Consider the following 57,290-nt stretch of genomic DNA (forward strand, 5'->3'; position numbering starts at 1 on the left):
ATCCGGGCTGGATTGCGCCGTAAGCCAAATACCTCGGCGTGCCGGGAAAGCATTTCTGCAATGGCTCCGCCCAGTTTTCCGCAACCGGCTACGAGTATGCGTGGCGTTTGCTTGTGTTCAGCGATTGCCATAGGCAATATCAATCCTTATGCTTTGGGTAATAAATTAAACGGGTGCCTGAGCGCGCCCTGAGCTGGACGACATCTGACCGGAGCCCGCCATGACTCTTACCGAGTTAAGATACGTTGTTACCCTCGCACGGGAAAGGCATTTTGGCCGCGCCGCTGAGCGTTGCCATGTAAGCCAGCCCACCCTCAGTGTGGCCGTCAAGAAGCTGGAAGACGAACTGGGTATTCCCCTGTTTGAGCGCAGCAAGAACAGCATCCGTGTTACCGAAACCGGCAAGCGGATTATCGAACAGGCGCAGCGGGTTCTGGACCAGGTGGGGGTCATCCGGGACATGGCCCAGGATGGCAAAAACCAGCTCAACGCGCCATTGAAAGTGGGCGCCATCTACACCATCGGGCCCTATCTGTTTCCGCATCTGCTGCCGGAATTGCGCCGTGCCGCACCGGAAATGCCTCTTTACATCGAGGAGAACTACACCGCCACCTTGCGCCAGAAACTGCGACAGTCCGAACTTGACGCCATTATCATTGCGCTGCCTTTCGAAGAGTCCGAAGTGGTGACTCTCCCACTTTATGACGAGCCCTTCGTCGTGCTTCTGCCAGGTGGCCATCCGCTGACAGAGCGGGAGAGCCTGACTGCTGAGGAGCTGGCCCGGGAGCAGTTGCTTCTGCTTGGACCGGGGCACTGTTTCCGGGATCAGGTGCTGGAGTCCTGCCCGCCACTGGTGGATGCGGTGACCCGTAACCCGAACAGTAGCACTTCTCCGGCGCTGGTCACCGAGGGCAGTTCTCTGGAAACCATTCGCCATATGGTGGCTTCCGGGCTTGGTATCACTGTGTTGCCGCTTTCTGCTGCAACCGCCATGCAATATGACGAGAGTATTCTCGCGGTCCGGCCGTTTGCGGCACCGGTTCCTTTCCGGACGGTTGCGCTGGCCTGGCGGGTGACCTTCCCTCGCCCCAAGGCGATTGACATGCTGTCGCTGGCAGCCAGCCAGTGTCGGGTGATCGAGAAGGCAAAAATTGAAACCCCGGCTGCTGCCGCAACTGCCTGAGCCAGGATATGACGTCACTGGAAGACATCCCGGTCACCACTCTGAAGGGCGTCGGCAGCGCCCTGGCGGACAAGCTCGCGAAACTGGGAATCCAGTCGCTTCAGGACCTGCTGTTCCACTTGCCACATCGGTACGAGGATCGTACCCGGATTGTTCCGATGGGGAACCTCCGCATTGGCGATGTCGGCGTTGTGGAAGGTGAGGTGATGAAGGCTGACCTGGTAATGGGGCGCCGGCGAAGCCTGCAAGTAACGCTGAAAGACAGCAGTGGTTTCCTGGTCATGCGGTTTTTCCATTTCAATGCAGCCCAGAAGAACCAGCTAACGGAGGGCGCTCGGGTTCGGTGTTTCGGGGAGGTGCGGCCTGGCCGCGCCGGTTACGAGTTCTATCATCCTGAGTACCAGGTGAATCCCCCGCCCATGCCGCCACCGGGGGAAGCAACACTGACACCCGTCTATCCGCTCACCGAAGGTATTCAGCAGCCCCGGGTACGAAGCCTGTGCCAGCAGGCGCTGGGTTACCTGAAACGTTACCCGATTCGCGAGTGGCTCCCGCCGGAGTTGCTGGCAAGCTACCAGCTGCCGGGCATTACAGAGGCAGTAGAGCTGGTGCATTCCCCTCCGGCAAGCGCTCCGGTTCATCTGTTGGTGGAGGGACGACATCCCGCCCAGCAGCGATTGGTGATGGAGGAGCTGCTGGCCCATCAGCTCAGCCTGTTGCAGGTTCGCCAGCAGGTTCAGGCGCGGGAGGCTCTGCCACTGCTTCCCAGTGGCGATCTGCCGGAGCGCTTTCTCGACCTTCTTCCATTCAGTCTCACCGGCGCCCAGCGTCATGTCATGAGCGAGATACGTCAGGATCTGAGTCAGCCGGTCCCGATGTTGCGACTGGTCCAGGGGGATGTCGGTTCCGGTAAGACGGTAGTCGCTGCCCTGGCCGCTCTTCAAACGATTGGCGCCGGTGCCCAGGTGGCTCTGATGGCGCCCACGGAAATACTGGCTGAGCAGCATTATCAGAATTTTCACGGCTGGCTGGAGCCTCTCGGTATCCGTGTGGCGTGGTTGTCTGGCAAGATCAAGGGGAAGGCACGCAGGGAAGCTCTGGAGGAAATCGGCAGCGGTGATGCTGAGGTGGTCGTTGGGACCCACGCCCTGTTTCAGGAGGATGTTGCCTTCAGCCGACTGGCCCTGGTGATTGTGGACGAGCAACACCGCTTCGGTGTGCATCAGCGCCTGGCCCTGCGGGAGAAGGGTGTTGGTGGCACCATGGCGCCACACCAGTTGATCATGACGGCGACGCCGATTCCCCGTACCCTTGCCATGAGTGCCTACGCGGATCTGGACACATCGGTGATTGATGAATTGCCTCCCGGCCGCAAACCGATTGAAACCATCGCTATTCCTGACAGCCGCCGTGATGATGTGACCGACCGGGTCCGTAAGGCCTGCAGGGAAGGCAGGCAGGCGTATTGGGTATGCACACTGATTGAAGAGTCCGAAGCGCTGCAATGTCAGGCGGCGGAAGTGACTGCCCAGGAGCTGGCGGAACGCCTGCCGGACCTGAAGCTGGGGCTCGTGCATGGCCGTCTGAAAGCCGCGGAAAAGGCCGCGGTTATGGAGCAGTTCAAGAGTGGAGAGCTGGATCTTCTGGTGGCCACCACGGTGATTGAGGTGGGGGTGGATGTGCCCAACGCCTCGCTGATTATTATCGAAAACCCGGAGCGCCTGGGCCTGGCTCAGCTACACCAGTTGCGGGGTAGGGTTGGCAGGGGCGAAGAAGCCAGTTTTTGTGTGCTGATGTACCATCCGCCGCTGTCTCTCAATGGCAAGGCGCGGCTGCAGGCACTGAGGGATAGCCAGGATGGCTTTGTGATTGCAGAAAAAGATCTGGAGATACGTGGGCCTGGCGAAGTTCTGGGTACCCGCCAGACCGGTATGATGCAGTTTCGATTGGCCGATTTCGAACGCGACAAGGGCTGGATTGAGCCAGTGCGGAAGATGGCTCCGGGCCTGATGAAGCAGCCAGCCGTGGTTAACGGTCTGATTCGGCGCTGGCTGGGTGAGCGAATTCGTTATGGTGACGTATAACAGCAGTTGCGAGGTTCGCGTCAAAAGCTGGCAGAAACTAAGCTGAAGTCAAAGTTGGGTCGCTGTTTGTACCCTATAATGAGTGATAACCAACGTGCCCGAGCTGGCACTATCCATATTTTGGGAGAAACTTATGGAGCTACCTGTTGCGGTCCGACAGGCACTGGGCGATTCGGCTGACGGCGTTTCCCTGCGTGATGTGACTCAGGCAAGGGACAATGAACTCCTGCGTATGGTGCTGCTCAGCGACGAACAGGGAAATCTCCAGGCAATCTGTCGTCAGGGGGACCTGCTCGATATCAATGCACTGAATAAAGACCTTGGCCGTGACCTGCGGGTGATGAAGCGGCGGGAACAGATCCGGGTACGGGAGCGTTCCGGCCTCACCGAGTTACCAGCGTTGCCGTCATTGACAGGGTGGTCCGCTGTCGTGGATACCACCGTTGATGAACTGGCTCAGGTGGCACTGGTTCTGGGTGAGCAGAATCTCTGCATGGTCATGCCCGGGGACGAGTTCAGGGCGATTACCGCTGCCGCCAGGAGGCTGTCTTTTTCCGTGGCGCCAGAGTCCATTGCGGTCAATCTGAACAGCCCGGAACGGGACCGGGACCAACTGCATTCCGCCATCCGTCGTTTTACCACCTTACGGATTCAACAACGCCTGGAAGACACCCTCGAGTTGCCCCCGCTACCCGAAACCGCGCAGCGGATCATCCATTTACGGGTCAACCCCAACGCCGTCATGGGTGACCTGGTGGACGTTGTGGAGAGCGATCCCAGCCTGGCAGCCCAGGTTGTCAGTTGGGCATCATCGTCTTTCTACGCTGCCGCCGGACAGGTCCGATCGGTACACGACGCGGTCTCAAGGATTCTGGGCTTTGATCTGGTGATGAACCTGGCCATGGGTCTGTCCCTGGGGCGCGCCCTGAAGCAGCCCCAGGATCATCCCGAGGGTTATGTGGATTACTGGCAGCAAGCTATATGGCAGGCCCAGTCCGCCGGTATTCTGGCCAGCATGATGCCCCGTGGTGAGCGCCCGATATTTGGCCTGGCCTATCTGTCGGGATTGCTGCATAACTTTGGTTATCTGGTGCTGGCGCAAGTGTTCCCGCCCCACTTCAAGCTGGTGTGCCGGTCCCTGGAAGCCAATCCTCATCTTGACTCGTCGCTGATCGAACACTTTCTGCTCGGGGTGACACGGGAGCAGATCGCGGCGGAGCTCATGCAGAACTGGGGCATGCCGGACGAAGTCTGCCTGGCCATTCGCAACCAGAAGAATCCGGAGTATGAAGGTCCTCACGCGGTTTACAGCAAATTGCTCTGGCTGAGCAGGCAACTGTTGACCAGGCGCGGCGTTGCACTGGGAGCCGGGGAGGAAGTGTCGGATGATTTTTATGAATCCCTCGGGCTCGACAGGGCAAAGGTGGAAGAGCAGTTTGACGAGCTTGTGGGTAACAAGGACAGCATCATGGCAATGGCGGGGATGATGAGCCAGTAATTATCCATTCCCGGTCAGTCCGACCCGCAAAAAAGCCGGCCCAAGGGCCGGCAAGCTCACCCGCTTGTTGCAGATCAAACCAAACGTGTTCAGGAGAAAACAATCAGAGCCGTTGCAGGGTCAGTAATGGCAACGGCTCTGATATAAACTTAGCCAATCTGGGCGGAAATAAAAGCGGGCGATGTCAGGATTTGGTAAATGAATGAAGCGTCACAAATCTGCGAGGCCTGAAGGGGTTGATTTGTAAAGCTAATCATATTCTAGCGGTGAAGGGGCCTTACAAAAAGTTACAAAAAGGCGCCCATAATCGCTATCACGTGTGGGGAAACGCCTTCAGGTCTGGAACTGATGGTGACGAATGGCAGTAGCTGCCCGCCTGATGGCATCGGCATGCTCTTCCTCAACGGCCAGCCTTTCCCGGTCCATCTTTTCAACAAACCGGGTTTCGGTTTCCTGGCGTGCACGATGGGTGGGCATGTGCTGGATCAGGTCATGGACTTCCTGGAAAACGCAGAATGGCTGCTGTTCCAGAAGTTCCGGGTCCACATGATCCAGCAGGCCCTTGATACGCAGGCAGGCCTCGGAGTATTCCACCTGGTCCTCTTCCACTGCCATCGCCAGGACACGAATGCTTTCCACCATACTTTCCCGCCGCTCCTTCTGGAACGCTTCGGTTTTGGCCTGCCGTTTCCTGCTTGCCTGCAGAGCACGGTACTGGCGGAGAATAAACGCCACGAGCAAGGCGATGGCCAGAAGGCCAGCAATAATAAGAGTCCATTGGAGCCATGGGGGCATATATATCTCCGTTCAGAGTTTCAGGCCAGTTTTCGGTGACGTTCGGCACGCCAGACTTTCACTTTTACTGTCTGTCCGTTAAGTACGGATGTACCAACCAGCGGATCTGTTTGCTGGTCGCTAATGACGTCATTGATGCTCGCCCCGGCATGGGCAACAGCGACAGACTGCCGAGTGCCGTCACGATGATGGCCCCAGCCGTGGGGCACTGAGACCACGCCGGGCATGATGTCGTCGGTGATTTCCACTGGCAGCACTATCTTGCCGACAGAAGAAGCAACTTCCGCGGAATCTCCCGCCTGAAGCCCGCAACGGGACGCATCCTGAGAATGAATCATCAGGGTACAGCGCTCTTTGCCTTTTACCAACCGCTGGCTGTTGTGCATCCAGGAGTTGTTGCTGCGAACGTGGCGGCGCCCGATCAGTAACAGGCCATCCGCGGGAGGCGCAGACAACATGGCATGCAGGCGATCCAGATCCCGCAGATAGCGTCGCGGGGCAAGGTTCACCTTGCCATCGCGGGTAAACAGCCGGCCAGGCATACATGGGCGTAGGGGCCCCAGATCCACCCCGTTGGGCAGCTGCTTCAGGGCACTGATCGAAAGCCCCTTGGGCAGATCCTGCCAGTGGCGGTTAAGGGGGCTGAGCTTGGCGAGGCCTCGCAGTGGGTGACGCTCGGGAAGAATGTCCATCACCAGGTCAATGGCCGGTTGAACCAACCCACGGACACGGCCAATGTCGGCGCCATAGGGCCCGGCACGTAGCATCATGTCCAGTATCGGGTCGGGCCCGATCTGTTTGAAGGCGCGCCAGCCCATTTCCGCCCGCACGGGTAGGCGTCCGCCTTTCCGCTTTTTCTCCAGACGATGGGCCAGTTCAAGCAGGATCTGCCAGTCATGGCGGGTATCCTCACCAGCATCGAACAGGGCCGGGCTGTACTTGGCGGTGTTACGAACGGCGAACATGCTGAAGATCAGGTCGTAGTGGCTACGCTCAAGGCCTGCCGTTGGAGGCAATATGACATCTGCATGGCGGGTGGTTTCATTGAGGTAGTAATCCACCGACACCATGAAATCCAGCCCGCTGAGTGCTTCGTCGAGACGGCCACCGTTGGGGCTGGACAGTACCGGGTTGCCAGCGACTGTTACAAACGCACGGATCTGACCCTCACCTGGCGTCTGTATTTCATCCGCCATGGTGCTGGCAGGGTATTCGCCGGCAAACTCTGGCAACTTCTTCACCCGGCTGAATCGCTTGGCGAAATGCCCGTTCTGCCCGGACATGGCGCCCAGCGCCACAAGATCTATTGCAGGCTGGGTGAACATCACACCACCAGTGCTGTCCAGTTTCCCGGTCAGGATGTTCAGCACATAGGCAAGCCATGTGGCGACACCCCCAAAGGCCTGGGTGCTGGTACCCATGCGGGTGTAGAGGGCTGCTCGCTGTGTAGTGGCAAGCTGGCGTGCCAGGTTGCGGATGTCCGCCGCGGGCATACCGGTCTGGTCACTCACTGCTTCCGGTGTGAACCCCAGGGAAGCCAGCCGCACCAGGTCAACATCCTTGGTCCAGGGTTCCGCATGGCCAGGATTCACCAGGTCTTCTTCAAACAGTGTGTTCACCATCGCCATCAGCAGCAGGGCGTCGGTACCCGGACGGATAAAATGAAACTCGTCGGCGAGCTTGCCGGTTTCGGTGCGGCGAGGGTCCACCACGACCATTTTGCCACCACGGCCCTTGAGAGCTTTCAGCCGGCCGCGGAAGTCCGGAACGGTCATCAGACTGCCGTTTGAGGCCATGGGGTTAGCGCCGATGCAGATGAATAGGTCGGTGCGATCAATATCCGGTATGGGAAACAGGATCTGGTGCCCGAACATTTCCAGGCTGGCCAGCATATGGGGTAACTGGTCGTTGGAGGTAGCGGAAAAGCGGTTCTGGGTACCCAGTGCTCGCAGGAACGGCATGGTGGCCACCAGCGAGCCGTGGTTGTGAACGTTGGGGTTGCCCAGGTAGGCCCCAATGCTGTTGCGGCCATGTTCTTTGCGCACGCGGTGCAGGCGGTCCGCCACCAGGTCAAAGGCCTCGTCCCACTCCATCTCCTGCCAGCCGTCAGCGGTTCGGCGAACGGGTTTGCGCAACCGTTCAGGGTCTTCATGGAGGTCCTGAAGGGCCACAGCCTTGGGGCAGATGTGGCCATGGCTTAACGGGTCGTCCTCGTCGCCCTTGATGGAGGCGATATGACCATCCTTTACCTCGATCGCAACGCCGCACATGGCTTCGCACAGGTGGCAGGTACGATAGTGGGTGCCGTTTTCCATGGGTCTCTCCGGTATTTTTATTGACTATGTGCCTTGGCAATCGGGCAGGCTATTCCGAAACACGCTGTAAATACGTCCCTGTACGCTCGGGCTCCGCCCTTTGTTGCTTACTGCTCCTGCGTCGCCCCAAAGGTCCTGGGCAAGCCATCCCTGGCTTGCCCGTGAAGCGCTTCGCGCTTCACCCATGGCTCCGCACGGTTTCGGAATACCCTGCCCGATTGCCAGTCCAACTTGGGGGTTGGTTTCAATAGAAAACCAGATTAGCAGGAAATTGATAAGAGGGGAAAAGGGGTTTTTGGCTTTACCGGCCATAAAAAAGGCCAGCCCGAAGGCTGGCCATAAGTAGCGGAGCCTGAAGTTAGTACTCTGCCGGGATTTCTTTTATCGGGTTGGAAATGAAGTTGAGGTAAACGCCCTGTTGGGGAATGAATAATGGAATTTTGACTGTGGCAATACCAAGAGCCACCGCTTCCACGTTTATTTGTGGCACGTTGAGGGTTCGCTGTTCTACCTGCATTCTCCCGTCATCAAAGAATTTGACCGGTCCCTCGAGCTTCAATGTAAACGGATAGCTGTACAGGTTGTGCGTTGCTCCCAAAGGTGCCACCAGATCTGGGGCATCAAGGAAAAGCTCCGCTTCGGTCTTGAAAACAGGACCATCAACCCCCTCGACAATGATGCCCGGAATCAGGCTGTTACGGGCGCAGTTGCTGGTGCAATCAGGATCGTCTTTAGCATACCGCATTCGAAGAATTTGCGGACCGGTCGTCGAGGTCTGTTCACCCCCGAGCAGAAAGGGAAGATCAATGTAGACATCCGTCGAGGTGGTGGCGAGCATGGTGGGGTAAAGCAGAACGCCAACGCCCTCCTGGCCCGTCTCGGGGTCTGTAGCCGGACCTGTAACTTCTGTATTGAGGGCGTAAGTCTGGTAGATAAACTTGTTATGTGGGCAATCCGGGCCATCGGAGCTGCAGCCAACGCGAGCGTTCAGGTCGCCGAGTACTCCGCCATCGGCCGTCTGTCCGTCAACCAGTAGCTTTGCCGCGTTAGCTGAAGGCAAAAAGCCCTCTGCCTCACTACCATCGTGGTTGAACGGCTCCAAGCAGTTTTTTCCACCTAATGTAGGGCAGTCGACTACGTAGTTGGAGTTCACGTCGCGAATAGGAAGATTACGTAGTGGAGTGAATACCGTCTCCTGGGCCTCTGATCCCTTGAAGTAGATGGTCATGTCGGGCCCACCAGCATCGGTAGAATTAGTCAGCATGTCTGTCTGCAGCGGGTAGTTCTGCACCGAACAAATGGCATTGCTACAGTTTCCTGCACCGCTGGCGGACCTCATGGTATAGCGATAGAAGCTACCGTCTGCCGTATCCCATGGGTTTTCTGGATAGAAGCGGATGCGCTGGTTGTTTTTCTCGATCCGGCCACTGACGATTTCCCCGGAGCCAATGGGGGTGGATGAGTCAGTAACTTTCTCGACGATAAAGGTACCGTCATTGATGGTACTCAGGTTCATGGACTGGGAGAACACCACCACAATGGGGCGATCCTCGGGTAGCTCAGTTACGGGCAGTACATCGCCGGCGGGGCCACCTTCGGCAGCATCGTTACATTGTCCGTGAGTTCCCTGGCTCAGGTTGACGCCGGTAGTGACACAGGGATAGCCGGGATAGGTAGTCAGCGCGAGCGGCGAACTCTGGGTGACCGAGTCGCCAAGATCCGGCAGCGTAAATGTCAGATCTTGCGGGGTAATGCCATTGCCCGCAAGGTCGGTCAGTGCATTGCCGATCTGTACGGTGTAATTCACACCGTGCTTAAGGCCACCTTCCGGGTTCAGTACCAGAGCTGTGCCGTCCAGTTTTGCTTTGAGCTTGCCATCGCTCGTGCGCAGGCGGGTATTACCCTCGTACAGCGCAATACCGTCGGCTATGGTTTCTGCGTCCAGGGGTTCATCAAAGTTCAGCACAACGGGGTCGCCCGGGCGCTGCATATCCTGGCGGGTGCTGGGCACGGCGTCTACCGGCCCGGGCATCCAGCTCACCAACTGCGGTCCGGTGTTATCGGCAAACTCGTTATCGCGCTGATCTGCTGCGTCAAGCGCCGACTTGGAATCCGTCGCGGCTTCGATGCGGAAGGCGATGGTGGAGTCGGTAAACTCCTGGCCCAGGAGGTTGGGTTCTACCATGCCGATGGCGTCGATGGTCAGCACGCCGTCTTCCACAATGGCGATACCGGTAAGCTCCACGCCGAGCAGGTCCTGGGACAGTGAGGCGTTAGGCTGCGCCTCTTCCGTGTTCATTGAGACGTCCATGAACAGTTTGACGTGACGGGGAGCGCTCATGTCATCGGTATAGGGGTTGGGCATCAGGTAACCCGTGGCATCCGACAGCATGGTGACCTTGATATTGCCGGTCTGCTGGATCATTCCGGTGCCCGGGTCGATAACGGGCACGGTGCCATTGATTCTGACATCCAGGCTGCTGCTGTTCAGTACGCTGCCTTTAGGGACCCGCAATGGCAGGGGCTCATCGGCCTCAAAGGCTGGAGCATAGGCCAGTTCTGCAAACAGGCCGCCGGTCTGTTGTGACGGCCCAGCTATTCCTTGCAGTACCGAGTTCAGGGTTACGCCATTAATGATCTGCCCGTTGAGTCGGGAGCGGCGGGCGCTGCTCTCGTCTTCACCGGCGTTCAGTCCGGAATCGATGACTTCCTGGAAAAGCACGACCGTTGGCCCGGTATCCCGTGGCGTGATCTCTTCACTGAACTCGGCCAGTGTGTCGCCATTGATGCCGGGCAGGTTCCGGATGGAAACGGTGTAGTTCTCACCAGAATTCAGAACGTCGCCTTCGCGGCCACATAGTTCCGGGCTGTCCGCAATGCAAGGGTCGATGGTGATATAACGGCCATTTACCAGTACGGTTGCGGGTACGGTTTCGCCATTACTGTCGGTTAGCTCAATGATGCCGCCACGCTCTTTCCACTCGGGGTGTGCCGGCTTTGTCAGGCGCAGCCGGAATGTGGAGAAGTTCATGGGCCGGAATGTATTGCTCTCAGACGGAATCATCTCCGCCACGGCAAATCCGTCGCCAAGATTGTCAAGCGCTGCAATGCCGCTGAACTCCCCTCGGGTCGTGAACTGTATACCTTCCGGCCCAATGGCATTGGGCGTTGCTATAATGCGGCCACCGTCGGCTTCAAGCTCCTCGCTGAAATCGATGGTGTACTCTGTGGCTGGGCTGAGCCTTTCATCCAGTAGGATTCTCAGGCTTCGACCCTCATCAACGGCTTCTGTCGAAAAAGCTATGTCATTTTCGCCATCGCGGATACGCACCTTGCCCTCGATGTCCTCATCGGAGAGGGCGTGCGAGAATCGCAATACCAGGTCCGCTTTCGGGCTGACCTCGCTCTGCCCATCGGCGGGATAGGAGTAAACGACGGAGCCAGGAGTTACCGGCTCGTTGATAGATTGGTCATCACCCCCGCAAGCTGCAAGCAGCATGGCGGGAATCAGTGCCAGTGTCTTGTTGTATTTCATGGCAAACCTCTCCTCAGAACTTCAGGGTGATGGAGCCGCTGATTACATGAATATCACCGTCGGCGGTTGCCTGCTGCTCGTTGCCGTCAAAGTCGACGATGGTGAAATCCCGTTCCTGCAACTGCTGGTACTGGTAACCGATATCCAGACGAACCGGGTAGGCCAGTAGACGGGTGCGATGATAAGTCGCGCTTATCCCCAGCCCGGCCACGATCTTGTCTGTATCCAGATAGTTGAGTTCCGGGTTGCGGGTGGTTTTAAGCGGGGACTCCTCGTATGCCAGGCCGCCGCGGAGAGCAAATGTGCGGCTAAGCTGGTATTCAGCACCGATGCGCGGTACCAGAATGTCGTCAAAACCGATTCGGTTGGCGGCGCTGACATCTTCCTGATCCTTGATGGTGTCGCCTGCGAACTCGTCTTCCAGTTCTGACCAGTTCTGTTGTTCGATGCTGCCCCCGACGCGCCAGCGATCACTCTTGTACTGGGTGCCGATAGCAATCGTTTCCGGCTGGAATGAATCAATGGTAGCAACCGAAAGGCTCAGGCCCGGGTCCGGGATGGTCTGGGTTACGATAATATTGGAGTCCACCGCAGTAGAAGCAGAAGACTTGGTGCGATAGGTGAAAGCTGTTTCCCAGCCGTCCAGAAAGCAGCTGCTGTCAGGGCAGATGGTATCGCCCCATTTGATGGTTGTACCGAGAATGGACTTCAGGGAAGGCTCGGCATTGACGGCAAGCCGTTCACGGCTGGTTTCACCGCCAAGGGTAGAAACGGCATCCAGCTGTGCGGCTGCTTCCAGGGTTACGCGTACTGAAAATCCGCCTGAAATGCCACGCCAGAGTGGGGTGGCACCACCAATATTCAGGAACAGGGGTTCCTTTCCGTATTGCAGGTACTGGCCGGTCTCGGAGGTCTGGGATGAGAAAGCCAGCATTTCCTTGCCGTACTTTTCAACGCCGGCAATAAAACCCAGGTAAATCGGGTGCTTGAAGCGGGTCAGGGAGGCAAGATTGGTTTTCATGCCGATCAGCACATGCTGACTCGGTGAGTCTGAGACAATATCGCCATCCGCATCAGACCGGGTGGAACGCAACTCCTGCTCGGCGTGGAGAATGCCGCCGGTGAGCTCGCCGCGCTCGTCGCTGGTCAGGTAAGACGGGTTGTAATAGGTGGCTGATACCTGCTCGTTGAACATGGACAGGGACTGGGCCGTGGCCACATCCACCGGCATAACCCCATAGGTGGTGCCAATGTTGCCCATACTGGCCGAGGCGCTGAGTGAAAGGCCGGCGGAGGCGGCTGCAACGGCGAGAGTCATTGCACGCAAAGAAAAGTGGGAGGTTGGAACCATGAAACACACTCCAGTTGTTTGTCTTGTTATTGGCCTTCGCCGTGCCCCCGGCATCGGGTGACAGGCAAAAATTATTGTTGGTACGTTTGTTCGAAAAGCAGTGTAGTGTGCTTGTCTTATCGGGACGTTGGCCTTCTTGACAGTTTTTGATGTCGAAATGACCACTCCAAAAAGGAAGATGGTTTAAAGGTGAAGGAAATACAGAGTCTTATCAGGCCGAATGCTGTGTTGTTTTGTTACCGGTTGTTGTGGCTTGTTGCTGGGGGAGGGGGTAAAAAAGGCTCCTGGTCAGGAGCCTTGAGAAAGGGACATCGGAATACCGGAGGGGTTTGTCAGTTGCTGGACAGTACCGATAATACTCTCTGAACCTGTTCTACCACCTCACTACCCAGGCTCGTCAGATAACCACCATCCTTCTGAGTAATCAGACCTTTGCGGTGGAGACGTTCAGCCGCAGCAACCATTTCCGGCGCAGCTGAATGCTGGTGAACCTTGATGCCTTCCTGGGCGGAAGACTGGTCGAACATGGCAAGCAGGTTGAGTTCATCAATGTGGTCGGACGAAAAGGGCATGGTAGCTTCCTTGTGTTATTTTAAGGGACTTACAGTAGTTGTATACGAAGCTGGAGCATTCAGCAAAGCGATTTCGGGGTGAGGCAAACAATACATGATCAGTTGGGAAGATTTTGAGAAAGTAGAACTGCGAATCGGTACCATTATCGAAGCGCATGAGTTTCCGGAAGCACGCAAACCGGCCTATAAACTGAAAGTCGATTTTGGTCCCGAGGTGGGTGTCCGCAAATCCAGTGCCCAGATCACTGACCTGTATGATCCTGAGACGCTCATAGGTAAGCAGGTGCTCGCTGTGACCAATTTCCCGCCGAAACAGATTGGTTCATTCATGTCTGAGTGTCTGGTGACGGGTATCAGGACGGAGGAAGGCTCAATAACGCTCGTTGGCACAGATCATAAAGTCAGCAATGGACAGCGCCTTATCTGAAGGCCAGTGAAGATTGGCGTAGCTATGCGTTGCTGTGTGACTGTACTTGGTGAAACTGTCAAAAAACCCGACACTGAAGAAATAAACCTGTATGCCAAGAGGTTTTGACCCGGGCTCTATTTGTTTGCACTGCGGATGCTTGTTGGGGAAATGAAAAAGGCTCCTCATGAAGGAGCCTTTAACCAGGAGCCTGAATTGCAGTCTATGCGGACTTCCTCCTGCGGAAAAGTCCAAGGCCAACTAAGCCCAAGCCAACCAGCCCAAGCGTGCCTGGTTCCGGAACCGTTACGGTGCCGCCATCAAGCTCAGTAAGGTGGCTGAGTTCCATCTCTTCGAGTTTTTTGGTTCCGAAGTAGTCTTCAAGGCTGAATACCGCCCAGTCAAGGCTGGCCACGTTTTTGAAAAGTACACTGGTTGTGGAATCCTTCACCAGGAAGTAACCCGGACTCGTCAGCAGTTCAACAGCAATGACATTGACATCCTCATCAGTCGACTTGAACGAAGCCGGATCCGACTTATAAGAATACGTTACGGTAAAACCGAGGACAGAAGACGCCCAGGTTGCCTCGTCTTCCGGGCTTCCAAGAACGCCGGTGTCATTCACGTAAGTGTCGAGATCCCCGACATTAGTGGCGCCACCATCAATATAGTAGCCGAACGCCGAGCCGCTCAGAGTCAGAGCAACGGCCGAGCCGAAACTTATCAGCAGTTTTTGAAGATTCATTTGTGAAGCTCCCTGTTCTTTCAGTGGTTCTGCCAGTGGTTCTGCGCCACTATTAACTCAAGCCTCTCGGCCCGAGAATTTCGCATGAGCAAATTGCCTTTTGCTTGATTATTAGGTAGCAAGAAGCGGGCCGAAATCGCAGTAGACTGATAAAGTTATGGTTTTTTTGGGAGGTCAGTGGTTATTGCTGTATCTCTGTAAAAATTGTCGACACGGTCACAAAAGGTTTTGCTGCACTGATCCTGATTCTCTCAGTATCACCAGGTACTTTCGCCCAGTCAGCGGGGAAGCAGCTCATTGACGGCATTGTCAACGATGTCATTAATCGAACCGCGGAAACGGCAAGAGAAGAAGTTCGCCGGAAAACGGGAATTGACCCGTTGGATCGTGGTTGCGAAGACAGGAGTGATTACCGTCCGGCCCCTTCTGATCTCCGAGAAGAGTCAATCGATGAGCTCCGCCGCCTGGATATCGAATACGATCGCAAAGTTGCAAAACTTGAATCGGAGCTTCAGCGAGAGCTCAAGAAGTCAGAGCGAGAATTCCGTCGCGAGGCTGAGAAAGAAGGCAAGCCAGAGAAGATAAGGGATAAGCGAAGGAAGCTCGAGAAGAAAGTTGATAAGGCACACGCGAAGTTTGAGGAAAAGCTGCGTAAAGAGAGTGATCGGTACGATCGAAAGCGCGAGCAGATTTTATCAAAGCATTATGAATGAGGTGATCGGTTCACTTGGATAACGGGGCGGGTACCAGCCCGGCATCCTGAATCAGTCATGCCGGGCCTCATAAGAGTGCTACTAAGCGCGGCGGCTTACACCGAAATCCCATGTTTGCGTCGTCCGGCCAGGACACCCAGAACCAGCAGTCCGAGCGATAACGTCGCCAGGCTTGACGGCTCGGGAACGGTCGCTGGATCATCTCCGGGATCGGAGGCCCCGATTTCCTCGTAGGCGACAGCTGTTCCGTTACTCGCGATTGCTACGGGTTGGCCGCCCGAAAGGGTGTTGTATTGCTTCACCCGGAATCCACCTGAGTCGCTGTCGGAAATGGGTGTATCTTCCAGCGGATCTATAAACTCCCAGTTCGGATACCGTGAGCCCGTGAACTCAATCGAACTACCGAGCGAGCTGAGGAAGGCGTTATAGTTGCCGTATACCGAGGCGCCGTCCTCGCCCTCCAGAATGGTGAGAATATTGCCGCCGTCTTCCAGGAACGATTTCGCGGCTGCAATTTCGCCGCTGGTGTAGGCGAGCGGTGCGTTGAACGTCTGCGTGACGACCAGCATATCGACACTGTCCAGCAGGCTGTTTGTCAGTTCGGCCCCGGATTCAGTCGGAGTGATCCCCGCTTCGCTGTTGAAATGGTTGAGTAGGGTTTCCTGAAAGAAGGCTTCCCTTGAGAACAGCACCTCGCTGCCGCTGCCAAGCAGGTTCTCATAGATCGGAAAATTGACCTCCTGATCGACACTGATGTCGCCCACGACCGTGATAGCGCCGGCATGCGCCTGGCCAGTCCAGAACATGGCCATTCCGGAAACCAGTAATCCTGTGAGCAGTCGTTTTAGGCTGTGTGAGCCAGTTGTCTCTTGATGTTTGGTGAGTACGTGTTCCATTTCGCCTCCCTTAGAATGCTTGCGTGTGTTTATTGCAGTGCATGCGCCAGGGTGGCTGGCTCAACCATAGATCAAGCAAACATCATGCGAACCAGGCTAGAGCCCTGATTTTTAAACCTGCGTCCTTGTCAGGCCCTCTGGAGAGTTCGTAAATCGTAAATTCAGTCGACGCTCAGAAGAACAAAACGGTGGGTGTGGGCTGAGTTTGTGAGATCAGAAGTGTTTGGGGAACCGATGAGGTGCGAGGGATTTCAGCAACTGATTGCCGATCGGTAAGAATGGTGGGCCCACCTGGACTCGAACCAGGGACCAAAGGATTATGAGTCCTCTGCTCTAACCAACTGAGCTATAGGCCCTTTTGTCAGCGGATGCTGCTTAAAGGTTTGTTTTTCGGGGTGTTACTCCCGGCGGGAGCAACAAAGCGGGCGCCATTATACCGGTGAGGGGTGGCGCCCGCTACTGTTGTGGTGTTATCCGTTACCCTGATCGTCAATGAAGCCGCGCAGGTGGTCGGAGCGGGAAGGGTGACGCAGTTTGCGCAGGGCCTTGGCTTCGATCTGGCGGATTCGCTCACGGGTTACGTCGAACTGTTTGCCCACTTCTTCCAGGGTGTGGTCGGTGTTCATTTCGATACCGAAACGCATGCGCAGCACCTTGGACTCGCGCGCGGTCAGGCCGGAGAGCACTGAGCGGGTGGCTTCGCGCAGGCCTTCGGCGGTAGCGGAGTCGACGGGCGACAGAGCCTGGATGTCTTCAATGAAGTCCCCCAGGTGGCTGTCTTCGTCATCACCGATCGGCGTTTCCATGGAGATCGGCTCCTTGGCGATCTTCAATACCTTGCGGATCTTGTCCTCGGGCATTTCCATGCGCTCGCCCAGCTCTTCCGGAGTGGGCTCGCGGCCCATTTCCTGCAGCATCTGGCGGGAGATGCGGTTGAGCTTGTTGATGGTTTCGATCATGTGCACCGGAATACGGATGGTGCGGGCCTGGTCCGCGATGGAGCGAGTGATGGCCTGACGAATCCACCAGGTGGCATAGGTGGAGAACTTGTAGCCACGGCGATACTCGAACTTGTCGACGGCCTTCATCAGGCCGATATTGCCTTCCTGGATCAGGTCCAGGAACTGCAGGCCGCGATTGGTGTACTTCTTGGCAATGGAGATAACCAGACGCAGGTTGGCTTCCACCATTTCCTTTTTGGCGCGGCGGGCCTTGGCTTCACCGATGGAAACGCGGCGGTTGATTTCCTTGATGTCGGAAACGTCCAGATCCACTTCAGTCTGGATGTTGGCAATACGCTTCTGCAGGCGGACGATTTCGTCGATGCGCTCGGCAATCAGCGGTGCGTAAGGTTTCTTGCTCTTGGAGATCTTCTCGGCCCAGTCCAGGCTGGTTTCGTTGCCCGGGAACGACTTGATGAAATCCTTGCGTGGCATCTTGCATTCGCGCACGCAGATTTTCATGATCGCGCGCTCATTTTCACGCACCAGGTCGTTGGTGGAGCGGACCACGTTCACCAGTTCATCGAATGCCTTGTTGCCCAGCTTGAACGGCGCGAACACCTGTCCCAGCTCATTCAGGGCTTCCTGGGTTTTCTTGTGGCTACGACCATATTTGGCCAGGCACGCATCGGCGGCATCGAGCTTTTCTTTCAGCAGCTCGAAGCGCAGCCGGGTTTCTTCCGGATCAGGACCGCTCTCGGTTTCTTCTTCGCTGTCGTCATCGTCATCGTCGGTGGATGAGTCGTCAGAACTGCTGGAAGTGTCCGGCGTGTTGTCCTCGTCCATGAACGGCTCGGCGCCGTCAGGGTCGAGGAAGCCGGATACGATGTCACTGAGACGGCCTTCGTTCTCGATGATCCGGTCGTAGGCCTGGATAACAGTGCCGGCGATGCCGGGGAAGTGCGCCACAGCAGCCATAACATCGCGGATACCTTCCTCGATGCGCTTGGCGATGACGATTTCGCCTTCACGGGTCAACAGCTCCACAGTGCCCATTTCCCGCATGTACATGCGGACGGGATCTGTGGTGCGGCCGGCGTCGGATTCTACGGCAGCGAGTGCGGCGGCGGCTTCGGCGGCAGCAGCTTCGTCGGCGGTGGAATCGCCGTCGGTCATCAGAAGCGTGTCAGCGTCCGGTGCAACTTCGGACACCTGAATGCCCATGTCGTTGATCATGCGAATGATGTCTTCGACCTGATCCGGGTCAGCAATGTCTTCCGGGAGGTGGTCGTTTACCTCGGCGTAAGTCAGGTAGCCTTGTTCCTTGCCTCGTGCAATGAGGTCTTTCAAACGTGATTTCTGCGAATTGCCTGACATAGACACCCTGTGAACTCGCTGGTAAAAGTAAAAAAGTTAAACAGCCATTATAGCTGTCGTGCGGTTGCTCTGCCACCGGATGGTTAGATGGTGATCAACACTGCAAGTTTCAAGTGCAGTGTCCTTTCCGGCTTCAATTATTGCGCGTTTTGGCCCGCCGGCCCTGTGCTGCTCAATTATCGTTCTGACCGGTCAGTGCCTTCAGTTCCTGCCGCTCTTCGGCAGTGAGGTCCGCGAGGCTGCGTTTTTCCGACAGCAGGGACGCCAACCGTTGCTTGCGAGCGACTTCCTGGTTCGGATTAAGCATCTCCCGGGCGCCTGCCAGGGTCTGTTCCCGTGCCGGCACGTGTTCAATGCCGTCGAACAGGCTGTAGAACTGTTCCCTGGCGCGGTTATCCGTTGCCAGTTGGCGAATCAGAGAGCGCCGGTCAGCGATGGCGTTCTCCAGAATCCAGCTTGCAAACTGGCCAGCCTGCCTGAACTGGCGGCTGCTTCTGCACAGCTCCGATATTTCGCTCGCCATGTCCGGCGCTTCCAGCAGGGCCAGGCAAAGCTGGGTATCCTTGCTGAGTTTTACGTCAATCCGTTGTTCCTGTACCCGGCGCTCACCATAGCCGCCCCTGCCGTTCTGCTGGCGGCGGCTTTGCCAGTCACCCCGGTTGGTACCACACAGCCGAAGCATTTCGTGCCACATGGCATCCCTGAGGGTGCTCCTGGGCATTTTCTTGAGCAGTGGCTCTACCCGTGCCTTCAGCTCGCCCCGGTCTTCCGGCAGCGTCAGGTCCAGCCCCTCGCTCTGCCGGTTGAACAGGTAGCGGGACAGGGGCGTGGCACCGTCGATGCGCTTCTGGAACGCGTCTGCGCCTTCCTTGCGTACCAGCGTGTCCGGGTCTTCACCGTCCGGCATCATCAGGAACTGCAGATGCAGCCCGTCAGTCAGCAACTCCAGGGCGTTTTCCATCGCCTTGTCTGCCGCGCGATATCCTGCCTGGTCGCCGTCGAAACAGAACACCAGATGCCGCACCTGTTTCAACAGGGCTGACAGGCTGTCCTGATTTGTCGCCGTACCCAGCGTCGCCACTGCGAAGTGGATGCCGTTCTGTGCCAGGGCAATGACATCCATATACCCTTCCACCACCAGCAGTCTGTCCAGCTGGCGGATCGACTGTTTGGCTTCATAAAGGCCGTAAATCTCGCGGCTTTTATGAAAGACATCAGACTCCGGAGAGTTGATGTACTTGGCCTTGTCGTCACCCAGTGTGCGCCCGCCAAAGGCAATGGTCCGGCCGCGGCTGTTGCGGATAGGGAACATCACCCGGTTGCGGAACAGGTCCCGTGGCCGCCCGTAGCGGTCAGACACGGTGCCGGTTTCGATGAGCGGCCCCTGCAGATCCTTGCTGGCGCTGTCGAACAGGGCCGTGCCAGTGCCGGGAGCATAGCCCAGCTGGTACTGTTCAATAATGCTGTCGTCCAGGCCCCGCTGTTTCAGGTAGTCCCGGGCGAATTCGCCTTGCTGGCCCCTGAGCGCGCTCTGGTAGAAGCGGCTGGCATAGTCAAGGGCGTCTGTCAGGGTTCGCGCCTGCTGCATTTCCTGGCGCGCGCTCTGGTCATAGGGCACTTCCATGCCGGCTCGGCGGGCCAGTTCTTCGACAGCGTCGGTAAACCCGAGGCCGTCAAACTCGCGAACAAAGCTGATGGCATCGCCGTGGGCGCCACAGCCAAAGCAGTGGTAAAAGCCCTTGTCTGGCCGAACGTTGAAAGACGGCGTTTTCTCATCATGGAAGGGGCAGCGGGCCTTGTAGTTGCCGCCGGCCTTTTTCAGGGTGATACGTGATCCGATCAGCTCGGCCAGGTCTATCCTGTCGAGCAGGTCTTCAACAAAACGTTGCGGGATCAGTCCACTCATGATGTCTCCGGTCGCACGGCAAATACCGGGCATGCAAGTACAGCCAAAAATGCCGCCGAAGCCAGGCCTCGGCGGCATTTTTTATCGCTCTGTGCAACCTGCGGCTATACAGGCGAATATAGGTTTGCAGTCAAGCGGCGTCCGGATAAAGCTTAGTACAGACGCTCGAACTTGCGCTGTTCCCGCTGAAGCTTCTTGAGATGACGCTTGACGGCGGCAGCTGCCTTGCGCTTGCGTACGGCTGTCGGCTTCTCGTAGTGCTCGCGGCGACGTACTTCCGACAGAACACCTGCTTTCTCGCAGGAGCGCTTGAAGCGACGAAGGGCTACGTCAAACGGTTCATTCTCTTTCACTTTAACAGCTGGCATTCGAAAATCACCTACCTGATTGATTCGGTTTCTGTTTTGTCTGATCGACCTGTCTGTCAAATCGACTCGATACCTGGTCAGATTGGCTAAAACTCGACCAGTGCTTATTTAAGGCCGGCAATGATAGCGTCTGCCCATGCCCAAGGTCAATGTTTGTTCGATGAAACTGACTGAGGGTTTCGGGTTTCTGCTAAAATGATCCGCTGACTTTAACCAGCCTGGAGTTGTGGCCCTTATTTATGCTGATTCTCGGTATTGAAACCTCCTGTGATGAAACCGGCGTTGCCCTGTATGACAGTGACCAGGGGCTGCTGGCGCACGCCCTGTTCAGCCAGATTGCCATGCATGCGGACTACGGCGGGGTGGTACCGGAGTTGGCTTCCCGCGACCATGTGCGCAAGCTGCTGCCATTGTGTGACCAGGTGTTGGCGGAGGCTGGCAAGGTCCGCGGCGATATCGGGGGAATTGCCTACACGGCGGGGCCCGGTCTGGTGGGTGCTCTGATGGTGGGTGGCTCTGTGGCCCATGCCCTGGGATTTGCCCTGGGAATACCTGTGCTGGGTGTCCACCACATGGAGGGTCATCTGCTGGCGCCCATGCTGGAGGACAATCCGCCGGCGTTTCCGTTTGTCGCTCTGCTGGTCTCCGGCGGACATACACAACTGGTGCTGGTCAACGGCATTGGCGAGTATGAAATGCTCGGCGAATCCGTGGACGACGCCGCCGGTGAGGCCTTTGACAAAACCGCCAAGATGCTTGGGCTGGATTATCCGGGCGGCCCGAGAGTGGCAGCGCTTGCGGAAAAGGGCACACCGGGGCGCTATCGGTTTCCGCGACCCATGACCGACCGGCCCGGGCTGGATTTCAGCTTCAGCGGTCTGAAGACATTCACCCTGAATACTGTCAACGCAGAGGAAAAGGCCGGTGGCCTGGATGATCAGACGCGCGCCGATATTGCCCTGGCCTTCGAGGCTGCGGTGGTGGATACCCTTACTATCAAGTGTCGCCGCGCCCTTGAGCAGACCGGTAGTAAACGCCTGGTGATTGCCGGTGGTGTGAGCGCCAACAAACGGCTGAGGGCCGGTCTGGAAAAAATGACCGAAAAGCTGCGGGCTGGCGTGTTCTATGCCCGCCCTGAATTCTGCACCGACAATGGTGCCATGATTGCCTATGCCGGTTGCCAGCGCATGAAGGCCGGGCAGCAGGATGGCGACCGGATTGTGGCGGTGCCGCGGTGGCCCATGAGCACCCTGCCGTCTGTCGGAGAGCCGCGGGCCAATGGGCTGGTGGACTAGGCGCTAGAAGCCTGGCTCCCGGCCCTGGGCCATACGGATCAGGTTGTTGCGGTGTCGTACCACAATCAGTATGGCCAGGAGGCCGAACAGGGGCATGGTGCCAGGCTCAATCAGGGCGCTGATGATCGGGCCGCTGACAATCGCGATGATCGAAGCCAGTGCGGAAATCTTCCAGCGCCACATCACCAGTGCCCAGATGGCGGCCAGCATCAGTGTGGTAACAGGCGCCAGTGCCAGCCCGGCACCCAGTGCCGTAGCCACGCCTTTGCCACCCTTGAAGCGATAGAATAGCGGAATCATGTGCCCGGTCACCGCGCACAGTGCCACCATGGCCTGGGAGAGGATCGTCAGGTCTGCCTGGTGGGCGAGCCATACCGGAAGCCATCCCTTTGCTGCATCCAGAGCCAGCGTCACTGCTGCTGGTGGCCAGCCGCCGGCGCGGTAGACATTGGTGGCGCCGGGGTTGCCGGAGCCCAGTGCTCGTGGGTCGGGAAGATGCCAGGCACGGCATACAGGAAGCGCAAACAGCACTGACCCTGCCAGGTAGGCCAGGGCGCAGAGCAGAACTGTCATTACCGGGTCGCTCAGGTAGCTCATCAGCGTTGTTCGTTCGCAAAGTGGTAAAGACGCAAAGACGCGTGCTGGTCATTTATGAGAAAATGCCGGCCCCGCGAAACGATGCAGGTCAGGCATTACACAGTATCCGCTGCCTGTACGTTATTCAATCAGCAAAGAGTGTAAGCCCGGGAGTACGATCCGTTGACAGATAGTGTACTGATCGAAGGTCTGGCCGTTGAGGCAATCATCGGCGTGTACGACTGGGAGCGGGAGGTCAGCCAGCGCCTGCTGGTGGATCTCGAGCTGGCCTGGGACAACCGGGTGCCGGCGGCTTCGGATGATGTCAGCGATGCGCTGGACTATGCTCTGGTCAGTGAACGGGTCTCGGCCTATCTGGTGCAGGCTCGCCCGCAGTTGCTGGAAACCGCCGCCGAAGGCATTGCCAGCCTGTTGCAGGAAGAGTTTGGCGTGCGCTGGTTGCGGCTGGCCCTTCGCAAACCCGGCGCGGTGCCCGCTGCGGCCGCCGTTGGTGTGAAGATTGAACGGGGGAGCCGGTGATGGCACGGGTGTATATCAGTATCGGCAGCAACATCGATCGCGAGCGCTATATCACGGCGGCCCTGGATGCCCTGGGCAACTGGTTTGATGAGCTGCTGACCTCATCGGTCTACGAAAGCGAATCCGTGGGCTTTGACGGTTCGCCCTTCTACAACCTGGTGGTGGGCGTCGACACGGGCCTGACCGTGGCAGAGCTGTCGGCCCGCTTCAAACAGCTGGAAGCGGACAACGGCCGGAGGCGGGGTATGCCCAAGTTCAGCGCCAGAACCCTCGACCTGGATATTCTCACCTACGACGACGAAGTCGGCAGGATCGATGGCGTGGAGCTACCCCGCGGTGAGATTCTGAAGAACGCGTTTGTGCTGCTGCCATTGGCGGAGATCGCGCCGGACGACGTTCATCCGGTCTGCGGCAAACGTTACGAGGCTTTGTGGCAGGCCTATGATCGGGACCAGAAACTGTGGCCGGTGGATTTTACCTGGCAGGGCCGGCTCATTTCGCAGGCCGCTACCGGGTAACCGGTTCTATTCCCCGACCAGGTGCTTTTTCTAGGAGCCGTGGTGCGAGCGGAATAGCCGGATAAGGCCGTCCGTTGAGCTGTCGCTGGGTGCGTCACTTTCCGGGGTGTCGCCGGTGAGACGGTCCAGAATACCCTTTCCCATCTGTTTGCCCAGTTCCACACCCCACTGATCGAATGAATCCACATCCCAGATAATGCCCTGCACAAAAGTGCGATGTTCATAGAGCGCTATCAGCGCACCAACGGTTTCCGGTGTCGACTTGTCCATCAGCAGGGTATTGCTGGGCTTGTTTCCGGGAATCACCTTGTGGGGTGCCAGTTTGTCGATTTCGTCAGTATTCATGCCTTCGGCTTTCAGTTCTGCTTTTGCCTCGTCCAGAGTCTTGCCGGACATAAGTGCCCGCGACTGGCTCAGGCAGTTGGCAAACAGGGTAACGTGGTGGTTGGCCACTTTGTTGTGTGTTTCCAGCGGGATAATGAAGTCGGCCGGAATCAGTCGGGTACCCTGGTGTAGCAGTTGGTGAAATGCGTGCTGGCCGTTTGCACCCACGCCGCCCCAGATCACTGGCCCGCTCTGATAGCTCAGCGGTTCACCGTTCTGGGTGACGCTCTTGCCGTTACTTTCCATGTCCAGCTGCTGAAGGTGTGCCGGCAGGCTGCGCAGGTAGTGGTCATAGGGCAGGATGGTATAGGTTTCGGCGCCCCAGAAATTGTTGTACCAGATCCCCAGCATGGCCATCACCACCGGCAGATTCTCCTCCAGGGGCGCGTCACGGAAGTGCTGGTCCATCGCGTTGGCGCCGGACAGCAGGGCGCGGAAATTGTCCATGCCGATCGTCAGGGCGACTGGTAAGCCAATGGCGGACCATAGTGAATAGCGCCCGCCAACCCAGTCCCACATCGGGAAAATATTGTTTTCGGAAATGCCGAAGTTCACCGCTTCCGGCGTGTTGGCGGTTACTGCCACAAAGTGCCGGGCGATCTCATCTTCACTGCCGCCGTTCTCGAGGAACCAGGCCCTGGCCACTTTGCTGTTCTCCAGGGTTTCCTGGGTGCGGAAGGATTTGGACTGGATCAGGAACAGGGTGGTTTCGGGATTGACCCGGCGCAGCACTTCGGCAATCTGGGTGCCGTCAATATTGGCTACGTAGTGACAGTTCAGCTGGCCATGCCAGTATGGTCGCAGGGCTTCCGATACCAGTTTGGGGCCAAGGAAAGAGCCGCCGATGCCGATGCTGACAACGTCGGTAAAGGCTTTGCCGCTGCGGCCCTGCCAACGTCTACTGAGCACGTCCTCCACAAACTGCCCCATGCGATTCAGCGTGGTTTCGACTTCTGGCGTAATGTTGGTGCCATCCACGTGAATGGGCTCGCCACTGCTGTCCCGCAGGGCCACGTGGAGCGCGGGGCGCCGTTCCGTCACATTGATGGGGTCGCCGCGAAACATGGCGTCGGTACGTTCGGGCACACCGCAGCTTCTGGCCAGTGCCATCAGCTTTGCCATGGTGTCATCGGTCATGCGATTGCGGGAGTAATCCAGGGACAGGCCGCCGCCGCGGATGAAAAAGCGGCTGGCCCGGTCCGGGTCGCTACGGAACATGTCCCGCATGTGGGTGTCAGCCAGTTCCTTCTGATGCGTTGTCAGTGCCTGCCACTCTGGCCGGCTGGTGAGTAGTGCAGAGCCCTGGGGCATAGTGGAATCCCTTCGTCAGTCTGTGTGGTTAACGGGTGATTGACAGGTTGTCGATCAGTCGCGTGGTTCCCAGAAATGCCGCCACCAGCAGCGTCAGCTCGGAGTCATCGGGGCTGGCCGGCTTCAGGGTCAGGCTGTTGGCAATGTTGAAATAATCCGGGCGCAGCCCTGCTTCGCTGAGAGCTTCATTGGCCTCCTGCTCGAGCGTTGCGAAATCGGTGCGGCCACTGCGGATCTGTTCCGCCGTATTTTTCAGGGTGCGATAGATGATCGGTGCGATGACGCGCTCATCCTCCGTCAGAAAGCCGTTGCGGGAACTCTTTGCCAGCCCGTCGCCTTCGCGCACAGTCGGGCTACCGATGACTTCTACCGGTATCATCAGGTCCCGGGTCAGTTTTCGTATGACCGCCAACTGCTGGTAATCCTTTTCGCCAAACACGGCGATGTCAGGCTGTACCATGTTAAAGAGCATGGTGACGACCGTTGCCACGCCTTCAAAGTGTCCGGGACGACTGGCGCCGCAATGGCCTTCACTGGCTTCCGGTACGATGACGCGAGTGTGCCGTGCCAGCCCCTGAGGATAGATTTCATCATTGGAAGGGGCAAACACCAGGGTGCTGCCCGCCGCTTCCAGCCGTTCCTGATCTTCTATCAGCGTGCGTGGGTAGGTGTCCAGGTCTTCTGTGGCGCCAAACTGCATGGGGTTTACAAAGATGCTGGTCACCACGATATCAGCGGCTTCCCGTGCCTTGCGGACCAGTGAGATATGGCCTTCATGCAGGTTGCCCATGGTGGGCACCAGCCCGATGCGCTTGCCCTGCTGGCGAAAGCCACGAAGCATGGCGCGCAGTTCTTTAAGTGTATGTACGGTTCTCATGCCTTGAACGTATGCTCCTCGGCGGGGAATGAACGGTCACGAACAGCGGCCACATAGGCTTCAATAGCACCTTTGACAGAACTGGCCTCAGCCAGGAAATCCTTTACAAAGCGTGGTTTGCGGCCGGTAGTCATGCCCAGCATGTCGTGAACCACCAGTACCTGACCGTCGGTCTCGGCGCCAGCGCCAATGCCGATCACCGGTGCCTGCACCGCCTGTGTGATGCGGGCTGCCAGTGGGGCGGGCACGCATTCAAGCAGGATCACGTCCGCACCGGCAGCGACCAGTTCACAGGCGTGTTCGATCATTAACTCTGCGTGTTTTTCATCCCGGCCCTGGACCTTGTAGCCGCCAAATTTGTTGACGAACTGAGGGGTAAGTCCCAGGTGAGCGCATACAGGAACGCCCCTTTCGCTGAGTGCATGGATGGTATCTTTCATCCATCCGGTGCCTTCCAGCTTCACCATATGGGCTCCGGCACGCATTAGCTCGGCGGCATTCTCCAGGGCAGCTTCGGTGGTGCCATAAGTCATGAATGGCATGTCTGCCATGATCAGTGAGCCGCGATTGCCCTTGGCCACCGACGAAATGTGATACACCATCTGGTCCATGGTGACCGGCAGCGTACTGTCGTGCCCCTGAAGCACCATGCCGAGGGAGTCGCCAATCAGGATGACGTCAACACCGGCTTCGCTGACGATCTGCGCAAAGGTGGCATCGTAGGATGTCAGGACAGAGAAGGCTTCACCCTTCTGCTTGTATTCCCTCAGGGTATTGATGGTAACAGCCATAGAATCCTTGCCTTGTGGGTGGATGGGCCAAAACCGGGCCGGGGTATGCCGGCAATCAGGTCTTAAGGGTAATCCGGGGGTGTGTCTGAGGCAATAGCCGCACACCGAACCGTTTGCATCAGCTTGATGGGAACGGGGGCCGCGATACCGGTTTGAGTCTCTGTAGCCTATTATCCGGGCATCGGCGTCTTAAGTCCGCGAGGCGCCGGCCATCAGGCAGACTTCGTTCAGGATCCAGGTCCAGCAGTGGTTGTAATACGAAGTCGCGGTTGGCAAGTTCAGCGTGCGGAACGGTGAGACGTTCGCTGGTAATGGTTTCATTGCCGTACAGAAGCAGATCCAGATCCAGTGTTCGGGGGCCCCAGTGCTGAATGCGCTCGCGGCCATGGGCCTGTTCGATAGCCTGTAGCTGGTCCAACAGCTCAAAGGGGGAGAGTCCTGTGCGCAACCAGACTGCGCCATTGACGAAATCGGGCTGGTCCTGGGGGCCGACTGGCCTGCTGCTGTAGAACGGGGATTGTGCCACCAGTTCGGTTTTCGGCAGCGCAGCCAGCCGGGCCACAGCTCCGGCCAGTTGGGCAGACGGGTCCGCCATATTGCTGCCAAGCCCGACGAAGGCATCTGTGGCCGCCATGATCAGGACTTCTTTGCAGGCTTCTTGCGGCGGCGCTTCTTGGGGCCGTCAGTGCCAAGCTGGGTCAGCATGCGTTCCTGGCCGCGCTCGTCCGTTTCCTGGAATTCGGTCCACCACTGGCCGAGCCCGGGCTCGATTTCACCGGATTCTTCTCTCACCAGGAGGAAGTCATAGGCAGCGCGAAAACGTGGATGGGACATGGTGACAAATGCCCGCTTACCCTGACGCCTCGGCAGGCGCATCTGCAGTTCCCAGATTTCCTTCATGGGCCCGGAGAAGCGTTTGGGGATGGACGTGGCCTGAACCTGCCTGCCAATCACTTTGGCAATGGCCTGATGCAGGGCCGGCTGCACTGGCTCGCCGTTGTCCTGGCGTTTGCGCCATTCTGCCTGCAGCGCAGGCCAGAGCATGGCAGCGAACAGGAAATAGGGGGTAACGGACTTGCCCTTGGCAATGCGGGCATCGGTATTCCGCAGAGCCTTGCGGATCAGCTCATCAGGCTCGCCATTGTCGATGGCCTGAACCGTCTCGGGGAAGAGCGGCGCCAGCAGGTTGTACTCGCTGAGCAGGTCATAGGTGGCTTCACCGTGCCCGGCGGAGAACAGCTTCAGGACTTCCTCAAACAGGCGCGCCGGCGGAATGTGCGTCAGCAGCGGTGCCAGCTCCCGGATTGGAGCCTCGGTTTCCGGTTCGATATCGAAGCCGAGTTTGGCAGCAAAGCGCACGGCGCGCAGCATGCGCACCGGATCTTCCCGATAACGGGTTTCCGGGTCACCAATCAGGCGCATCTGGCGGTTTTTCAGGTCTTCAAGGCCGTTGGCGAAGTCCACCACGGTGAAGTCACGGATGCAGTAATAGAGCGCATTGACAGTAAAGTCGCGGCGCAGTGCATCTTCCTCCTGGCTGCCATAGACGTTATCCCGCAACAACAGGCCGTGCTCGCTGGTTCGGCGGTCGTCGTCATCATCACTGTCGTCTTCCGCTTCCGCGGCGTTACCGCGGAAGGTGGTGACTTCAATGACTTCACGTCCGAACAGAACGTGGACAATGCGGAAGCGCCTGCCAATCAGCCTGGAGTTGCGGAACAGGTCATGCACCTCTTCCGGCGTGGCATTGGTAGCGATGTCAAAGTCTTTGGGCTTGCCACCAAGAAGGATGTCCCGAACACCGCCGCCGACCAGATAGGCTTCGTAGCCGGCATTGTTCAGACGGCTGAGCACCTTCTTGGCAGGCTCGCTGATGGCGGAGCGAGAGACATTATGCTGATCCCGGGGGATTTCCCGGCGCTGGTAGGTGCGGGCTTTTTTCTTCCCGTTTCCTGACACGTATGACAATAGTCGTTTAAACATTGAATTCCGTTATTGCGGTGAGCAAAAGCGAGAGTTTAACGGTTTGGGCGGGATTTGCACATGTCTGGCGACATAAGCCGGTTAAAACAGCTGATGGAAGGGTGAATTCGGCCAGGTTGAAAAACCGTTGGGCTAGATAATCAAAAGGCGGATCCGTTTTCACGAACCCGCCCTGAAAGCGTTGACGATCTGCATTGTTTTTGTTTTTACCGGGATTTTTCTTGATTTTTCTACCCCACTGTCAATCCCCAAATACAGGGACTTCAGTAGTGCAAACGGAAAGCTTTGAATACACAGAGTAGTCAGAGACACCGGGCAGGCCTTCAAGTAAACGTAGTGCCGTCTGGACGACGATTCTTCTCCACATCTACAACCCACACGTGCCATGGGACCACTAAAAAGCAAAGTACCCAAAACACTCAGTTCGCTCACGTTCTGTTTTTGTTTTTGTTACCGAACGTCTTCTACAGCTTTTTGTTTTTGTTGTTGGCGCTGCGTTGTCACTGTTGTTTTTGTTGTTGTGCGCCCTATAGAGTGCAGTCCGTGTGCCAGTTTTTGAAAAGTGTTTATTAACAGTGAGTTAGTGTTTTGCAATCTTTCTGAAGGGGTACGTATAAGTCCGAAGTGTTACTGAGCGCTCAGTTTTTAGATCGTGGGTGTTACCGTGAGGAACACGGGGTAACAAATGAGCTCAGGTTCACAGTTTCCATGGTGCCCCCTCAGGCTTCGATATCCCTGTTTCAGTTGCCGGAGCTCTTTTTGCGGGGAATCCCGAGGCGCTGGCGTCTCTCCCACAGTGATTTACGGCTGATGCCAAGTTTCTGGGCGAGCTCTGTCTCGCTCATGCGGTCCTGGTTTTCCAGCACAAAGTGCTGGAAATAGTCTTCAAGCGACAGGTCACTGGTTGCTTCTGCCTCCCGGGAAAGGGTCTGTTCGTTGTTACCTTCCACCAGGGACTCGGGAATGTTCACGTCGCCACCTTCGCCATCCAGATCCAGCAGGGACGGGGTGATCAGGTCGTTGTCACAAAGGATGGTGGCCCGTTCAATGGCATTTTCCAGTTCCCTTACATTGCCGGGCCACCGGTGTCTTTCCAGTGCCCGCATGGCTTCCGGTGTCAGGTTGAGGTCGGGTTTTCCCATTTTTTCGCCCTGGCGCTTCAGAAAGCGCTGTGCCAGGCCCAGAATATCCGATTGGCGTTCCCTCAGAGGCGGAATGCGAACCTGCATGACATTGAGGCGATAAAACAGGTCTTCCCGGAACTCGCCGGTTCGGGTCATGGCCTTCAGATTACGGTGAGTTGCCGCAATCATGCGCACGTCCACCTGGCGACTCTGGGTGGAGCCTACCCTGCGGATCTCGCCTTCCTGGAGCACACGGAGCAGTCGGGCCTGGGCTTCGGCGGGTAGTTCGCCGATTTCATCCAGAAACAGGCTGCCACCGTCAGCGGCTTCGATCAGGCCAGTGCGAGCGGAAACGGCACCGGTAAACGAGCCTTTCTCATGGCCGAACAGCTCCGACTCGATCAGGCTTTCAGGAATAGCCGCACAATTTACGGAAATCAAAGGGCGTAAAGCACGGGGACTCATGAGATGCAGTGCCCGTGCCGCGAGTTCCTTACCGGTGCCGGATTCGCCCTGGATCAGCACCGTGGTTTCGGTGGGTGCCACCTTGCGAATCAGTGTGAAGACCCGTTGCATGGCATCGCAATGGCCATACATGATAGCTGCCGGGTCGCTGTCCGGATCGCTGCTGGTGCCACTGCCGTTGCCGCGCTCGGGTTTTTCGTCAGTGGCACTGCTTTCCTGGGGCTTTCTGGCCAGAATGCTTTCAACCGCTTCAAGCATTTCATCGTGATCGAACGGTTTGGCAATATACTCCACCGCCCCCATTTTCATGGAGTCCACGGCGGAGCGCAGGCTGGCGTAACTGGTCATGATCAGAACCGGGGTATCCGGCGCGCGCCGGATCAGTTCGGTGCCCGGGGCGCCGGGCAGTCGCAGGTCGGAAATGATCAGGTCAAAGCGGGTCGGGTCGTGGTTCTCTTCGGCTTCCTCGACGGAGCCCGCATCGGCGACTTCATAGCCGGCATGGGTAAGCAGTTTTCGAACCGCTGAACGGATAATCTCTTCATCTTCTACGATCAGAATGCGAGGCATAACGGTTTTACGACCCTTGGTTCTGGCTAATGGTGTTTCCGGTGTCCGGCTCGTAAGCGGGAACCCTCATGCGCACGCAGGTTCCCCGGCCCAGGTCAGCATTTGCCGGACTGTCCACCTGTATGTTGCCGTAGTGCTCTTCAATGATGCTGTACACCAGTGATAATCCAAGGCCGGTTCCCTTGTTGGGTGCCTTGGTGGTGTAAAAAGGCTCGAAGATGTGATCCAGCTGCTCTTTTGGTATGCCGGACCCTTCGTCAGTGACTTCGATAATAGCGGAGTAGCCGTCACGGTTTCCACTGATGCGGACCTCTCCACCGATTGGCGAGGCATCGCGGGCATTGGCCAGCAGATTGATGAAAACCTGAACCAGTCGCTGCTCGTCACCCAGGATCATCAGGTCATCAGGGCATTCGTTCACATAGTGAATGCCCATACCTTTATCGCTGAGCGACAGCAGATTGATGGATTCGTCCACGCATCGTCGAATGGCTACCGGTTCGTAGCGGTTGGCGTGAGCGTGGTTGCCCGTGCGGGCAAAATTCATCAACGACTGCAGGATGGTCGATATGCGCCGGGTCTGTTGCTGGATCTGGTCGGCGGTAGAGAGAATGTCGGGGTCATCCGTTTCCAGCTTGAGGTTCTGGGCCAGTGACGAGATGCCGGTAACCGGGTTGCCAATTTCATGGGCAACACCCGCTGCCAGGCGGCCAACTGAGGCCAGGCGTTCACTGTGCATCAGTTCGTCTTCCAGCAGACGGGTTTCGGTCTGGTCTTCCACCAGGATGATGCTGCCTCCCTCGGTATGGTCCGGGCCGCTCAGTGCAGCCTTGTGGAGGTTTAGCCAGTGAGGCCGGCCTTTCAGATCAAGTCTGTGTTTGTATCGATGCAGCTCCTCGCCACTGTTGAAATCGTCCAGCAACAGGTGCCAGTGCTCTGGTAAGGCCATCAGCCTTGCACCAACCACGTCATCGGCGGTAATGCCGGTGAGTGCCTCCATGGCATTGTTCCACATCAGTATTTCACCATCCTCACCGACGGAGCAGGCGGGAATGGGCAGATTCTGAAGAGTCTGGCGGTAGTGTCGGCGCAGGTTGTCCAGTTCACCGGCGAGCCCTGTAAGACGGTTCTGGTAATCACCCAGCGCGCGCTCGACGTAGCGGATATCCTGGGCAGTACCACCACTTGCCATGGGCTTGTAACCAAGGTGCCTTTTGACAAGATCCCGGGCAACCGCAGGGCCCAGGAGGCCTGAGAGATTCACCTCAACACGGTCGCGAAGGCGCCTGAGCTGGTAGGGGCGGTACTCCACATTGGGCAGTTTCAGTTGGGCCAGTGCCCGCTCCACTTCCCGTCTGGCGACACCAAAACCCAGAGGAACCGCCAGTTGCCGGACAAAGTCCGCCGACGAGGTGGCCAGCAATTCCCGCCGCTGGGGGCGGGAAAGTGCGCCGAGTGAGCAGGCTTCCGCTGCTCCGGCTTCTTCGGCAGTGCTGGTGCTCAGCACGGACAGCAGGGTAAATACGGCGACGTTCACCGTCAGGCTGACGAACGTAAAGATATGCCAGTTGCTGTAGTCCGGAACCAGTGGCGCGCCAAGGTATTCCAGCAGATTGGCGGTGTGCGAAAACGGCAGTACCAGCGTGACTATCCAGATGACCAGCCCGGATGCCAGGCCGGCGATCAGTCCGCGGCGATTGCCTTCAGGCCAGTAGATGACGCCCAGGGCTCCGGGTAGCAGCTGAAGCATGCCGGACAGCGAAATGGCGCCCAGTATGGACAGGTCAAGGTTCTTGCCCAGGGTTTCATGAAACAGCAGCGCTGCAAAAATAATGGCGGCAATCAGTAGTCGCTTTACCCATCTCAGCCAGTGGTAGATGTCGCCTTGATCTTTCGGTGTGCGAAGGGGAAGCACCGCGTGGTTCAAAACCATTCCCGCCAGTGCCAGGGTGGTGACGATCATCAGCCCGCTGGCAGCAGACAGGCCGGCGATGTACATCAGCAGTGTCAGTGCGGGGCTGCCCAGTGCCTGGGCCGTGCCAATGGCGTAGAAGTCGGGGCCGGTGGTCGCAGACAAGGCCTGGCCACCCCAGAGAATCAGTGGCACCGGCAGGCCCAGCAGCAGCAGGTAAAGGGGCAGGCCCCAGCTTGCCTTGGCCAGTGCTTTGGGGGAGGGGTTTTCGGCGAAGGTCATATGGTACATGTGGGGAAGTACCAGGGCACCGGCGAAGGACATCAGCATCAGTGCCCGCCAGCTGCCGTCGTCAATGTTCATGGTCATGGAGCTGACGGGGGTGTTCTGGTCCGCCAGCCAGATTTCCAGCCCCCCCAGGCCATCAAAAACGCCGAACAGGATCACGCCACCGAGGGTTAGCAGGGCAAACAGTTTGACCAGAGAGTCGAAAGCGATTGCGAGCACCAGGCCCTGGTGATTCTCCGATCCCTGGCTGCGCCTTGTTCCGAACAGCATGGCGAATAGCACAACGATGATGCTGAACAGTACGCTGATCATCCGGGGGGATGTGTCTGGCGCCAGCAGGCTGGCGGACGTGGACACCGCCTGGATCTGCATGCTCAGAAGGGCCATGATGGCCGTGCCGGAACAGAGGGTAACGAGGGTTCCGGCCCACTGACTGCGATAGCGATAGGCGAACAGGTCGGCCAGGGATGTGAGCTGGTAGGCGCGGCCAATTCTCATGATGGGGTTGAGCAGTACCGGGGCCAGCAGGAAGGCGCCACTGATGCCCAGATAATAGGCCAGGAAGCCAAAGCCGGATTCCGCGGCCATGCCCACGGCGGCATATACCGCCCAGATGCCGGCATACACCCCCAGGCTCAGTGTGTAGACCAGGGGGTGTCTTACCCAGCTGCGGGGCAGTACGCCCTTTTCGGTAATCCACGCGATGCCGAAGAGCAGCACCAGATAGAGCAGGCTGGCCAGTAACAGGCCGGGAGCACTAAAATTCATTGGGATCCCGTCGCCATTCCAGCCAGAAGCCGATGGCAATCAGGCCGGCCCAGATGATGTATGGGCTGTACCAGGCATTCCCGGGTGACGTCCACCAGTCAAGAATGTTGGGTGAGAATATGTAGATGGCCAGAACCAGAAGGAAGACCAGACGGTAGATATACATCAGGCATGATATCCGCACTGTCGTTTGTGAGAGGGTTTATAACACGTCGTTCACCGGGCTGTCAGGTGAATCCGCTCCGGTGCCCAGTTAGCTGCAGCCCGGCTTAGCAGGGTATCGATGTCTGATGCCCCCGACAACAAACCGGGGTCCTGCCCCAGGGCAGCCAGTGCCTTTCTCAGGTTATCCTGCGCTATCCGGTCATCCAGAGCCGGGGCATGATTCTGCTTGCTGAGCTTCTGTCCCTCGGCATTGAGAATCACCGGAATGTGCATCCAGTGGGGCGGCTGGGCGGCCAGGGCGCGGTAGATCTGCTGTTGCTGGGCGGTCATGTCCAGCAGGTCAGACCCCCTGACCACGTGAGTGATGCCCTGGTCGATGTCATCGGCAACCACCGCCAACTGATATGCGAAGAATCCTTCCTTGCGCAGAATCACCGGGTCATCCAGTTCAGCGTGTACGGTCTGTGTTTGCGGGCCCAGAAGCTGGTCCCGCCACTCGCTGAGTTCATCGTAAAGTTTAAAGCGCACTGCAAATGGGCGGCCGTTAGCCTGGGCATGGCCTTCACGACAGTGTTCCGGGTGGCGGCCATTATGTTCCCGGAGCTGCCGGCGCGAGCAGGCACAGCGATAGGCCAGCCCCTTGTCCAACAGTTGGTCAATCAGCTTGCGATACCGGGCGTGGTGTTCCGACTGGAAGCGTACCGGCTCGTCGGAATGCAGGCCATGGGCGTCAAGGCTTGCCAGGATCTGCTGCGTAGCTTCCGGGGATTCCCTGAGAGGATCGAGGTTCTCAATCCGCACCAGCCAGGTACCGTCACGGCTGCGGGCCTCCAGAAAACTGGCAACAGCGGTTACCAGCGAACCGAAGTGGAGTGGGCCGGTAGGCGAGGGCGCAAAACGGCCCCGATAACGCGATGCTGTCATGGTCTGACGACTGGCCCCGGTTCAGGGGCCAGTATGCTCAGGGGGCGGGCATTAAATGCCAGTCTGGCGCTCGCGAATTTCGGCGAGGGTCTTGCAGTCGATGCACAGTGTAGCGGTAGGGCGTGCCTCGAGGCGACGGATGCCGATCTCAACGCCGCACTGGTCGCAGAAACCGTAGTCGTCCTTGTCAATGCGATCGATCGTCTGGTCAATCTTCTTGATCAGTTTGCGCTCGCGGTCACGGGTGCGCAGCTCCAGGCTGAATTCTTCCTCCTGGGTTGCGCGGTCGCTCGGATCCGCGTAATTTGCGGCGTCTTCCTGCATATGGTGCATGGTGCGATCCACTTCTTCCATCAGCTCCTGTTTCCATTGCAGAAGCAGATTCTTGAAGTGCTCGAGCATGTCGGCACTCATATACTCTTCACCCTTTTTCATTTCATAGGGGGTGAAGTTGGTAAAACGCTCGCGTGTTTGTGCTGCAGTATCTGCCATGAATACGGCCTCTTATAATCCTGAAAAGCACTCGTCCTGAAACGGGAATTTGCGGAAAATAGCAGATTAGTCCCGGGGGTGCCAGCCTTGTGACAACAACTTTAGCATGGAGTCATAGATGAAGTTACCCGCTCCGCTCATTGAAGGCAGGTTGATCCGCCGCTACAAGCGTTTCCTCGCAGACGTATTGTTGCCGGATGGCAGCGAAGTGACCGCTCACTGTCCCAACACAGGCTCCATGCTGGGTTGCCAGCCAACGGACGCCCGGGTGTGGTTGAGCGCCAGTGACAACCCCAAGCGAAAGTTGAAATACACCTGGGAACTGGTTGAAACCGCCCCTGAGGAAGTGGCCTGCATCAATACCTCGCGGCCGAACAACCAGGCCCGCAACGCCATAGAGAAGGGTGTTGTATCTGAGCTTGCAGGCTACGGGGCCTGCCGGGCAGAGGTTCGGTATGGCGCCGAGAAGAGCCGGATTGACCTGCACCTGTCAGGTCATTCCAGCCTTGCGGATGCCTGGGTGGAAGTGAAGAACGTTACCCTGTCGGAGGACGGCCGGGGCTATTTCCCGGATGCGGTGACGACCCGGGGGCAGAAACACTTGCGTGAGCTGATGGCCCAGGCCCGCGCGGGCGAGCGGGCTGTGCTGTTCTTTGTGGTTAACCACACCGGTATCACCAGCGTGCGGCCCGCGGATCATATTGACCCGGCCTACGGTAAACTGTTGCGTGAGTCAGCCGCCGCGGGCGTTGAGCTATTGGCCTACAGGGCTGCACTGGCGGGACCGGAAGGGCCGGATGGGGATATATCCCTGGTGGAGGCTGTGCCGGTTATTCTGGAGCCCTGACAAGGATCGCGCCGCCGTCCTCCGTTACCTCAAGCGGTGTCAGGGCGTCGCCCTGGCAGGGGCCGGCGATGCACTGACCATTCTCGGGAATGAACAGTGCAGCGTGGTTGGCGCACTGGATAAAGCAGTTGTCCAGATCCATAAAGCGCCCAGGCATCCAGTTCAGCTCGATTCCCAGGTGAGGACAGCGGTTAAGATAGGCGTAGAGCCGGCCCTCCCGCTCGAATGCGAAGCCGCTCTGTTCGCCCTCTGCCCCAGTGTCGTCGGTGAGGCTGAATTCCACGAACCGACCCTGGGCAAGGTCGGCATGTTCACAGACTGTCTGCCAGTGGCGCGTCATTGTTCCTCCGGCGTCATGCGCCAGGCAGCCCGAAATGCTGGCGGATTCGATCTGCAACGGCTTCAGCCACGTGCTCCTGGTCGGTGTGCAGGTGAACTGTGTGAGTTTTCTCCTCGGTGGTCAGCGGCTCAAACCAGGTTTCCTGGACTTCAAGCAGTTCTTCGGTGGCTTCGGAGGCATCCCCAGAGCGTTTGCGGATCCATTCCCGGCGGCTCTCAAGCGGGGCTTCGCAGTGAATCAGGGCAAACGGCATGCCCCGGCTCTCGGCAACATCTGCAAGCATTTCCCGCTCCGCCCGTTTCAGGCACGCGGCGTCCACGATGACCGGCATTCCGCCTGCCAGCAGTTTACCGGCAAGGTCAGCCAGGCGCTGATAGGTTTTCTGGTTTGCTTCTTCCGTGTACAGATTCTCACCGGTTCCCGACTTGCTCTTGTCCAGCGGTCCCAGCCCAAAAAGCCGCTTGCGTTCCACATCCGAACGCAACCGGATCAATCCCAGTTCCGCCGCCATGGAGCTGCTCACCAGGGATTTTCCGCTGGCGGAAAGCCCTGTGGTGGCCAGCAGGTATGGGTTGGGAATGGTACTGTAATCCTCAGCCAGTTGGGCGTAATCGCGATACCGCTGCATCAGGCCTTCCCGGTCGGCGTCGGTCAGCGACGGATTGCTCATGGTAAACAGCGCAATCTTGGCCCGCACCATGGCGCGATAGGCCTTGTATAACGGCAGTAGCGGCAGGGCATCGAAATCCCCCCGGTATTCCAGATAGGTGTTCAGTACCAGATTGGCCAGTTGCGGCTCCCGGCGGGATTCCAGGTCCATCAGCAGGAAGGCCAGATCGTTGATGACGTCGATCCAGCGGAACGGCTCGCTGAACTCAATGCAGTCGAATACCGTCACTTCGCCGTCATACACAGTGATATTTGCCAGGTGCAGGTCGCCATGGCATTCGCGAACAAAGCCATCTTCGTAGCGCTGGGCAATCAGGGCGGACTGGCGTTCGAAGGTGGTTCGTGTCCATTGCTCAAGATTGTCCAGCTGCAGTAACAGGGCCTTGTCGTCAATCATCGGACGGATCTGGTCAAAGTTTTCCTGCATGCCGGCATAGACTGCGTCCGGCGTTCCCAGGGGTTTGCCCGGAGTAACCGGTGGCTGCCTGTCATGAAAATCCGCCACCTGGCGGGCCAGGCTGGTTAGCAGGTCTGGTGTCAGTTTGCTGTGTTCCTGCCTCACATCGAACAGCTCGTTCTGGTCAAACTGGCGCATGCGGATGGCGTATTCGAATGCCTCACCCTGGCCGCCCAGCTCAGGCGCATCGGCCGACCCGGTAATTGGCAGAACCTCCAGGTAGAGATTTTCGGCAAGACGGCGGTTCAGACGCAGCTCTTCTTCGCAGAAATGCTTGCGCCGCGCCAGTGTCGAGAAATCCAGAAAGCCGAAATCCATAGGCTTCTTGATCTTGTAGGCGAAATCGCCAGTCAGGATTACCCAGGAGATATGCGTCTCGAGAACCTGAAATTCCTTCACCGGGTGGTCATAAAGCGCCGGATCCTGTAGTGCCAGAATCAGGTTGTCGGAAGTTGCATCGCTCACGGCTCTCTCCTTGGGTTCCTCGAACTCATTGATTTTTATCGCGCCTATCATAACGGGCAGATTACAGAAATAACACATGGATGACCTGCCTTACCGATGGCTGGATTGGTTATAATCCCGCCATGAAAAAATCTGCCTCTCCCAGAAAATCCCCGAAAAAGAGCAACCGCAAAGGCAAGAACGCGCGCAAGCCCTGGTTCTGGCCCCTGTTTTTCCGTGTGTTTTTTATTGGTGTGGTGTTGCTCGCCGGCTGGATGGTCTATCTCGATGCCGTGGTGACATCCCGCTTCGAGGGTCGCCGCTTTGAGGTGCCGTCGCGGGTCTATGCCAGGCCGCTTGAATTGTATGATGGCGCCAGTGTCAGTTCGGGGGCGCTGCAGCGGGAGCTTGAACTGTCCGGCTATCGGGCCGGAGATGGCAGCAGGGCCGGCACCTATCGTCGAAACGGCGGGCATTTCAACATCAGCACCCGTGGTTTTCTGTTTACAGACGGGCTGGAACCCCGCCGGAGACTGTCGCTGACCATATACGGGGACAGGGTACAGGACTTCAGAGTGCTGTCGGGTGACACTTCACCCATCGTTCGTCTGGAACCGGCCCAGATTGGCGGCATCTACCCCGCCCACAAGGAAGACAGGGTGCTGGTTCAGCTGGATGAAGTGCCGGAGCTTTTCACCGATACCTTGTTGGCGGTGGAAGACCGCAACTTTCATGACCATTTCGGCATCGCCCCGCTGTCCATTGCCCGGGCGATGTTGGCCAACATTCAGGCAGGCCGGATTGTGCAGGGTGGTAGCACACTGACCCAGCAGCTGGTAAAAAACTTCTTCCTGACCCGTGAACAGACACTGCTGCGCAAAGGCAACGAAGCGCTGATGTCGCTTCTGCTGGAGCTGCATTACGAGAAAGAAGACATCCTGGAAACCTACCTTAATGAGGTCTACCTGGGGCAGGCGGGAACCCGGGCCATTCATGGTTTTGGTCTGGCCAGCCAGTTCTATTTCGGTGAATCCATCCGAGACATCGGCGCCCATCAGGTGGCGTTACTGGTAGGAATGGTAAAAGGGCCGAGTTATTACAATCCCCGGCGCCATCCCGAGCGTGCGCTATCCCGCCGTAACCTGGTGATTGATGTAATGGCGGAAACCGGCCTCATGAGCGAAGAAGATGCCGCGAGGGCCCGTGCCCAGCCCCTTGGAGTGACCGACCGGGCCTCGTACTCGGAGAACCGTTACCCCGCCTACATTGATCTTGTGCGGCGCCACCTCGCCAGGGATTACAAACAGGAAGACCTGCAGAGTGAAGGCCTGCGCATCTTCACCACCCTGGACCCGGCTATCCAGTATGCAGCAGAGTTTTCCGTCAAGGACATGCTTTCGCGCATGGAAGGAAGTTCCGACACCCCCCTGGAGTCCGCGCTTGTGGTCACCTCCCGGGACAGCGGAGAAGTTTTGGCGCTGGTAGGCGGCCGCGATCCACAGTATGCCGGCTTTAACCGAGCGCTGGATGCCCGTCGCCCTATTGGTTCGCTGATCAAACCATTCATCTACCTGACGGCCCTTCAGCAACCGGACCGCTACAACCTGATTACACCGGTGGAAGACAAGGGCTTTTCACTGGTGTTCGATGACGGCCGGCGCTGGGAGCCAAAGAACTATGACGGAGAGGAGAGAGGGCTGGTACCACTGCATGAAGCCCTGTCAAAGTCATACAACTTCCCGGCCGTCCGCGTGGGGCTCGACGTGGGAATCGATGAAGTGAAGTCGACGCTTGAGGGCTTCGGAGTGACCAGTGGTATATCCGAGTACCCGTCCATGCTGCTGGGTTCGGTGGCCATGACACCAGTAACCGTGGCCCAGATCTACCAGGGGCTCGCCACGTCTGGCTTCAACACGCCGTTGAGAACCATCCGGCAGGTAACGGACGCGGAAGGTGAGGCGCTTTCCCGCTACAGTCTGAAAGTGGACCAGGTGGCAGACCCTGCCGCCGTGCATCTGGTCCAGTATGTGATGCAGGAAACCATGCAGGAGGGCACCGGCCGGTCGGTATACCGCACCGTGCCCCGTGAGCTGACGCTTGCAGGCAAGACCGGAACCACCGATGATGGCCGCGACTCCTGGTTTGCTGGCTTTAGCGGGGACCTGCTGGCGGTTAGCTGGGTCGGCAGGGATGACAACGGGCCCACCTCACTGACTGGCGCCACCGGGGCGCTGCCGGTCTGGTCCCGGTTTATGAGCCAGGTGCCCCAGCACGGATTTTCGCCAGTGGTGCCGGATGGCGTCGAGTACCACTGGGTCAATCCCGCAGAAGGCGCCCTGACCGATGAACACTGTAACAATGCACGCCTTGTGCCGTTCATAACAGGTAGCGAGCCCGACCGGGAAATCTCCTGTGGCGGTAACCTGGAGCGGCGCGTACGAGGCTGGTTTGAAGGACTCTTCCAATGAAAGCGAACACGTTCAGATATGTGGGTTTGATCACGCTGGCACTTGCGCTGGCCGGCTGTGCCTCCGGCCCGGGTGGTGGCTCCATTTACGTACCGGCCGGCGGCGCCTCCTCCCGTGACGAGGCGCCGGAGCCTCCGCAGACCAGCGACAGGGATGAAGAGCCAAGGGTCGAGCGCAAGAGTGAACAGCCCGAAGAACCGGCCCGGCAGCAGGAGTACAGCTCGCCCAGCTATCAGGATGAGGGCGATGCGCTCTCGCCAGCCGCCAGGAGTCTGATTCAACGCGCCGACAGCCTGATGGCTGCTGGTGACACCCAGGCTGCAGTGGCACAACTGGAGCGGGCACAGCGAATTGCTCCGCGTTCTGCACAGGTTTACTTCAAGCTGTCGGAAGCCTATGTGGCGATGGACCAGTTGGGTTCAGCGGAGCAGTTCACCCTCAAGGGACTGTCGCTGGCGGGCAGTGATTCGTCATTACAGCGTGCGGGGTGGTTGCTGCTGGCGGACATTCGTCGTGCCCGGGGAAATGTAGCGGGGGCGGATCAGGCTGAGGCTCGGGCCGGGGCCCTGTAAATGAAAAACCCCCGCTGCTAGGCGGGGGCTCTTCTTTGGCGCTGGCTCGATATTACTGAGCCAGCGGGATGGTTTCCGCTTCGGTTTCAACACCAGCTTCCACGGCTACAGTCTGCTTTCCGTCGAATTCCAGTGTATCGTCCTGCTCGTTGTCATCCAACTGACAGGAGTAGGCGACGGTGTAGTTCCCCTCGGTCAGGAATGCGGCCTTGTAACTGTAAAGGCCGCTTTCACTATCCGGCTCGACAGGCACGACCATCAAAGGGTTGCCTTCCTCGTTGTTCACATTCAGGTCCGAAAGCTCTGCATCTGCCCCTTCGAAAACATACACTGAGCCTTCATAGTCGCAGTCAGCCAGTGCGTCTTCTGTATCGTCGCTTCCACGGGCCTGGTTGATGGTAGCGTAATCCACCTGGCCGGTGATTGAACCGACTTCCAGGTTGTCCACGAGGCGCAATGCCGGCTTAAGGAAGTAGTCTGCAACGCCCTTGCCTTGCGGATTAACGATGGATTTGCGCACATCAAAGTCGATGGTGAAGTTGTTTTCGCCACCCTGGGCAATGGTAAAGCCACTGACAAGCTTCAGGCCCGTCTGGGCGCCTGATGGAACGAAGAGTGTAAGAGGCGCGTCCGGGTTCTCGGTTTCATAAACGAATGAGTTATCGAGATCCAGGGTCAACCGGATCCACTCGTATTCACCGGCAGGGAGTTCCTGATCTTCCAGCAACGGAGCGCTGTCACCGCCCTGCAGGGTCAGAAGATCCAGTGTTTTGGCTTCATCAAAGGTGAACTCGATGGCTTCGCCGTCGGCTGGCTTCACAGAAAGCCCGGTAAAGGTAATTTCAACCTTGGCCAATTCCATTGTCGGCGCGTCGGTCACGTCAAAGGACGCGGTTCCGGTTGCCGTGTCGTCGCTTCCACTTCCACCACAGGCTGCAACAGCTGCTGCCAGTGCAGTGATACCAAAACCCTTGATCAATGCGTTGTTCATAAACTATCTCCGGGTACTGTCTGTTGAATGAACTCTTGTCCAACTTTGTTGGTAGAATAACGGGCTTCCTTTACCCTCAAGCGGAGTCCGATGCCTGGGGGTACAACGCTGGGTTTCGGTCACAGGTTCCGGTCTGTTGTGTTACAAAGCGTTCAGGTTGGAATTTCGGCATCAGTGGTCGGGTTCAGCGCTTTGCGGCACTTTTTCTGGTATAAGCCAGCTTTAATGAATATCCACGGGTTCGTATTTTGGTATTGATACCTTTCAGAAGGCCTGCAAGGCCCGCGCGATTCGAAAAGCTGGTCCAGCCGCATCTCGAGGCCATGTACCGTTTTGCCTTCCGCTTGGCGGGGCAACAGCAGGATGCGGAGGATCTGGTGCAGGATGTCGTGGTCAAACTCTATCCCCATCTTGACGAACTGGAGGGCATAGAACAGCTGCGGCCATGGCTTAACCGGGTGCTGTACCGGCACTTTATTGATCAGGTCCGGCGCAAAGGCCGCCGCGCGGACAGGCCGGTGAGCGATGTGGCCGAGCCGGAGCAGCAGGCCACGTTTCTCGATTCCTACGCGGCGGATGTGCCGGAGCTGGCAGAACAGATCAGCGCCGAACGCCTGAAGCCGATCATGGACTCTGTCATCCGGGAACTGTCACCGGATATGCGCACGCTGATGCTGCTGCACGATGTGGACGGCTGGAGCCAGGAGGACATTGCAAGGGTGCTGGAAATACCGGTGGGTACGGTCAAATCAAGGGTTCATCGTTGTCGGGCGTCGCTCAAGAAAAAACTGCTGGAGAGACCGGAACTTTTTCAGCAGACCGGGCGTGTGGAACAATGAGGTGATGGAAATGATGTGTAACGAGTGTAAAAACAATCTGCGTTCCTGGGTCAGGAACGAACTCTCTGCGGCCCAGGCCAGCCGCATGGAGCAGCATATTGCCCGGTGTAAAGATTGTTCCATTGCCGCGTACAATGAACAGGCAATTTTCGACTCGTTGCACGAGAGCCAGTCTGTGCCGGCTCCATCGCCCGGCTTCGAGGAGCGGGTCCTGGGCGCGGCGACCGGCAGGGACGCGCGAGCGAGAGCTGGATCTCACAGCTCTGGCTGGAGCACGCCCATGGCCGGAGGCGCCATTGCAGCGGCTCTGGTGGTAGGCATTGCGCTGGGCTTCGGGTGGAATTCAGGCCCGGGGGGCGAGGCTGATCTGGCGCTCTCCCCAGCGGAACAGGCAGCCACTGAGGCTACCCTGGTTGCCGAACCGGTTGCCCGCAATGTCCGGCTTGCATTCAGCGCCACGGAAGCGCTGGAAGGGGTGACTCTGACGGTGGAGTTGCCGCCTCACGTGGAGGTTTCGGATTACCCCGGGCATCAGAGGCTGAGCTGGAAAGTGGACCTGGATAAAGGGGAGAACGTGGTAAACCTGCCACTCAATATCCTGTTTTCGGGCGAGGGTGAGCTTGTGGCCCATCTCGACGACGGACGCAGAAAAAAGACCTTCCGCACTAACCTCACTGGTATGGGCGTGAATGCAAACCCGGAGCCCTCATCATGACACCCGGTATCTGGCGCGGCATTGCTGTTTCTGGTTGCCTTGGATTGCTGATGGCAGCGCCTTCCATGGCCGTCGCAGAGGATGATCTGGGGGTCACCATGCGGATGGTCACAGACGATGCCGACCTGACTGAATCCGTGGTCCGCGAGATTGAGCTGCGTGAACCGGTAGCCCTGGAGCGCCGGGAGGGCAAGGTAAGGAAGCCTGCTGGTAACGGCAGCGCCCGCGAGGCAAGGGAGGCAGGGCGTGAAGCGGCCAGAGCGGCGGCAGAGCGGGCACGGGAGGTTCGCGAGCGCAACGAGGAGCGCGGGCGCCCTGAGAAACCGGAACGTCCTGATGTATCCCAGCGTCCTGAACGGCCCGAGTTACCCTGACCCGGGCATCAAGCTTCAAGGTTAAGTCTCACCCTGCTACGAATGAGCCCGTCCCTTGCTATACTCCCTGCTTTGTCGTTCCTGTGCGGACATCACACGGTATGCTCGGAGTAAGGCTTGCAGCTTTCACGGTTTGTTATTTTTATTGCCCTGGTAATCTGGGCACCTGCTTTAATGGCGAAGGATTCAGCCGAACACCCGGACTTTCAGGCCGGCGTGGAGGCATTCAGCAAGGGCGAGCTGGCTCAGGCCAGGGCTTATTTCGAGCGTGCCAGGGCTGACGGGCTGAGCAACCCGTCGCTGCTTTATAATCTTGGTGTTGTCTACTTCCGACTGGGGCAGTATGGGCCGGCCGAATCCGTTTTCAGGGAACTGCTGGACACGCCCCATGGGCCACTGGCGAAGTACAACCTGGGCCTGGTCAAGCGCGCGGCAGGGCAAAACCGGGCGGCCCGTCAATGGTTTGAGCAGGCGGCTGGCCCGGATTCCCCGGAAAAAGTCCGGGCGCTGGCGCTTCGCCAGCTTGATGAGGCTGAACCACGCCGCCGACGTGATGTTAATTATGGCAGTGGCTATTTCTCGGTTGTTGGCGGCTATGACGACAATATCGCCGGAACACCGGATGATGCCTCAAGTAATCAGGCTGGCGGTTTTGTGGACCTGCTGTCCGTCGGAAACCTTCGCGTGGGAACCGGCGGAGTGAGCCTGCACGGTGTTGCCTATACCCGCCAATATCCCAGTCACGACGAATTCGATAATAGCTACCTGAGCACGGGCGCCTCCTGGTTGAAAGAGGTTGGAGCGGGCGAGCTCACCTCTACCGTGAGTCTGGCAGGTTCCTGGTTTGGGGGAGAGGTTCTTGAGCGTCAGATCCGGCTGGAAGCGGCCTATACCCTCGATAATTGTGTTTTGAACACTGGTGCCTCGGAATATGACTGCACGGTGACCGGTTCGGTGTCTGCCATTGATGGCGGCAGTGGCTTCAGCGCCTATGACGGCAAAATGTTGCGAGTGGGTGCCAGCGCCGAAAAGGGTATGGGGAGCTGGGTCTTCCGTGGTCAGTATCAGCTTGAGGTCAACGACCGCACGGATCTGGCAACCCAACAGGAGTTCTTCAGCGTGTCACCCATACGCAACCTTGTGTCAGCCGAGGCCCGTTACTATGTCTCCACCAGGTTATCCTTTGCAGCCAGGGCCGATGTCCGTTATTCCCGTTACAGGGATGATCACCTGCTGTTATCGGGTACCGATGTGAATTCCGAACGCCGCACAGACCGTCGTCTGAGGGGGCTCGCGTTGGTGGAGTATCGCCTGGCCGGCCGGTGGCGGGTGCTGGCGGAGTGGAGCATGCTGAACAACCGCAGCACTATCGAGCGATACGATTACAGCCGACGCGAGGCGATGGTTGGTGTTGAAGTGGGGTTCTGATGGCATGGCCGGGCATCCGTTCCCGGCCGGGATGGTCAGGAATCAGAGGCCGGCGTTTCTGAGCCGGTTGGCCTGTTGCAGGTACACTGTTTTCGGATCCGTTTCGAAGAGACTGTGCAGACCCAGCGCCTGATTCACTTCGTCCAGATGGTTCATGAAGTAGTTGTCGCGGATCACCTTGCCAAAATGGTTACTGCAACGGCCTACCAGGCCGTCATTGGCGCTGAAACCGAAGGCCAGGCTTGTTGTGCCCAGCAGGGCATCCGAGGGGTCGAGAACGTTGGTCAGCACGCCGGTGCCGCCCCAGGAATAGAAGCGCACGCCGTTCGCTGAATAGGCGCCTTCACCACAAGCGGTGGCGGGTACTCCAGCTGGTGCAAAGTTGTTGAATTCGGCGCTGCCTTCGGCGGTCAGCGAGTAGAGGCTGGAGCGCAGATCCTGGTTGTAACCGCCGCCAGACAGCAGGTCGATCAGCCCGCCGAGGGCGTTGCCCAGCGATGCCGCCAGGCTTTCAGCCGGGGAGCCGTAGATCAGGTCCGCTACCGGCGACCCTTTGTGGGGTGAGCCAACAGACGTCACCGATGCCACCAGATCAGGCCGTACCCGGGCGATGTAACGCGCGGTCGGTCCGCCATGGCTGTGGCCAATCAGGTTTACCTTGCCGTGAATGGCTGCAATCGATGCGATCTGGGGAAGTAATGCCTCGCCTCTGGCGATGGTGCTGTCCAGCGCGGGTACCTGGGTGGTATAGACATCAGCGCCATACTTGCGCAGATCTTCGGCGATGCCATACCAGTAATCCACGCCGGCGATCGAATCGAAGCCGAACATGCCGTGAACCAGCACCACAGGATAGCGGGTGTCGGTATAGTCGGACGGGGTGGAATCCCACCACCAGGCCATTGAGGGCGCCGACCATGCCAGCACGATCAGCATGGCCAATGCTTTGGTCCATTGTTTCATTGTTGCACCTACAGTTTGCTGTTGTATTTGTTGTCAAACTGCGGCTCGACCTAACAGGTTGTGCCGATTACTGCATCAGGGGCAGTCCAAGGCAGTACTGCATGGCTTCCGTGCGCTGACTTCTGTCTTGTGATTGTTAGATGGTCGCAGTCAGTGCATCTCTTTGTATGAGATGTGAACATAATTCGATCAGGGGTGGGCATAAGTCAACGGCAGGAGAGGACGGGGCAGGGTAGTTGGTGCAGAAGTGTGACGCGGTTCATGTGCGTGGCCCCGAAAGACATGTCTTTCAGGGCCACAGATTGAGGATCAGAGCGTGGCCATGACCCTGCGTGCCGCTTCAATGGTCTGGTTGATGTCTTCATCCGTCAGGGCCGCGCTGGTGAAGCCAGCCTCGAATGCAGACGGTGCAAGGTAGACACCTTCTTTAAGCATCCCCTGGAAAAACTTCTTGAACCGTTCCACGTCGCACGCCATCACTTGGTCGAAGCGGGTAATAGCAGGTGCATCGGTGAAGAAGAAGCCGAACATGGCGCCAGCGCTTTGCACCGCCAGGGGAATGCCGGTGCTGTTTGCAGCTTCCTTCAGCCCGTCACGGACGGCGTTGGTCTTTTCGGTTAACCGGTCGTGGAAGCCGGGTTCCGAGATGGCATTGAGTGTTGCCAGTCCGGCGCACATGGCCAGCGGGTTGCCACTTAGTGTGCCAGCCTGGTACACCGGGCCTAGGGGCGAGATGTGTTCCATGATCTCCCGCTTGCCCCCAAAAGCCCCTACTGGCAGGCCGCCGCCGATCACTTTGCCAAGCGCGGTCAGGTCAGGGGTTACACCATAGAAGCTCTGGGCGCCGCCGAGGGACACCCGGAAACCGGTCATGACTTCGTCGAAAATCAGTACCGTACCATGCTCGTCACATACTTCCCGCAGGCCTTCCAGGAAGCCGGGCACTGGCGGTATGCAGTTCATGTTGCCGGCAACCGGTTCCACGATGATGGCAGCAATCTCGTCGCCCATTTTCGCGAAGGTTTCCCGCACGCTGTCGATATCATTGAAGGTCAGGGTCAGCGTGTGTTCCGCAAGGCTTGCGGGAATTCCCGGGGAATTGGGCACGCCCAGGGTAAGGGCGCCGGAGCCGGCTTTCACCAGCAGTGAATCCACGTGGCCGTGGTAGCAGCCCTCGAATTTCACGATCTTGTCGCGGCCGGTATAGCCCCGTGCCAGGCGCACCGCGCTCATGGTGGCCTCGGTACCGGAGTTCACCATGCGCACCAGGTCGATGGACGGCACCAGCTCACAGACCTTCTTTGCCATTTCGGTTTCCAGGGCGGTAGGGGCGCCGTAACCAATGCCCTGATCCACCTGGGCGTGCAGTGCATCCTTGATGGTCTGGTTGCCGTGGCCTAGGATCATCGGGCCCCAGGAACCGATGTAGTCAATGTAGCGACGGTCGTCTTCGTCGAACAGGTAGGCGCCTTCAGCGTGCTTGAAAAACAGCGGGGTACCGCCGACTCCCCTGAAGGCTCTGACCGGAGAGTTGACCCCTCCGGGAATGTATTTCTGAGCCTCGGCAAATAGGGTTTCGGACTGGGTCATGGTTCAGGACTCCTGGTGTACGGAAGATGGAAAAAGTGGATGATGGGCGGCAAACAGCCTGCTAAACAGGCGCGCGCGCTCCTCAATGGAGGCCGGGTCACCATCGAAAAGGCCGCCGACCACTGCCAACAGGTCGGCACCGGCGCGGATCAGGCCTTCGCCGTTGTCCGTGGTAATGCCACCAATGGCGGTAACCGGCTTGCCGAAATGCCTGGCCCGGGCCAGTACCGAGACGTCCGCGACGGGGGCGTCCGGTTTGGTTTTCGAGTTGAAGAACCGGCCGAACGCCAGGTAATCGGCGCCGTCACGATCTGCAGTGGCAGCCAGTTCCAGATCGGAGTGACACGTTGCTCCTATGATCGCATGTTCCCCCAGCAGTTGTCTGGCTGAAACCAGGGAGCTGTCCGATTGCCCCAGGTGCACGCCCGCAGCGCCCGAGCGTCTGGCCAGCTCCGGGTCATCATTGATAATCAACGGAACCCTGGCATTATTGCACAGGGCAACCAGATCCCGGGCCTGTCTGAGCCGCTCGGGTTGGGGTGCGGCCTTTTCGCGGTACTGCACCAGTACCGCGCCACCACGCAGGGCGGCTTCCACCGCCGTCAGCAGCTTGTCTGCCGGCAACAGATGGCTGTCGGTAACGGCATAGAGGCCGGGGCGCAGGCCCTTGCTATTCAACTCTCCCATGGGATGCCCCGGTCTGGTACCGGCTGGCCTTCGCCTACCTTGAGTGCGTGCCGAATGGCGCGCAGCACGTAGTTCTGGGCCTGGGCAATAGAGGCGCGCGCCGAAAGCCCGGACGCTCTGCCCGCAGCAATTGAGGCTGCCAGGGTGCAGCCGGTGCCGTGGTATTCGCCTCCGATACGCTCGATGTGGAAGTGCAGCGGATCCTGGTCGCGGTAGTAAAGCGAATTGATGATTTCATCGCCCTCGCCATGCCCGCCTGTCGCCAGTACCGACTCGCAGCCTGACTCCAGCAGATTGTGAGCCGCGCGGGCAGCGTCCTCATCGCCTCCCAGCAGTGCCAGTTCTATGCTGTTGGGGGTAATGATTTCTGCGTACGGGAACAGGCGCTGCTTCATGCGTTCAATCAGCGCCTCGTCCGCCAGATCGCCGCCGCCGGCAGCCTTGATGACCGGATCGGTGATTAGCGGAATGTCCGGATGCCCGGCCAGGAAATCCACAAGTACATCCACCACATCGGCATTGCCCAGGGCGCCGGTCTTTATGGCGTGAATAGGAGAGTCGGCTGCCAGGCATTGCAGTTGCTGACGAACAATCTCCGGGTCCGTTGCGGTGGCATTGTAGACATTCCGGGTGTCCTGCACGGTCAGACACGAGAGCACCGGAAGGGGGTGGCAGCCCAGTGCGGTAATGGCCTGGATGTCGGCCTGAATGCCGGCTCCTCCCGAGGGATCAAGGCCGGAAATAATCAGAACGTGAGGGCGGTGATGAAGTTTGATGGTCAGGCTCCTCAGAATGGTTTTACGGAAGCAAGAATAACAACGGCAACCAGGATCAGGACAGGGACCTCGTTGAACCAGCGATAGAACACATGGCTGCGGGTGTTTCTGTCGTCGCGGAACACTTTCACCAGGTGGCCGCAGTAGAAGTGGTAGCCGATCAGCAGAGCCACCAGCAGCAGTTTGGCGTGCAGCCAGCCCTGGCTCATGTAACCCTGAACATTGTAACTGATGAGCCAGAGTCCAAAAACGACCGTCGCTATCATGGACGGTGTGGTGATGCCCCGGTAGAGCTTGCGCTCCATGATCTTGAAGCGTTCGCGGCCGGGTTCATCATCACAGGCAGCGTGATAGACAAACAGCCGGGGCAGGTAAAAGATGCCGGCGAACCAGCACACCATTGCAATAATATGCAGGGCTTTGACCCACAGCATTGGTTAACTCCGTCGGTATTGGTAGTAGCTTTCGATATCGGATTTCAGAATCACGCCGTATACGCGCTGAATCATGGGAGCGACGTGACGTTGAACATACAGAGCTTCTGCACTGGTGTGCTCAAACTGGTTCAGTGCCTCTTCCAGCGTTGCCTGGTACTGCACCGGAGCAATATCCCGGCGATTGGCGGGGATGTCCATAAGGTCAATCTGCTCCGGAGCTTCTTGTTCATCTTCCCTGCCACTTTCGCCTGACGGCTTGGTATCTTCCAGGTAGCGTGCCAGATCCACGGCGGGTAACAGCGCGGTGGGACCGCTGCTGCCTTCAACCACCAGCCACTTGGGCTCTGATTTCAGGACCTTTACGGCCTCATCCCTGGACAGGAAGCGTTCGGTACGAAGGATGCTCCTGTCCATGATTGCGCCCACCGAGACCCGCCTCAGGGCCTGGATAACCGGGGAATTCTGATAGCTGAGCCCCTGGCTCTTGAGAATGGTCAGGAACAGGGATTTCTTGCCGAATGCTTCGCTGGTTACCAGGCTGGCGGTAGTGATGACCAGCATGCCCGGCAGGATGATGTTCGGGTTTCTGGTGAGTTCCATCAGTGCCATGAGTGCCGCAAGCGGCGCCTGAAGCACGGCTCCCATCATCGCCCCCATGCCCAGCATGGCATAGAAACCCACGGATGAAACCGTATCGGGGAAAACCTGTGCACCAATTAAGCCCATGGCACCACCCAGCGTGGCCCCCATGAACAGGGTGGGGCCGATAACGCCACTGGGCATGCCCAGCCCCAGGGTGACCGATGTGATAATCAGCTTGGCGACGCCGGCACCTAGTAACAGCCAGAACGGCAGTTGATTGTCGATGGTGTACTGGACCGTGTCGTAGCCGATGCCCATAACTTCCGGCACCACCACAGCGAATGGCACCATGAGAAGCCCCGCCACAGTCAGTCGCAGAAGTACCGGGCGGTGGTGATGCCGGCCAGTGGTATCCACCAGTTGTATAAATGCTGCTGCCGCAACCCCGATAATAATGGCGATCACGATGATCCACGGTATTTCCATCAGCGAGTTCATGGTCAGCGGAGGCACACTGAAAGCCGGCTCTGAGCCGTACACCGCCTGGCTCACCACCGCTGCGGTTACCGATGCCAGGATGATAGGCGTAAAGCCGGCGATGGTGTATTCCATCATCACCACTTCCATGGCGAAGATGACGCCGGAAATGGGCGTATTGAAAGAGGCAGAGATGGCAGCAGCGCAGCCACAGGCAACCAGTGTCCGGATGCTGTTGTTGGGTAGTCGCATCCACTGGCCCATGAGACTCGAAAAGGCGGCGCCCAAATGAACTGCCGGTCCTTCCCGACCGGCCGACTGGCCGGTTACAACCGTACTGACACCGGTCACGAACTGAACCAGTGCACTGCGGATGGAAATGTAGCCCTGGTGGTAATTCAGGCGTTCCATGACATGCACGATGCCTACCTTGCGATCATGAGTGGCAAGGTTATGCATCAGGACGCCGAGCCCGACGGCACCGGCAAGGGGCAGGACTGCCCGGGTCAGGATGTGGAGTTCTTCGAAGGATTCGGAGCCTTCTCCCGGCAGGAAATATTCCAGCGGCCATTCGATGGCGAATCGGAATATCAGGATAACGCCCCCGGTAAACAACCCGGACAGCAGGCCCAGAACCGCCAGTTGTGGTAAAGCGTCCACGCCGGAGAGCCGGCGACGGAAAACAGGGATCAGGTTCTCGGTGGTCTTGTGCCAGAATTTACGCATGAACGCCGGTTTTCCGGAGGTGAGTGGTTTTCTGACGATATTGTAACCAGCGTTGGTCGGGCTGCAATAAGTCATTGGTTTATCATGTTAGACTATTGGGCTTTCAGGAACCTGATTTCAGCTGGAGTAACTGGTGATAAATGTAGGCATTGTAGGTGGAACCGGTTATACCGGTGTCGAACTTCTGAGGATTCTGGCGGTTCATCCGGAAGCAAAGGTGAGCTGTATCACATCGCGCTCTGAGGCGGGCATGCCGGTTGCCGACATGTACCCGAACCTGCGCGGCCATTACGACCTGGCTTTCTCAGAACCTGACGTGAAGACCCTGGCAGCCTGTGATCTGGTGTTTTTTGCAACACCTCATGGCGTTGCGATGCGCATGATGCCGGAGCTGATGGCCGCTGGTGCGAGGGTTGTAGACCTTTCGGCAGACTTCCGCCTGAAGGATCTTGACGTCTGGGCCAACTGGTATGGTATGCCCCACGAGAGTCCGGAGTGGGCAGAAAAGGCGGTCTACGGCCTGCCCGAAGTGGTGAGGGGCGAGATTGTCAATGCTCAGCTGGTGGCCAACCCCGGATGTTATCCGACAGCGGTTCAGTTGGGCTTTCTGCCATTGCTGGAGAGTGGTCTGGTTGATCCTTCACGGCTGATTGCCGATGCCAAGTCAGGTGCCAGTGGGGCCGGGCGGCAGGGCAAGATCGGGATGCTGCACGGCGAGGTTGGTGAGAGCTTCAAGGCTTATGGCGCGTCTGGCCACCGGCATCTTCCGGAGATTCGCCAGGGCCTGTCGCAGGCTGCTGGCAGTGATGTGGGTGTCACCTTCGTGCCGCACCTGATTCCCATGATTCGCGGTATCGAAGCCACCCTGTATGCCGAACTGCGTAATCCTGACGACTTTGACCGCTTGCAGGCGCTCTACGAAGAGCGGTTCCGTGACGAACCTTTCGTGGACGTGATGCCATTTGGCAGTCACCCGGAAACACGCAGTGTCCGTGGTGCCAACAACTGCCGTATGGCGCTCCATCGGCAGGAACAGAGCAATATCGTTATCGTGTCATCGGTTATCGATAACCTAGTAAAAGGTGCCGCGGGTCAGGCTGTCCAGAACATGAACATCATGTTCGGTCTGCAGGAAACCATGGGGCTGGAAGCGCCCGCGTTGCTGCCATAGGTCCGTCCAGTGAGTGAATCCAGAAAACCCGCTGAAGAGTACGTCGTAATCAGGCATCGGCCGGGCTACCGGCTCCGCCGTACCCTGATACTGCTGACCTTCTCCATTTCCGCCGCAGTGGTTGGCTATGTGGCCGGCATGGCCCAGGGCGGGTTCCGGTTTTCGACCGCTGAGGAGTCCCGCGATCGCCTGGAAGAGCAGGTAGATCAGCTGCGGGACCAGAACAGGAAAGCCAGTCAGCAGCTGGTGAACCTTGAGCGGGGTCGTAGCATTGACGCCCAGGCGCTCAATCAGGCCCGCAGAACCATCGTTGATCTGGAAACGCAGATTGCATCACTGAAAGCCGACCTGACCTTCTATAAAAACATTATGGCTCCCTCGGAAACCAGCAAGGGGTTACAGGTTGACCGACTCGCTATGCAGAGTGCGCGGCAGGAGGGTGTCTACAATTTCAAGCTGGTACTGACTCAGGTGGGTGATAACAAGAGTTATATTTCAGGTGTGGTGGCGGTGAACGTCATCGGCATACGCAATAACGAAAAGGAAGTGATCGCTCTGCGGGACCTTTCTGACGATATCGACGACCTGGGAGTAAAGTTCCGTTTCCGGTACTTCCAGGATATAGAGGGCGTGCTGCGGGTGCCCGATGGCTTTGAGCCCCTTGAACTGCAGGTGGTGGCCCGTGCCGAAGGCAGCAAATCGTCCCAGGCCGAACGCACATTTGATTGGGATGAACTGACGGAGAACTGACATGCTTGGCAAGAAGAAACAGAAACCGCGTCGCCCCAGCGGGCACTTTGACACCCTTGTCTCTTCCCGGACGACGGTGGAGGGGGATGTGCATTTCTCCGGCGGGCTTCACGTCGATGGTACGATCCGGGGCAGGGTGGTCGCGGAAGAGGGAGGCGACGCGGTTCTGAGAATCTCGGAGGTGGGTTCTGTTGAGGGCGATATTGTCGCACCCCATGTCATTATCAACGGGACCGTACATGGGGACGTCTACGCCTCTACGCATCTTGAACTGGCCGAAAAAGCCTCCATTCACGGTAATGTCTATTACAACCTGATCGAGATGGCAATGGGAGCGTCGGTGAATGGCAGTCTGGTTCACCAGAATGAGCCAGTAGGCCTTCTTGGCCGCGACAAGCGCTCCGCAAGCGTGCGATCTTCCGAAGAAGACAAGGCGGAAGAGCATGACGATGCGGCTGAGCCTGGCAAGGAATAGTTGATTGTTTTAGTCAGGAATATGATAATCAGGTCAGTTATTTTTCTAGCAGACCGGAGGCGGACTTGAGTGTAGTTCAGCAACAGGCAATAACACCGGTGTTTTTCAGTGACAGCGCGGTGTCCAAGGTGCGCGAACTGGTTGAGGAAGAGGGTAACTCTGAACTCAAGCTTCGCGTTTTTGTGACCGGCGGCGGCTGTTCTGGTTTCCAGTACGGTTTCTCATTTGATGAGGCACAGGACGACGAAGACACTGTCATTGAAAAAGATGGTGTGATGTTGCTGGTTGATCCGATGAGTTATCAGTATCTGGTCGGGGCAACCGTGGACTATCAGGAGGGGCTGCAGGGGTCCCAGTTCATTGTGCAGAATCCCAACGCAAGTTCCACTTGTGGCTGTGGCAGTTCCTTTTCCATCTGACGAGGCCTGTCAGGCGTAATAGACCGCGCCCAGAACCCTTTCTCCAATTGCGCCCGTTACCTCTGGCAGGTTTCCGGGTCTCCCTGATAGTGTCTGGCTGGCCAGCCAGGCAAACGCGGCAGGCTCCACCCATTGTGGGTCAAGCCCGAGCTCTGCGGTAGAGGCGATTCGGGACGGGCTGCAGGTACGCTGTAGTTCCCGCATCAGCACTCTGTTTCTGGCGCCTCCTCCACATACAAAGATGGTCATACCCGGAGCGTGTGGAATCTGCTGTGCCACGGACACGGCTGTCAGCTCCAGTAGTGTCCTCTGGACATCTGCTCCGGACAGGTCGGGATGACGCTTCAGCAATGTTTTAAGCCACTCCAGGTTGAACTTCTCGGTACCGGTGCTTTTGGGTGGCTGCCGCGAGAAATACGCGTCCGAGAGCATGTCTCCCAGCAGGCTTTGGTCAACCGAGCCTTCCTCCGCCCATGCGCCATCCTTGTCATAAGCGCGGCCTGTCTGATGCTGGCACCAGGCGTCCATCAGGGCGTTGGATGGTCCGGTGTCAAAGCCGGTAACGACAGCCTCCTCGCTTGCAGGTAAATGGGTGATATTGGCAATGCCGCCGAGATTGAGTATGCAGCGATCTTCGTCGGAGGCACTGAAGAATGCTTTATGGAAAGCCGGTACCAGCGGCGCACCCTGTCCTCCTGCCGCCATGTCGCGGCGCCGGAAGTCAGCAATGGTGGTTATTCCGGTGCGTTCCGCTATGAGGGTGGGGTCACCAATCTGGAGGGAGAAGGCTGCTGAACGATCCGGCTGATGCCTGACGGTCTGTCCATGGCTGCCAATGGCTGCAATCGATGTTAGCGGGAGTCCGGATTTTTCAATCACACTGGTTGCGGCAAGCGCGAACAGGGAGCCGGTCGTATGGTCGAGTTCCCCGAGGTCATCAGGGGTGCCGCGATTCTGGCTGAGGTTAATCAGCCGTCTACGGATATCAGCAGGGTAATCAGTGGTATGGGTGGCGTGGATCCGGATGCGCTGACCCTCAAACGACACCAGTATGGCATCTATGCCATCCATACTGGTGCCGGACATCAGTCCAATCCAGGCTTCCATGTTTTACTCGTCCGCGGCCATGGCCAGTTGCTGGTAGTCCTGCCGGAAAAGCTCAAACTTGGCTACCTGCTGATTAGCAAACTTGCTGAAGCGTGCCATTTCAGACTTCGGTATCGGTTTGGCGTCAGGCAGTTTGACAGTCCGCGAGTTTCGCGGGGAGCCATTCACGCGGAATTCGTAGTGCAGGTGTGGTCCGGTCACCATACCTGAAGAGCCCACATGGCCGATGGTGTCGCCCTGTTTCACGCGTGTTCCGGTGCTTATACCTTTGCCAAAGCGGCTCAAGTGGGCATACAGGGTGGTGATGTTGTCGCCGTGCTTGAGGATGACTGTGCGGCCATAACCTCCTTTCCAGCCGGCAAACTGCACCCTGCCGTGGCCCGCTGCCTTGATCGGTGTCCCCGGGGGGGCTGCATAGTCCGTGCCTTCGTGAGGGCGAACCACATCCAGCACCGGGTGACGTCGCTGAAGGTTAAAGGACGAAGAAACCCGAGCATCGATGGGTGTTCTCAGGAATGCCTTGCGCATACTGCTGCCATCGGGGCTGTAGTAGTCAGTATCGCCATTGCTGTCCTTATATCGTAACGCGACAACTTCCTTGCCCCGGTTAACGAAGCGGGCCGAGATTATGTCGCCGGTACCAAATTTTTCGCCATCCAGGTAGAGCTCTTCATAGACGACTTCAAAACGGTCGCCCTTGCGTACGTCATAGACGAAATCAATATTCCAGCCGAAGATGCCGGCCATTTCCATAGACAATCTGTCGGACATGCCGGCTTCGCGGGCGGCAACATAGAGTGAACCATCAATAATGCCGGAGGCAAACGCAGGTTTTACATCGGGTTCACGTACCACGGTTTCGCCTTTGAAGCCATCTTCGGTCTTTTCGACCCGAAGGGTTTCAAGAAGGTTGCGCTGAAGATCAACCGCAGCCAGTTCACCGGCGTCATCGGTTGCAAACGAGATGGTTTCGCCAGCGTAGAGTCGCTGCAGCTTGTCTGCCTCGCCGTCGCCATGAATCACCGAAAGCATGATGCCATCGTTGAAGCCTGCCCTGCTGAAGAGGGAGGACAGGGTGTCACCGGATTTGATCCTGTACTCCTGCCACTTGAGCTCAGGTTCGCTCGCTTCTGCTATGGCCGCTGCCGTATCAAGTGCTTCTGGCAGTTGTGGCTGGTCAGCAATACTGGCCACAACGTGTGCCGGCTTTTCGCTGCTGGAAGCCTGTTTGGCAGAGGAGTTGCCGGTATCGCCCGTTTCGGTAACGGTGCCTTCATTGAGGTCCAGCGCGTAGGCCATTCGGTTGGCTTCAACGTCG

Annotated in this window: 51 protein-coding genes, 1 tRNA gene and 1 pseudogene (2 of these 53 running past the window's edge); 19 read left to right on the forward strand and 34 right to left on the reverse strand. The window is 58.0% G+C overall.

The annotated features are described in order from the left end of the window. A protein-coding gene (locus QPM17_RS14955) for an NAD-dependent epimerase/dehydratase family protein (protein WP_285391636.1) crosses the window boundary here: on the reverse strand, positions 1-131 show its beginning. It extends 739 nt beyond the left edge of the window; only the first 131 of its 870 coding nucleotides appear in the window; the start codon lies at positions 129-131; its stop codon lies beyond the left edge, outside the window. 89 nt (positions 132-220) lie between these two features. Between QPM17_RS14955 and QPM17_RS14960 the strand changes: the two genes are divergently transcribed. The 3 genes from QPM17_RS14960 (at position 221) to QPM17_RS14970 (ending at position 4,765) form a co-directional block, all read left to right on the forward strand. Then, a complete protein-coding gene (locus QPM17_RS14960; RefSeq protein WP_285391637.1) occupies positions 221-1,183 on the forward strand; it encodes a hydrogen peroxide-inducible genes activator in 963 nt (320 codons plus the stop codon). 8 nt (positions 1,184-1,191) lie between these two features. Then, positions 1,192-3,267, forward strand: coding sequence for an ATP-dependent DNA helicase RecG (gene recG, locus QPM17_RS14965; RefSeq protein ID WP_285391638.1), 2,076 nt, complete (start codon positions 1,192-1,194; stop codon positions 3,265-3,267). A gap of 133 nt (positions 3,268-3,400) precedes the next feature. Beyond that, complete coding sequence (locus QPM17_RS14970) at positions 3,401-4,765, forward strand: HDOD domain-containing protein (RefSeq protein ID WP_285391639.1); 1,365 nt, start codon at positions 3,401-3,403, stop codon at positions 4,763-4,765. Between the two features lie 333 nt (positions 4,766-5,098). On the opposite strand, the gene QPM17_RS14975 is transcribed toward QPM17_RS14970, so the two are convergent. The 5 genes from QPM17_RS14975 to QPM17_RS14995 all read right to left on the reverse strand — a co-directional run bounded on the left by QPM17_RS14975 (position 5,099) and on the right by QPM17_RS14995 (position 13,333). Further along, complete coding sequence (locus QPM17_RS14975) at positions 5,099-5,560, reverse strand: DUF2489 domain-containing protein (protein WP_285391640.1); 462 nt, start codon at positions 5,558-5,560, stop codon at positions 5,099-5,101. A gap of 20 nt (positions 5,561-5,580) precedes the next feature. After that, entirely contained in the window at positions 5,581-7,875 is a 2,295-nt protein-coding gene (locus tag QPM17_RS14980) for a molybdopterin-dependent oxidoreductase (RefSeq protein WP_285391641.1), read from the reverse strand. A gap of 358 nt (positions 7,876-8,233) precedes the next feature. After that, complete coding sequence (locus QPM17_RS14985; protein WP_285391642.1) at positions 8,234-11,410, reverse strand: Ig-like domain-containing domain; 3,177 nt, start codon at positions 11,408-11,410, stop codon at positions 8,234-8,236. Between the two features lie 13 nt (positions 11,411-11,423). After that, positions 11,424-12,761: an alkane uptake protein AupA gene (aupA, locus tag QPM17_RS14990; protein ID WP_285391643.1), complete on the reverse strand. Its 1,338-nt coding sequence runs from the start codon at positions 12,759-12,761 to the stop codon at positions 11,424-11,426. Positions 12,762-13,093: 332 nt separating this feature from the next. Then, positions 13,094-13,333, reverse strand: a complete 240-nt coding sequence (locus tag QPM17_RS14995) for a TIGR02647 family protein (RefSeq protein ID WP_285391644.1) — start codon at positions 13,331-13,333, stop codon at positions 13,094-13,096. Positions 13,334-13,427: 94 nt separating this feature from the next. Between QPM17_RS14995 and QPM17_RS15000 the strand changes: the two genes are divergently transcribed. Then, complete coding sequence (locus QPM17_RS15000; protein ID WP_285391645.1) at positions 13,428-13,760, forward strand: tRNA-binding protein; 333 nt, start codon at positions 13,428-13,430, stop codon at positions 13,758-13,760. Positions 13,761-13,962: 202 nt separating this feature from the next. On the opposite strand, the pseudogene QPM17_RS23805 reads toward QPM17_RS15000, so the two are convergent. Beyond that, positions 13,963-14,049: pseudogene (locus QPM17_RS23805) on the reverse strand (PEP-CTERM sorting domain-containing protein); the annotation flags it as partial. An 815-nt stretch (positions 14,050-14,864) separates the two neighbouring features. On the opposite strand from QPM17_RS23805, the gene QPM17_RS15010 reads away from it, so the two are divergent. Further along, positions 14,865-15,197, forward strand: a complete 333-nt coding sequence (locus QPM17_RS15010; RefSeq protein WP_285391647.1) for a hypothetical protein — start codon at positions 14,865-14,867, stop codon at positions 15,195-15,197. 95 nt (positions 15,198-15,292) lie between these two features. Here the strand turns inward: QPM17_RS15010 and QPM17_RS15015 are convergent, their stop codons facing one another. From QPM17_RS15015 to rpsU, 5 genes are all read right to left on the reverse strand, one after another. Then, positions 15,293-16,093: a PEP-CTERM sorting domain-containing protein gene (locus QPM17_RS15015; protein WP_285391648.1), complete on the reverse strand. Its 801-nt coding sequence runs from the start codon at positions 16,091-16,093 to the stop codon at positions 15,293-15,295. 279 nt (positions 16,094-16,372) lie between these two features. Beyond that, positions 16,373-16,449: transfer RNA gene (locus tag QPM17_RS15020), tRNA-Ile, on the reverse strand. Positions 16,450-16,563: 114 nt separating this feature from the next. Continuing rightward, positions 16,564-18,411, reverse strand: a complete 1,848-nt coding sequence (gene rpoD, locus QPM17_RS15025) for an RNA polymerase sigma factor RpoD (protein ID WP_285391649.1) — start codon at positions 18,409-18,411, stop codon at positions 16,564-16,566. Between the two features lie 172 nt (positions 18,412-18,583). After that, on the reverse strand, positions 18,584-20,317 hold the full coding sequence (gene dnaG / locus QPM17_RS15030; RefSeq protein WP_285391650.1) for a DNA primase: 1,734 nt from the start codon (positions 20,315-20,317) through the stop codon (positions 18,584-18,586). 152 nt (positions 20,318-20,469) lie between these two features. Beyond that, positions 20,470-20,685 (reverse strand): 30S ribosomal protein S21, encoded by a 216-nt coding sequence (rpsU, locus tag QPM17_RS15035; protein ID WP_007153483.1) that lies wholly within the window; start codon positions 20,683-20,685, stop codon positions 20,470-20,472. Between the two features lie 239 nt (positions 20,686-20,924). On the opposite strand from rpsU, the gene tsaD reads away from it, so the two are divergent. After that, on the forward strand, positions 20,925-21,980 hold the full coding sequence (gene tsaD, locus QPM17_RS15040) for a tRNA (adenosine(37)-N6)-threonylcarbamoyltransferase complex transferase subunit TsaD (protein ID WP_285391651.1): 1,056 nt from the start codon (positions 20,925-20,927) through the stop codon (positions 21,978-21,980). Between the two features lie 3 nt (positions 21,981-21,983). Here tsaD and plsY read toward each other — a convergent pair whose 3' ends face one another. Continuing rightward, positions 21,984-22,577 (reverse strand): glycerol-3-phosphate 1-O-acyltransferase PlsY, encoded by a 594-nt coding sequence (gene plsY, locus QPM17_RS15045; protein ID WP_285391652.1) that lies wholly within the window; start codon positions 22,575-22,577, stop codon positions 21,984-21,986. Between the two features lie 162 nt (positions 22,578-22,739). Between plsY and folB the strand changes: the two genes are divergently transcribed. Further along, positions 22,740-23,096, forward strand: coding sequence for a dihydroneopterin aldolase (folB, locus tag QPM17_RS15050; protein ID WP_285391654.1), 357 nt, complete (start codon positions 22,740-22,742; stop codon positions 23,094-23,096). After that, complete coding sequence (gene folK, locus QPM17_RS15055) at positions 23,096-23,614, forward strand: 2-amino-4-hydroxy-6-hydroxymethyldihydropteridine diphosphokinase (RefSeq protein ID WP_285391655.1); 519 nt, start codon at positions 23,096-23,098, stop codon at positions 23,612-23,614. The genes folB and folK (QPM17_RS15055) overlap by 1 nt, the downstream gene beginning before the upstream one ends. A 30-nt stretch (positions 23,615-23,644) precedes the next feature. Here the strand turns inward: folK (QPM17_RS15055) and pgi are convergent, their stop codons facing one another. The 10 genes from pgi to dksA form a co-directional block, all read right to left on the reverse strand. Beyond that, a complete protein-coding gene (gene pgi / locus QPM17_RS15060; RefSeq protein WP_285391656.1) occupies positions 23,645-25,309 on the reverse strand; it encodes a glucose-6-phosphate isomerase in 1,665 nt (554 codons plus the stop codon). A gap of 28 nt (positions 25,310-25,337) precedes the next feature. After that, complete coding sequence (panC, locus tag QPM17_RS15065; RefSeq protein ID WP_285391657.1) at positions 25,338-26,186, reverse strand: pantoate--beta-alanine ligase; 849 nt, start codon at positions 26,184-26,186, stop codon at positions 25,338-25,340. Then, positions 26,183-26,977 (reverse strand): 3-methyl-2-oxobutanoate hydroxymethyltransferase, encoded by a 795-nt coding sequence (gene panB / locus QPM17_RS15070; RefSeq protein ID WP_285391658.1) that lies wholly within the window; start codon positions 26,975-26,977, stop codon positions 26,183-26,185. The genes panC and panB overlap by 4 nt, the downstream gene beginning before the upstream one ends. A 118-nt stretch (positions 26,978-27,095) precedes the next feature. Then, positions 27,096-27,611, reverse strand: coding sequence for a 2-amino-4-hydroxy-6-hydroxymethyldihydropteridine diphosphokinase (gene folK / locus QPM17_RS15075; RefSeq protein ID WP_285391659.1), 516 nt, complete (start codon positions 27,609-27,611; stop codon positions 27,096-27,098). 2 nt (positions 27,612-27,613) lie between these two features. After that, a complete protein-coding gene (pcnB, locus tag QPM17_RS15080) occupies positions 27,614-28,960 on the reverse strand; it encodes a polynucleotide adenylyltransferase PcnB (RefSeq protein WP_285391661.1) in 1,347 nt (448 codons plus the stop codon). 740 nt (positions 28,961-29,700) lie between these two features. Beyond that, positions 29,701-31,119 carry a sigma-54-dependent transcriptional regulator gene (locus tag QPM17_RS15085; RefSeq protein ID WP_285391662.1) on the reverse strand — a complete coding sequence of 473 codons (1,419 nt, stop codon included), beginning with the start codon at positions 31,117-31,119 and terminating at the stop codon, positions 29,701-29,703. Between the two features lie 7 nt (positions 31,120-31,126). Further along, positions 31,127-34,087: an ATP-binding protein gene (locus QPM17_RS15090; protein WP_285391663.1), complete on the reverse strand. Its 2,961-nt coding sequence runs from the start codon at positions 34,085-34,087 to the stop codon at positions 31,127-31,129. Further along, positions 34,077-34,253: a hypothetical protein gene (locus QPM17_RS15095; protein ID WP_027830838.1), complete on the reverse strand. Its 177-nt coding sequence runs from the start codon at positions 34,251-34,253 to the stop codon at positions 34,077-34,079. The genes QPM17_RS15090 and QPM17_RS15095 overlap by 11 nt, the downstream gene beginning before the upstream one ends. 50 nt (positions 34,254-34,303) lie before the next feature. Then, positions 34,304-35,176: a tRNA glutamyl-Q(34) synthetase GluQRS gene (gene gluQRS / locus QPM17_RS15100; RefSeq protein ID WP_285391665.1), complete on the reverse strand. Its 873-nt coding sequence runs from the start codon at positions 35,174-35,176 to the stop codon at positions 34,304-34,306. A 51-nt stretch (positions 35,177-35,227) separates the two neighbouring features. Continuing rightward, entirely contained in the window at positions 35,228-35,668 is a 441-nt protein-coding gene (gene dksA / locus QPM17_RS15105) for an RNA polymerase-binding protein DksA (RefSeq protein ID WP_027830840.1), read from the reverse strand. Positions 35,669-35,786: 118 nt separating this feature from the next. Between dksA and sfsA the strand changes: the two genes are divergently transcribed. Further along, entirely contained in the window at positions 35,787-36,515 is a 729-nt protein-coding gene (gene sfsA / locus QPM17_RS15110) for a DNA/RNA nuclease SfsA (protein WP_285391666.1), read from the forward strand. Here the strand turns inward: sfsA and QPM17_RS15115 are convergent. Both QPM17_RS15115 and QPM17_RS15120 read right to left on the reverse strand, forming a co-directional pair. Further along, on the reverse strand, positions 36,499-36,855 hold the full coding sequence (locus QPM17_RS15115) for a Rieske (2Fe-2S) protein (RefSeq protein ID WP_285391667.1): 357 nt from the start codon (positions 36,853-36,855) through the stop codon (positions 36,499-36,501). The two genes, sfsA and QPM17_RS15115, sit on opposite strands and share 17 nt — an antisense overlap. Positions 36,856-36,868: 13 nt before the next feature. Further along, the gene (locus tag QPM17_RS15120; protein WP_422732773.1) at positions 36,869-38,497 is read right to left on the reverse strand and encodes a bifunctional aminoglycoside phosphotransferase/ATP-binding protein; all 1,629 of its coding nucleotides are present in this window, start codon (positions 38,495-38,497) and stop codon (positions 36,869-36,871) included. Between the two features lie 71 nt (positions 38,498-38,568). Here QPM17_RS15120 and mrcB point away from each other — a divergent pair, with 71 nt between their 5' ends. Together mrcB and QPM17_RS15130 are read left to right on the forward strand one after the other, a co-directional pair. After that, positions 38,569-40,893 (forward strand): penicillin-binding protein 1B, encoded by a 2,325-nt coding sequence (gene mrcB / locus QPM17_RS15125; RefSeq protein WP_479691233.1) that lies wholly within the window; start codon positions 38,569-38,571, stop codon positions 40,891-40,893. Then, entirely contained in the window at positions 40,890-41,465 is a 576-nt protein-coding gene (locus QPM17_RS15130) for a tetratricopeptide repeat protein (protein WP_285391670.1), read from the forward strand. The genes mrcB and QPM17_RS15130 overlap by 4 nt, the downstream gene beginning before the upstream one ends. Positions 41,466-41,517: 52 nt before the next feature. Here the strand turns inward: QPM17_RS15130 and QPM17_RS15135 are convergent, their stop codons facing one another. Beyond that, on the reverse strand, positions 41,518-42,456 hold the full coding sequence (locus tag QPM17_RS15135; RefSeq protein WP_285391671.1) for a DUF4382 domain-containing protein: 939 nt from the start codon (positions 42,454-42,456) through the stop codon (positions 41,518-41,520). Positions 42,457-42,710: 254 nt separating this feature from the next. On the opposite strand from QPM17_RS15135, the gene QPM17_RS15140 reads away from it, so the two are divergent. The 4 genes from QPM17_RS15140 (at position 42,711) to QPM17_RS15155 (ending at position 45,812) form a co-directional block, all read left to right on the forward strand. Continuing rightward, the gene (locus tag QPM17_RS15140; protein WP_340366899.1) at positions 42,711-43,295 is read left to right on the forward strand and encodes an RNA polymerase sigma factor; all 585 of its coding nucleotides are present in this window, start codon (positions 42,711-42,713) and stop codon (positions 43,293-43,295) included. Between the two features lie 10 nt (positions 43,296-43,305). Then, a complete protein-coding gene (locus QPM17_RS15145) occupies positions 43,306-44,010 on the forward strand; it encodes an anti-sigma factor family protein (protein ID WP_285391674.1) in 705 nt (234 codons plus the stop codon). Beyond that, complete coding sequence (locus tag QPM17_RS15150) at positions 44,007-44,384, forward strand: hypothetical protein (RefSeq protein ID WP_285391676.1); 378 nt, start codon at positions 44,007-44,009, stop codon at positions 44,382-44,384. Before QPM17_RS15145 ends, QPM17_RS15150 begins: the two co-directional genes overlap by 4 nt. Positions 44,385-44,501: 117 nt before the next feature. Continuing rightward, positions 44,502-45,812 (forward strand): tetratricopeptide repeat protein, encoded by a 1,311-nt coding sequence (locus QPM17_RS15155; RefSeq protein WP_285391677.1) that lies wholly within the window; start codon positions 44,502-44,504, stop codon positions 45,810-45,812. Positions 45,813-45,854: 42 nt separating this feature from the next. Here the strand turns inward: QPM17_RS15155 and QPM17_RS15160 are convergent, their stop codons facing one another. The 6 genes from QPM17_RS15160 to QPM17_RS15185 form a co-directional block, all read right to left on the reverse strand. Then, positions 45,855-46,775: a lipase family alpha/beta hydrolase gene (locus QPM17_RS15160; RefSeq protein ID WP_285391678.1), complete on the reverse strand. Its 921-nt coding sequence runs from the start codon at positions 46,773-46,775 to the stop codon at positions 45,855-45,857. A gap of 309 nt (positions 46,776-47,084) precedes the next feature. Then, a complete protein-coding gene (hemL, locus tag QPM17_RS15165) occupies positions 47,085-48,365 on the reverse strand; it encodes a glutamate-1-semialdehyde 2,1-aminomutase (RefSeq protein WP_285391680.1) in 1,281 nt (426 codons plus the stop codon). 3 nt (positions 48,366-48,368) lie between these two features. Next, entirely contained in the window at positions 48,369-49,052 is a 684-nt protein-coding gene (gene thiE / locus QPM17_RS15170; RefSeq protein ID WP_285391681.1) for a thiamine phosphate synthase, read from the reverse strand. After that, positions 49,040-49,801, reverse strand: a complete 762-nt coding sequence (thiD, locus tag QPM17_RS15175; protein WP_285391696.1) for a bifunctional hydroxymethylpyrimidine kinase/phosphomethylpyrimidine kinase — start codon at positions 49,799-49,801, stop codon at positions 49,040-49,042. The genes thiE and thiD overlap by 13 nt, the downstream gene beginning before the upstream one ends. Before the next feature lie 38 nt (positions 49,802-49,839). After that, positions 49,840-50,262, reverse strand: coding sequence for a protoporphyrinogen oxidase HemJ (gene hemJ, locus QPM17_RS15180; protein ID WP_285391682.1), 423 nt, complete (start codon positions 50,260-50,262; stop codon positions 49,840-49,842). A 3-nt stretch (positions 50,263-50,265) separates the two neighbouring features. Next, positions 50,266-52,050 (reverse strand): chloride channel protein, encoded by a 1,785-nt coding sequence (locus QPM17_RS15185; protein WP_285391683.1) that lies wholly within the window; start codon positions 52,048-52,050, stop codon positions 50,266-50,268. Between the two features lie 133 nt (positions 52,051-52,183). Here QPM17_RS15185 and argC point away from each other — a divergent pair, with 133 nt between their 5' ends. From argC to erpA, 4 genes are all read left to right on the forward strand, one after another. Continuing rightward, complete coding sequence (gene argC / locus QPM17_RS15190; protein WP_285391684.1) at positions 52,184-53,221, forward strand: N-acetyl-gamma-glutamyl-phosphate reductase; 1,038 nt, start codon at positions 52,184-52,186, stop codon at positions 53,219-53,221. 9 nt (positions 53,222-53,230) lie between these two features. Continuing rightward, on the forward strand, positions 53,231-53,971 hold the full coding sequence (locus QPM17_RS15195) for a DUF6776 family protein (protein ID WP_285391685.1): 741 nt from the start codon (positions 53,231-53,233) through the stop codon (positions 53,969-53,971). A 1-nt stretch (position 53,972) separates the two neighbouring features. Beyond that, positions 53,973-54,446 carry a bactofilin family protein gene (locus QPM17_RS15200; RefSeq protein ID WP_285391686.1) on the forward strand — a complete coding sequence of 158 codons (474 nt, stop codon included), beginning with the start codon at positions 53,973-53,975 and terminating at the stop codon, positions 54,444-54,446. A 65-nt stretch (positions 54,447-54,511) separates the two neighbouring features. Next, the gene (gene erpA, locus QPM17_RS15205; protein WP_285391688.1) at positions 54,512-54,865 is read left to right on the forward strand and encodes an iron-sulfur cluster insertion protein ErpA; all 354 of its coding nucleotides are present in this window, start codon (positions 54,512-54,514) and stop codon (positions 54,863-54,865) included. Between the two features lie 9 nt (positions 54,866-54,874). Here the strand turns inward: erpA and QPM17_RS15210 are convergent, their stop codons facing one another. Together QPM17_RS15210 and QPM17_RS15215 are read right to left on the reverse strand one after the other, a co-directional pair. Then, positions 54,875-55,972 (reverse strand): anhydro-N-acetylmuramic acid kinase, encoded by a 1,098-nt coding sequence (locus tag QPM17_RS15210; RefSeq protein WP_285391689.1) that lies wholly within the window; start codon positions 55,970-55,972, stop codon positions 54,875-54,877. 3 nt (positions 55,973-55,975) lie between these two features. Continuing rightward, positions 55,976-57,290 carry the 3' portion of an OapA family protein gene (locus tag QPM17_RS15215; protein ID WP_285391690.1) on the reverse strand. It continues 89 nt past the right edge of the window, so only the last 1,315 of its 1,404 coding nucleotides appear in the window; the start codon falls outside the window, past its right edge; the stop codon is at positions 55,976-55,978.

This window comes from Marinobacter azerbaijanicus (genome assembly GCF_030250645.1).
Taxonomy (GTDB): domain Bacteria; phylum Pseudomonadota; class Gammaproteobacteria; order Pseudomonadales; family Oleiphilaceae; genus Marinobacter; species Marinobacter azerbaijanicus.

Coding starts and splice junctions, on each gene's coding strand:
- QPM17_RS14960 (WP_285391637.1), top strand. CDS start 221: ATGACTCTTACCGAGTTAAGATACGTTGTTACCCTCGCACGGGAAAGG.
- recG (WP_285391638.1), top strand. CDS start 1,192: ATGACGTCACTGGAAGACATCCCGGTCACCACTCTGAAGGGCGTCGGC.
- QPM17_RS14970 (WP_285391639.1), top strand. CDS start 3,401: ATGGAGCTACCTGTTGCGGTCCGACAGGCACTGGGCGATTCGGCTGAC.
- QPM17_RS14975 (WP_285391640.1), bottom strand. CDS start 5,560: ATGCCCCCATGGCTCCAATGGACTCTTATTATTGCTGGCCTTCTGGCC.
- QPM17_RS14980 (WP_285391641.1), bottom strand. CDS start 7,875: ATGGAAAACGGCACCCACTATCGTACCTGCCACCTGTGCGAAGCCATG.
- QPM17_RS14985 (WP_285391642.1), bottom strand. CDS start 11,410: ATGAAATACAACAAGACACTGGCACTGATTCCCGCCATGCTGCTTGCA.
- aupA (WP_285391643.1), bottom strand. CDS start 12,761: ATGGTTCCAACCTCCCACTTTTCTTTGCGTGCAATGACTCTCGCCGTT.
- QPM17_RS14995 (WP_285391644.1), bottom strand. CDS start 13,333: ATGCCCTTTTCGTCCGACCACATTGATGAACTCAACCTGCTTGCCATG.
- QPM17_RS15000 (WP_285391645.1), top strand. CDS start 13,428: ATGATCAGTTGGGAAGATTTTGAGAAAGTAGAACTGCGAATCGGTACC.
- QPM17_RS15015 (WP_285391648.1), bottom strand. CDS start 16,093: ATGGAACACGTACTCACCAAACATCAAGAGACAACTGGCTCACACAGC.
- rpoD (WP_285391649.1), bottom strand. CDS start 18,411: ATGTCAGGCAATTCGCAGAAATCACGTTTGAAAGACCTCATTGCACGA.
- dnaG (WP_285391650.1), bottom strand. CDS start 20,317: ATGAGTGGACTGATCCCGCAACGTTTTGTTGAAGACCTGCTCGACAGG.
- rpsU (WP_007153483.1), bottom strand. CDS start 20,685: ATGCCAGCTGTTAAAGTGAAAGAGAATGAACCGTTTGACGTAGCCCTT.
- tsaD (WP_285391651.1), top strand. CDS start 20,925: ATGCTGATTCTCGGTATTGAAACCTCCTGTGATGAAACCGGCGTTGCC.
- plsY (WP_285391652.1), bottom strand. CDS start 22,577: ATGAGCTACCTGAGCGACCCGGTAATGACAGTTCTGCTCTGCGCCCTG.
- folK (WP_285391655.1), top strand. CDS start 23,096: ATGGCACGGGTGTATATCAGTATCGGCAGCAACATCGATCGCGAGCGC.
- pgi (WP_285391656.1), bottom strand. CDS start 25,309: ATGCCCCAGGGCTCTGCACTACTCACCAGCCGGCCAGAGTGGCAGGCA.
- panC (WP_285391657.1), bottom strand. CDS start 26,186: ATGAGAACCGTACATACACTTAAAGAACTGCGCGCCATGCTTCGTGGC.
- panB (WP_285391658.1), bottom strand. CDS start 26,977: ATGGCTGTTACCATCAATACCCTGAGGGAATACAAGCAGAAGGGTGAA.
- folK (WP_285391659.1), bottom strand. CDS start 27,611: ATGGCGGCCACAGATGCCTTCGTCGGGCTTGGCAGCAATATGGCGGAC.
- pcnB (WP_285391661.1), bottom strand. CDS start 28,960: ATGTTTAAACGACTATTGTCATACGTGTCAGGAAACGGGAAGAAAAAA.
- QPM17_RS15085 (WP_285391662.1), bottom strand. CDS start 31,119: ATGCCTCGCATTCTGATCGTAGAAGATGAAGAGATTATCCGTTCAGCG.
- QPM17_RS15090 (WP_285391663.1), bottom strand. CDS start 34,087: ATGAATTTTAGTGCTCCCGGCCTGTTACTGGCCAGCCTGCTCTATCTG.
- QPM17_RS15095 (WP_027830838.1), bottom strand. CDS start 34,253: ATGTATATCTACCGTCTGGTCTTCCTTCTGGTTCTGGCCATCTACATA.
- gluQRS (WP_285391665.1), bottom strand. CDS start 35,176: ATGACAGCATCGCGTTATCGGGGCCGTTTTGCGCCCTCGCCTACCGGC.
- dksA (WP_027830840.1), bottom strand. CDS start 35,668: ATGGCAGATACTGCAGCACAAACACGCGAGCGTTTTACCAACTTCACC.
- sfsA (WP_285391666.1), top strand. CDS start 35,787: ATGAAGTTACCCGCTCCGCTCATTGAAGGCAGGTTGATCCGCCGCTAC.
- QPM17_RS15115 (WP_285391667.1), bottom strand. CDS start 36,855: ATGACGCGCCACTGGCAGACAGTCTGTGAACATGCCGACCTTGCCCAG.
- QPM17_RS15120 (WP_422732773.1), bottom strand. CDS start 38,497: ATGATAGGCGCGATAAAAATCAATGAGTTCGAGGAACCCAAGGAGAGA.
- mrcB (WP_479691233.1), top strand. CDS start 38,569: ATGAAAAAATCTGCCTCTCCCAGAAAATCCCCGAAAAAGAGCAACCGC.
- QPM17_RS15130 (WP_285391670.1), top strand. CDS start 40,890: ATGAAAGCGAACACGTTCAGATATGTGGGTTTGATCACGCTGGCACTT.
- QPM17_RS15135 (WP_285391671.1), bottom strand. CDS start 42,456: ATGAACAACGCATTGATCAAGGGTTTTGGTATCACTGCACTGGCAGCA.
- QPM17_RS15145 (WP_285391674.1), top strand. CDS start 43,306: ATGATGTGTAACGAGTGTAAAAACAATCTGCGTTCCTGGGTCAGGAAC.
- QPM17_RS15150 (WP_285391676.1), top strand. CDS start 44,007: ATGACACCCGGTATCTGGCGCGGCATTGCTGTTTCTGGTTGCCTTGGA.
- QPM17_RS15160 (WP_285391678.1), bottom strand. CDS start 46,775: ATGAAACAATGGACCAAAGCATTGGCCATGCTGATCGTGCTGGCATGG.
- hemL (WP_285391680.1), bottom strand. CDS start 48,365: ATGACCCAGTCCGAAACCCTATTTGCCGAGGCTCAGAAATACATTCCC.
- thiE (WP_285391681.1), bottom strand. CDS start 49,052: ATGGGAGAGTTGAATAGCAAGGGCCTGCGCCCCGGCCTCTATGCCGTT.
- hemJ (WP_285391682.1), bottom strand. CDS start 50,262: ATGCTGTGGGTCAAAGCCCTGCATATTATTGCAATGGTGTGCTGGTTC.
- QPM17_RS15185 (WP_285391683.1), bottom strand. CDS start 52,050: ATGCGTAAATTCTGGCACAAGACCACCGAGAACCTGATCCCTGTTTTC.
- QPM17_RS15200 (WP_285391686.1), top strand. CDS start 53,973: ATGCTTGGCAAGAAGAAACAGAAACCGCGTCGCCCCAGCGGGCACTTT.
- QPM17_RS15210 (WP_285391689.1), bottom strand. CDS start 55,972: ATGGAAGCCTGGATTGGACTGATGTCCGGCACCAGTATGGATGGCATA.